A 46,330-nucleotide genomic window follows, 5' to 3' on the forward strand; every position below is an offset into this window, starting at 1 on the left:
GAAGGGTGGGGGCCGCCTTCGAGGCGGCCGATGTCTGCACCGCCATGGGGCCTGTGCCGAGCAGGGGGGGCTCGGCCAAGTCGATGCGGGTTGCCGCCGGTTGCGGGGTATCGCTGTAGTGGCTGACGCCGTGACGATCCACCCAGTGATAGACCGGTTCGGCCGCCAGCAGTGGGCTGGTCAGAAAAACCAGCCAGAGTCCTTTTCTCATGATACCCGCCTCCTCTTTCCTGCCAGAAAGCCTAACAGAGCGGCAATAAAAAACCCGCCTCGAGGGCGGGTTTTACACGGCAGAGCCGGCTTACAGGGAGTAGTACAGCTCGAACTCGACCGGGTGCGGGGTCATGCGCACGCGATCCACGTCGGCCTGCTTGAGCTCCAGGTAGGCGTTGATGAAGTCATTGCTGAACACGCCGCCACGGGTCAGGAACTCGCGATCGGCATCCAGAGAGGCCAGGGCTTCGTCCAGAGAGCCGGCAACGGTCGGGATCTCGGCCGCTTCTTCAGCCGGCAGATCGTACAGGTTCTTATCCATGGCATCGCCCGGATGGATCTTGTTGATGATGCCGTCCAGACCGGCCATCAGCTGGGCTGCAAAGGCCAGGTACGGGTTGGCGCACGGATCCGGGAAGCGGACTTCGATACGACGACCCTTCGGGCTCGGCACGATGGGGATACGGATGGAAGCGGAGCGGTTGCGGGCGGAGTAGGCCAGCATGACCGGAGCCTCGTAGCCGGGAACCAGACGCTTGTAGGAGTTGGTAGCCGGGTTGGTGAAGGCGTTCAGTGCCTTGGCGTGCTTGATGATACCGCCGATGTAGTGCAGTGCCATCTCGGACAGACCGCCGTACAGGTCACCGGCGAACAGGTTGACCCCGTCCTTGGCCAGGGACTGGTGGCAGTGCATGCCGGAGCCGTTGTCACCAAACATGGGCTTGGGCATGAAGGTCACGGTCTTGTTGTAGGCGTGAGCCACGTTGTGGATCACGTACTTCAGTACCTGTACTTCGTCAGCCTTGGAGGTCAGGGTGTTGAAGCGGGTGGCGATCTCGTTCTGACCGGCAGTGGCCACTTCGTGGTGGTGGGCTTCAACAACCTGGCCCATCTCTTCCAGGATCAGGCACATGGCGGCACGGATGTCCTGGGAGGAGTCAACCGGCGCAACCGGGAAGTAACCCCCCTTGACGAACGGACGGTGACCCTTGTTGCCGTGCTCGTACTCGGTACCGGAGTTCCATGCGGCCTCTTCGGATTCGATCTTCACGAAGGTGTGACCCATGGTGGTCGAGAAGGTGATGTTGTCGAACATGAAGAATTCCGGCTCCGGCCCGAACAGCACGGTGTCAGCGATGCCGCTGGACTTCAGGAAATCTTCGGCGCGCTTGGCGATGGAGCGCGGGTCACGGTCGTAGCCTTGCATGGTGGCCGGCTCGAGCACGTCACAGACGATGTTCAGGGTGGTCTCTTCGGTGAAGGGGTCCAGCTTGGCGGTGGCGGGATCCGGCATCAGCACCATGTCAGACTCGTTGATGCCCTTCCAGCCGCCGATGGAGGAGCCATCGAACATCTTGCCATCTTCGAAGAAGTCTTCGTCGACCTGGTGGGAAGGAATAGAGACGTGTTGCTCCTTACCCTTGGTGTCGGTAAAGCGCAGGTCAACAAACTTGACTTCGTGTTCCTTAATCAGGGCCAAAACGTTCTGGGCTGACATCTTGAGTAACCTCCGGTGTTTAAAACTCTAGCGGGTGTAGTGCGTGTCCGATTCTAACTAAGCGAGTATCGTGCCAAGTTTGTGAAGCCTTGATTTTATTGCCTCATCACGGGGCAGTGTGCGCGTTGACAGGGCAAAATGAAGCAGCTTGCACGATCTTGGTGCGTAATTGGATCATTATGGTGCTCTATCATGGTGCATTAGATGACAAATGCAACACTAGCCCATAAATACCTATCTTTCGGTATCTGGTGACGTCTTTTCGGAGCGCTGCGATTCTGCTAGGAAGATCACAAACTCAAGAGTACAATTAGCGCCCAATTTTACCCGGTGATTGAGGCGAGAATGTTAGAAAAACTCCGCAATATTGCGATTATTGCGCACGTTGACCACGGCAAAACAACCCTGGTTGACAAACTGCTGCAGCAGTCCGGCACCCTGGACCGCGGCAGTGAAGGTCAAGAACGCGTGATGGACTCCAACGATCTGGAACGCGAACGTGGCATCACTATTCTCGCCAAGAATACCGCGATTCGCTGGAACGATTACCGGATCAACATCGTCGACACCCCGGGTCACGCCGACTTCGGCGGTGAAGTAGAGCGTGTGCTCTCCATGGTTGACTCCGTGGTTCTGCTGGTCGATGCCGTTGACGGCCCGATGCCGCAGACCCGCTTCGTGACCCAGAAGGCGTTTGCCCACGGTCTCAAGCCGATCGTCGTGGTCAACAAGGTTGACCGTCCGGGCGCCCGTCCGGACTGGGTTATCGATCAGGTATTCGACCTGTTCGACAACCTGGGTGCCACCGATGAGCAGCTGGACTTCCCGATCGTCTACGCCTCTGCCCTGAACGGCATCGCCGGTCTGGAGCCGGATGCCCTGGCCGACGACATGACCCCGCTGTTCCAGGCCATCGTTGAGCACGTCTCCCCGCCGGATGCCGATCCGGAAGGCGAGTTCCAGATGCAGATCTCCCAGCTGGATTACAACTCCTACGTGGGTGTTATCGGTATCGGCCGCATCAATCGCGGCAGCGTCAAGCCGAACATGCAGGTCACCATCGTTGCTCGCGACGGCAAGACCCGTACCGGCAAGGTGGGTCAGGTGCTGGGTTACCTCGGCCTGCAACGTACCGAAGTGCAGAGCGCGCAGGCCGGCGACATCATCGCCATCACCGGTCTTGGCGAGCTGAAGATCTCCGACACCATCTGCTCCAACGCCGCTGTCGAGGCCATGACGCCGCTGACCGTGGACGAGCCGACCGTGACCATGACCTTCCAGGTCAACACCTCCCCGTTCGCCGGCAAGGAGGGTAAGTTTGTCACCTCCCGTAACATCCGTGACCGTCTCGACCAAGAGCTGGTGCACAACGTGGCACTGCGCGTGGAAGATACCGAGGATCCGGACAAGTTCCGTGTCTCCGGTCGTGGTGAGCTGCACCTGGGCATCCTGATTGAAAACATGCGCCGCGAAGGTTACGAGCTGGCGGTGTCCCGTCCGGAAGTGATCCTGCGCGAAGAGAACGGCGTCAAGATGGAACCTATCGAGACCCTGACCGTCGACATCGAAGAGCAGAACCAGGGCTCCGTGATGGAGAAGCTGGGTGAGCGTAAAGCCGAGCTGCGTGACATGGTGCCGGATGGCAAGGGTCGCGTACGTCTCGACTACGTCATCCCGGCGCGTGGCCTGATCGGTTTCCAGACCGAGTTCATGACCCTGACCTCCGGTACCGGTCTGCTCTACCACTCCTTCGATCACTACGGTGAGTACCGTGGTGGCAGCATCGGCCAGCGTCAGAACGGCGTGCTGATCTCCAACGCCACCGGTAAGGCGCTGGGCTTCGCCCTGTTCAACCTGCAAGAGCGCGGCCGTCTGATGATCGGTCACGCTACCGAGGTGTACGAAGGCCAGGTGATCGGTATCCACACCCGCTCCAACGACCTGACCGTCAACTGCCTGAAGGGCAAGCAACTGACCAACATGCGTGCCTCCGGCACCGATGAGGCCATCGTGCTGACCACCCCGATCAAGATGACCCTGGAGCAGGCGCTCGAGTTCATTGATGATGACGAGCTGGTTGAAGTGACCCCGAAGAGCATCCGGGTGCGTAAGAAGCTGCTGACCGAGCTGGATCGTAAGCGCGCCAGCCGTGGACGCAGCGAGGATTAATTCCGCGCGAAACACCAGAGAAGGGGGCTTTTGAGCCCCCTTCTTTTTTGCGCCTCACCGGCGGCTCTGACACAATACCGCTTCAGTCATAACGTCAGAGAGAAGACTCATGCTCACTCGCATGCGTGCCGGCCTGGTCGGTGCTTTCCACTTCCTGCGCCGGGATGGCCGCCATTTCGCCGAATTCGTCTGGTGCCGCTTCCAGCAAGATCGCCTGACCGTCACTGCCGGTTATCTCGCCTATGTCACCCTGCTCTCCCTGGTGCCCATGATCGCCGTGGTGTTCGGCATGATGTCGGCTTTCCCGGTGTTTGAGGGGCTGCGCCAGGCGCTCGAGCAGTTCGTCTATCACAACTTTGTGCCCACGGCCGGTGAGATGTTGCAGGAGTACATCAACGGCTTCGTTGCCAATGCGACCAATACCACGGCGGTGGGGATCGGCGCCCTGGTGTTTGTCGCCCTGATGCTGATCTCGGCCATCGACAAGAACCTCAACTACATCTGGCGTACCAAGCAGGGGCGCCCGCTCGGCCAGGCGTTTGCCATGTACTGGATGATCCTGACCCTGGGGCCCGTGCTCATCGGCGCCAGCATAGCGGTGAGTTCCTATATCGTCTCGCTGCGGCTGTTCTCGGCCGATCAGCTGTTCGGGCTCGGCTACTGGCTGCTGCGCGGCCTGCCGTTCCTGCTTTCGGTGTTTGCCTTCCTGCTGGTCTACACAGTGGTGCCCACCTGTAAGGTGCGGCTGACCCACGCCCTGATCGGTGCCGTGGTGGCCGCCGTACTGTTCGAGCTGGCCAAGCGCGGCTTTGCCATCTACATCACCAATTTCCCCTCTTACCAGGCCATCTATGGCGCGCTGGCCATGGTGCCTATCCTGTTTGTCTGGGTCTATCTGAGCTGGTTGGTGGTGCTGCTCGGGGCCGAGATGACCGCCTGCCTCGGTGAATACGAAAAACCGGCTCTCGAGGAGCTCGGCTGATAACAAAAACGGGCCCCATGGGGCCCGTTTTTCATTGTGTATGCCGGCTCAGTAGCGGCGCAGGAAATCGAGGGTGGCGGCCAGCGCCTGCTGGCGCTTTTCATCGCTCTCGATGAGCAGCTCATGCCAGGCGCCCTCGATGCGCAGTGGCTTTCCCCCTTCGCAAGGGGCGGCCCGACAGAAGGCGTCTTGGGCGGCATTATCCACCACACTGTCCTCACCCGCCTGCAACAGCAGCAGCGGGGTGTGGATCTTGCCGGCGCCCTGGATGGCCTGTTCACCCGCCTGGATCCCCTCGCGGATCCAGTGGGCGGTGGCGCCCCCCAGCTTCACCTCTGGGGTGCGTTCATACTGCTCGCGAAACAGCCGGTAGCGCAGCGGGCTGTGGGTCAGCTCGTTGTCGGCAAAGCCGTGATCTTCATAGCTGCCCTGTCCAGGCCCATAGGGGGGCTCGCCAAACCAGCTGCCGACCGTGTCGATCCCCGTAGCCAGCGCCTTGGCCAGCCAGGCCGGCAGGCCGCCGAGGTTAATGCCCAGCATGGGCGAGGAGAGCACGGCGGCCCGGATATCCGCAGGCCAGCGCTCGAGGTAGCGCGCTGAGATGGCGCCGCCCATGGAGTGAGCCAAGATGAAGACGCTGGCCGGCTTGTCCGCCAGCACTATCTGATCGTGGAAGGTCTTGAGATCGTCCACATAATCTTCGAAGTGCTCGACATAGCCCTTCTGCGGATCGCTCAGCAGGCGGCCGGAGCGGCCCTGCCCACGGTGATCGATGAGATAGAGGCTGTAGCCCTGGTGCCACAGATCCCAGGCCAGCTCCTGATATTTGAGGTAACTCTCGACCCGGCCGTTGACCACCATGATGGCGCGCTCGCTGCCTGGGTGGCGCAGGGCGGCGTAGCGGATGGGGACGCCTCCCTTGCCGGCAAACTCCCCCTCGACGGCATGCTCCTGCCAGAAGGCGGGCAGCGCTTCGCGGTGCAGCGCCTCAAGACGTGCTTCGGTGCTGAGTGGTACGGTCACGGCAAACACTCCGGGGGTCAACAGGGTAAACACAAGCAGCCAGCAGATTCTCATCATGGCTCTCCAGCAGGGCCGGGGATCACGCCTCCGGCAGGTCGTCCTCGTCATCATCCAGATGTGCCCAGCTGCTGCGGGACATCTGCACCTTCTGCCACCACGCCTCATCGGCGATGATCTCACCGGCGGCGTCGAGCTGAGGGTAGGGTAGCTCTTTTTGCTTGCAGATCCTGGCGAAGATGGGGTGTCCCCCTTCGAACAGGATGGCGTTCTGCTCTTCGGGGGGCAGCGGGCAACCACGGGTGTAGCAACCGGCCAGCTCGCGCTGGCGCTGCGCCTCGTAGAGGATGGCGGCGGCGGCCACCGAGACATTGAGGGACTGTACCATGCCGACCATGGGCACCACGATATGGTGATCGGCCAGTGCCAGCGCCTCTTCACTGATGCCGAACTTCTCCTGACCGAGCAGGATGGCGGTCGGCTTGGTGTAGTCGATGGCGCGAAAATCGACCGAGCTGTCGGAGAGGTGGGTCGCCAGGATCTGCATGCCGGAGGCCTTCAGCTCGGCCACCGCTTCTTGAATATCCTGATGCAGCTTCACCTCGACCCAGTTCTGGCTGCCACGGGCGGTGCCCTTGCGCTTGGCGATACGCTTGCGCGGCCACACCGCATGTACCCTGTGCACGCCGACCGCATCGGCAGTGCGCACGATGGCGGCCAGATTGTGGGGCTTGTGCACCTCTTCCATGCAGACGGTGAGATCGGTCTGGCGCATGGCCAGCATGTCGGTGATGCGCTTGAAGCGTTCGGGAGTCATGATGTTTCTCTGCGATAAAGCGGCGGGCGGCTTGCGCCGCCCGTCCGGTTAGTTCTTTTGCCGGCTGACCCGCAACACATCGGGCATGACGCGGATCTTGCGCATGATGTTGGCAAGGTGGATGCGGCTCTTGGTGGTAATGAGCAGGCTGACCTGATAGACCCGGCCGTCTTTCTCCTCGGTACTGATACCGTGGATGTTGGCGCCGGTGGCGGCGATGACGTTGGCCAGCTCGGCCAGCGCCCCCTGATGGTTGACGATCTCGATGATGACGCCGGTCTTGAACTCCTGCTCCTGCTCCTTGTCCACTTCCCACTGAACCGGCAGGTACTTGTCCGGCTCCTTGTTGTAGCCCTTGATGTTGCGGCAGGACTCCTGGTGGATCACCAGCCCCTTGCCGGGACTGACGTGGGCAATGATGGCGTCGCCCGGGATCGGGCGGCAGCAGTTGGCGAAGGTGACCAGCAGGCCGTCGGCCCCCTTGATCGGCATCTTCTTGTTGCTGCTCTTGGCGGGCTCTTCGGCCGGCAGGCTGTCGCCCAGCATGCGGCGCGCCACCATGACGCTCATGGCGTTGCCAAGGCCAATGTCGGCCAGCAGCCCTTGCAGGCTCTCATGCTTGGTATCGGTCAGCACCTGCTTGATGCGCGGCTCGGGGATATCCTCGATATTTTTGGCGCCGAGGGCATGGTTGAGCAGGCGCCGTCCCAGCACCACCGACTCCTCGGTGCGCAGGTTCTTGAGGAACTGGCGGATCTTGGAGCGGGCCTTGGTGGTCACCACGAAGTTGAGCCAGGCCGCGTTGGGGCGGGCGCCGGGGGCGGTGATGATCTCCACAGTCTGACCCGAGTGCAGCGGGCTGCTGAGCGGGTAGGGGTGGCGGTCGACCCGGGCGCCGACGCAGGCATGACCGATGTCGGTGTGCACCGTGTAGGCAAAATCGACCGGGGTGGCGCCGGCGGGCAGCTCCATGATGCGCCCTTCCGGGGTGAAGACGTAGATCTCGTCCGGGAACAGGTCGGTCTTGACCCCTTCGATGAACTCAAACGAGCTGCCGGCGCTCTGTTGTAGCTCGAGCAGGCTCTGCATCCAGCGCTGGGCGCGGATCTGGGCCGTGGTGCCCGAGCTGTCGCCATCCTGCTTGTAGGCCCAGTGGGCGGCGACCCCCTTGTCGGCCATCTGATCCATGAACTCGGTGCGGATCTGCACCTCGACCGGCACCCCGTGCGGCCCCACCAATGAGGTGTGCAGCGACTGGTAACCGTTGGTCTTGGGGATGGCGATGTAATCCTTGAAGCGGCCGGGGCGCGGCTTGTAGAGGCTGTGCATCTGGCCGAGCACCCGGTAACAGGTGTCTATGTCCTTCACCTTGACGCGAAAGGCATAGATATCCATTACCTCATGAAACTGCAGCTCTTTTTTCTCCATCTTGTTGTAGATGGAGAACAGGTTCTTCTCGCGGCCGCTGACCTGGGAGTCGATGCCCGCCTCGTGCAGACGGCCCTCGATCTCGCTTTGGATCGACTCGATGATTTCGCGCCGGTTGCCGCGGGCACGGCGCACCGATTCGCGCAACACCCGGGAGCGCATCGGATAGAGCGCCTCGAAACCGAGCTCTTCGAGCTCATTTTTCATGGTATGGATGCCGAGGCGGTTGGCGATGGGGGCGAAAATTTCGAGCGTCTCGCGGGCGATGCGGCGGCGCTTGTCCGGGCGCAAGGAGCCCAGGGTGCGCATGTTGTGGGTGCGATCGGCGAGTTTGATCAGGATGACCCGGATATCCTGGGTCATGGCCATCACCATCTTGCGGAAGTTTTCGGCCTGCGCCTCTTTGCGATCGCGGAATTTGAGCTTATCGAGCTTGGAGACGCCGGAGACCAGCTCGGCCACGGGATCGCCAAACTGGGTGGCGAGATCCTCTTTGGTGACCGGAGTGTCTTCGATGACATCGTGCAGCACGGCGGCCATCAGGGTCTCATGATCGAGGCGCATGTCGGCCAGGATCCGAGCCACCGCCACCGGATGGGTGATGTAGGGCTCGCCACTGGAACGCATCTGTCCCTGGTGCGCATCACGCGCGACCACATAGGCCTGCCTGAGTTTCTCGACCTGCTCCTGAGGCAGATAGGAACTGGCTACTTCTTTGAGACTTTCAAACAGATACAAGTCGGCCCCGCTAGCGTGTCGCAATGTCCGTGAAATGAGAAGGAGAATGGGGTGAGTGTGCGAGGTTTTTGATCGCTTGTAAATGGGCAAGGGCCCGTAGACGGGCCCTTGCCGGGAGGGGAAACTTAGCCGCGACCCTCAGCGATGGCGGCAACAGCAGCCAGTTCGGCGGCTTCCTGCTCCTGCTGTTCGTAACGATCCTGAGCGTCCATGACTTGGTTGTTCACCAGGCCCTGTTCGATCTCACGCAGGGCAATCACGGTCGGCTTGTCGTTCTCTTCGTCAACCAGGGGCTCTTTGCCTTGAACCGCGATCTGGCGGGCGCGGCGCGCGGCGACCAGCACCAGGTCAAAACGGTTACCCACCTGTTTTACAGCATCTTCTACAGTAACGCGTGCCATGCAGGACTCCAGTGTTTAAAAATGACGCAAAATAGTACTTGGTTTTAGCTTATTCCGCCAGTAGCTGTTGCAGCAAGTCCTGCTGCGCCAGTTGCTGGTTGGCCAGCGTCAGACGCTGGCTCTCGAGGATGGCGCGCAGCTGGAATAGGGCGTGCTCGAAATCCTCGTTGATGATGACATAGTCATACTCGTCGTAGTGCACCATTTCGGCGGTGGCCTTGGCCATCCGGCCCGCAATGACCTCAGCGCTGTCCTGGCCGCGGCCAATCAGACGGCGCTCCAGCTCGGTGCGGCTCGGCGGCAGGATGAAGATGGACTTGGTCGCCATCTGCTCGCGGATTTGGCGGGCGCCCTGCCAGTCGATGTCGAGAAACACATCGATACCCTTGGCTAGGCTGGCCTCGATGGCGGCGCGGGAGGTGCCGTAGTAGTTGCCGAACACCTCGGCCCACTCCAGAAAATCACCGTTACCGATCAAGGTCTTGAACTGCTCAACCGGCACAAAGTGGTAATGCTGGCCGTCAACTTCGCCCGGACGCGGGGCTCGGGTGGTGTGGGAGACCGACACCATCATCTTGCCCGCCGCGTTGTGCTGGGTCAGCAGGGCATTGATCAGGCTGGACTTACCCGCCCCACTGGGGGAGGAGATGATATAGAGGGTGCCTTGCTGCGCCATGGGCTCACCTTGCTCCTGAATGCACTCGAACTGGTTGTAGCAAACCCGGCCGTACTCTGCCCGCTGGGCGACGGCTCATTGCCTGAGGGCAAACCGGGGATGCAAAAGGGGGCGTGATCTTAGCAGAAGGGGCGGGATAAAAAAATGGCTGGAATCTCTCCAGCCGCTAAAAGAGTGTGCTTGCTGCGCGAAGTATCATCACGCACCCGCTATGGTGCCCGCTCTCGCGCCACCGCGGCCATCAGGTTATCTCTGAAACCTCGTTCGGTTTGGCCGAAACGGCGATGCCATGGTGAGCGCACAGACGGTCAAATGCCTCAATCACCCGCGCGGGTTCAATGCGCTGCATCGCCAAGGGATCTTTCACCCGGGTACGCCAGCCCAGTTCGGCCAGCGGCTTGCCGGTCTCAGCCTCGACACACGCCTGATAGACGCTGACGACCCCTTCCGGGCAGTGGTAGGGGCCGGTGCGCGCCGGATTGTGGTGGGCATAGAGACCGAGCACCAGTGTGCCCGTGATGGTGGCCATGTGGGCCGGCCCGGTGTCGGGAGCCAGCACCAGGCTGGCTTCGCCGATCAGTGCCAGCAGCTGCGGCAATCGGGTCTGGCCGACCAGGTTGCCCGGTTGTGTGTGGCAATGCGCTTGAATGTCTCGGGCCAGATCGCGCTCCAGCTGGGCCGGCCCGCCACACAGGAAGACCTGAAAGCCCCGCTCGGCCGCATGATCGGCAACGGCGGCATACCCCTCGGCAGTCCAGTTCTTGAAGGCCTTGCTGGCGGCGGCGCAGATGAGCAGAGTCGGTCTGCCTTGCAGCGTCTCACGGGCCCAGGCGCGATCCTGCGGGTCGATCGGCAGGTGCCAGTCCGGTGTGAGATCCCGCACTCCCAGCTCGCCGGCGAAGGCGAGAAAGCCATCCAGCACATGGGGCGACGCGGGCGAGGGAACCGGGTGGTTGGTAAACAGCCACTGGCCGTCGTTGGCTCGTTCACGGTCGAAGCCGAGTTTCACGTCCGCCCGAATGCCGAGGGTGGCGATGCTGGCGCGCAGCGCCGCTTGCAGGTGCAGCAGGGCATCGAAGCGGCGTCCGGCCAGCTGTTGCCATAGCTGGCGATAACCGCGCCAGCCCTGCCCCTTGTCGAAGGGGATGATCTCGACGCCAGGCAAACCGGCGAACAGGGTGGCCTCCAGCTTACCCACAATCCAGGTGATACGGGTATCCGGCCATTCGCGGCGGATGGCATTGATCAGCGCCAGGGCATGACAGCAGTCACCGATAGCGGAGAGGCGCAGGATGCACAGGGAGCGGGGAGGAGTCTGGAACAGCGGCATGATGTGACGCAATCAGGGGAAATGAGATGCTGGGCATTATGCAAACTCCCCCGCGGATTGTAAAATTGCGCGGATTCTTCTGACGGAACAACGCGATGCACGTCATCAATCACAACAAGCAGGTCTGCTGGTATGCCGAGCAGGCCTTTGCCGACCCTCATCCCCGTCTGTTCGACCCCCATTGGTGGCAAGAGCAGAAGGCGGTCGTCGGCTCCTCCCTCGGCCGCGGAGTGACTTGGTTCGTCAAGCTCGATGGGCGGCATATGGTGCTGCGCCACTACTATCGGGGTGGCATGGTGGGCAAGCTGGTACGTGATCGCTTCTGGTTCGAGGGGGTGGAGGGCAGCCGGGCCATGGCTGAATTTGCCCTGCTTGAGCAGCTGTGCGCGCGGGATCTGCCAGTCCCCAGGCCTTACGCCGCTCGCATGAGCAAGAACGGCCCCTTCTACCGAGCCGATATCCTGCTGGAGCGGATCCGTGGCGCCAAGGATCTGGTCGATCTGCTGAAGAAGGGGCCGGTGCCTGATGCTACTTGGCAGCGTATCGGTCAGGTGATCCGCCGCTTCCACGATGCCGGTGTCTATCACGCCGATCTCAACAGTCACAACATCCTCATCGATCGCGATGACAAGGTGTGGCTGATTGACTTCGACAAGGGGGCGATCCGCAGCCCTGGCCCTTGGCAACAGGCCAATCTGGAGCGGCTGCTGCGCTCTTTTAACAAGGAGTCGGTGCTGCACACCAGCTTCCACTGGGTGCCGGGCAACTGGCAGAGTCTGATGGCCGGTTACCGGGGTGAGTGAGTCCCGTTGCTGGCCGTGGCGGGCAGTGATAAAACTGGTAGCAGTTCGTCCCTTCTGAGTGTCGAGGTCGGTTATGGAACCACTCCGTTCTCCTGTGATGACCATTACATCGCGCCTCGATGAGGCCCGGGCACGACAGGCGCTGGCGCTGTTGCAGGCCGGCGTCTGGTGCTGGAGCCCTGAGGCGGGGCTGGAGCGGGATCCCGCCTGTCTTGCCCTGCTCGGTCTGGAGCAGATGGATGACGATCTCGACTGGCACGGCCGGGTTCACCCGGACGATGGCCAGACGCTGCAAGCCGCCCTGCAAGCCTGTCTGAGCGGTGAGCGCATGACCTTGCACCTGGAGTACCGCATTTTGCACCATGACGGTCACTATGTGCGGGTCGAGGAGCGGGCCCAGCGTGAAGGCAACGGCAGGGTGTTCGGTGTGGTGCGCCTGTGCGAGCCGTTCCACTCCCAGCTCGACCCCGATCTTGCCACCGACCCGCTGACCGGGCTCGACAGCCGGGTGCGTTTCGAGCGACGCCTTGCCGAGCAGCTACAGCGAGGTTCTGCCTTCCCCTTTTGCCTGCTGCGCTTCACCGTCGATCATAAGTCCAAGATCCTGCAACTGTTCGGCGAGGCCGACTGCGACGCCATGCTGGCCAAGCTGGCCCGCTTGGTGCGCCGCGAGCTGCGCAAGGATGATCCCTTCGCCCGCTGGGATGAGGACTCCTTCATCCTGATGCTCTCCGAGACCGACCGGCTGGCCGGGCTGGAGATCGCCGAGCGGCTGCGCATGGAGATCGCCGATGCCAGCCTGCTGCCGGGGCGCCCGGTGACGGTGAGTTGTGGTCTGGTGCAGCGCCAGGAGGGGGAGCAGCTCGATCACCTGTTGGCGCGTCTGGCCAGCTGCCACGGTCAGGCGCGGCGCGCCTTTAATACGGTGCTCGGTTAGCGGGCCGGCAGACGCGCAGGGAGAGCGCCATCACCGCGCCGCCGAGCAGCAGACGGGTCAGGTCGGTCTCCTTGTTCCACAGCAGCAGGTTGACGACCAGGCCGGCCGGGATCAGCGCGTTGTTCATGATCGCCAGCACGCCGCTGCTGACCCGGGTCGCCCCCTTATTCCACATGAAGTAACCCAGTCCCGACGCCCCGACCCCGAGCCACAGCAGTATGCCCCACTGTAGCCCTGTGCTCGGGTAGCGCGGCTCGCCGAGCAGCCACCAGGCGGGCAACGCCACCGTCAGTGCACCGAGATAGAACCAGCCGAACACCTGATGCTGTGCCGGCGGCGCCGCCTCTCGCTCTATCATCACCTTGTATCCCACCTGGCCGAGGGCGAAGCAGAGGTTGGCCCCCTGCACCACCAGAAAGCCCAGCAGATAGCTCTCGGTCAGGCCGTCGAAGCGGATCACCGCTGCCCCGGCCACGGCCAGCAGCGCTCCCCACAGGAAGCGCGGGTTGAAGCGACGCTCCATCAGGTCATAGAGGGCGGTGACGTAGAGCGGGGTGAAGATGGTGAAGATGAGCACCTCGGGCACGCTGAGCAGCAGGAAGGAGTGGTAGTAGAAGAGGTACATCAGCCCGAGCTGGGTGCCCCCCAGCTCCATCAGCCTGAGGATGAAGCCGGGGCGCAGGCCGCGCCACGTCAGAAAGGGCAGAAACACCAGGCTGGCCAGTATGATGCGGGTCAGCACCGAGAAGTAAGCATCCACCTGACCGGCCAGATAGACGCCGATCAGGCTGAAGGAGAAGGCCCAAAGCAGGGTCACGCCGACGAGATAGTTCATGAGGATGAGAAGTGTTCAGTTGTAAAGGACGGGCGCCATGATGACCGATAGTGAGACCGCGATCCACTCCCTGTGGCATCTGCTGTCACAGATCACCGCGTTTACCTTCCAGGCAGGTAATGGGGAGGGGTCGCGCACCGACTGGAATGGCCGCGCCGCAGGGCAGGTGGTGGTCACTCCCTGGGAGGGGGGGCTGAGCTTTGCCGAAAGCGGGCAGTACACCACCCCTCACGGCCAGCGGCTGGCCATGAGCAATCGCTACGGCTGGCAGCGCGGCGAGCAGGGTATCCGGCTGTGCCACCTGAGGTTTGGCGCTCCGGTGCCGCTGTTCGAGCTGGTGCCGGTCACGGCCCGCCGCTGGCAGAGTCGCGAGCCCCACCTGTGCGGCGCCGATCACTACCGGGCCGAGCTGGTACTCACCGAGCAGGGGTTTGATGTGGAATGGGTCATCACGGGGCCGCGCAAGAATGAACGTATCGCCTATTGCTACCGGATCTAGGGAACAAAAAAGCCGGTGACGGGCACCGGCGAGGGGACAAGCGGAGGTTCAATCCCAAAAGAACAGTGGAGGCTCGGCCTCCAAGCACACAAGGAGGCGGCTCAGGCTACCCGGCTCAGGGCGTAGTGCATGATCTCCTGCAGCTTGGCGTCAAACAGCCAAGGGAGCAGGGTCATGGCCAGGGCGGCCAGGGCCAGCAGGCGTTGCCGATGTTGGCGGGCGGCGATCAACAGCAGGCCGCCACACAGCGTGGTTATGAGACCTGACATGGCGCCTCCAGGCGGGCGCGGCGCTGCTGGGCCCACTGGTTCATGGCGACCGAGCCGAGGATCAGCGCCAGCGCGAAGCCGGTGGTCTGCTGCACCTGCTCGCCGAGAAACAGGGCGCCGAGCAGTACTCCGAACAGGGGCACCAGGTAGTTGCTGAACGAGGCAAAGGTGGGGCCGGCCTTCTGGATCAGGGCCATGTAGAGGAAGTAGACCAGGCCGGTGCAGAAGATCCCGAGCAGAGCCACGGCGCCGATGGCCCGATGGCTGGGCAGGTGCAGCTGGCCAAGATCGGCCATGAAGGGGGTGGCGATGAGTAGCTGCACGGCCGAGCAGCATAGGATGTTGCGGGCCACCACCACGGGGTGATCCTTGGCGAAGCGCTTGATCATCAGCAGGCCGACGGCGAAGCAGCTGGCGCCAAACAGGATGGCGAGTGCCCCGAGCAGGCCGGCGTTCATCCCCTGGGCGAGCTTGGGCCAGAACAGCACCACCACCCCGACGAAGCCGAGCAGCACCGAGGCGAGCCCGCTCTTGGTGATCCGTTCACCACTGATCAACAGCGGCGCCATCAGAATGGTGACAAACGGGATACACCCCATCACCACGGCGGCGATGGCGCTGTCCACGTACTGTTGGCCCCACGCCACCATGATGAAGGGGAGGGTGGCGTCGAGCAGGGCGATCAGCATGTAGGTGCGCCACGGCGTGTGCTCGCTTTTCAGTCTGAGCAGCAGGCACAGCAGCGCCAGGGTCAGGGTGCCGCACAGGGCGCGCCCGGCGGCAACCAGGATGGGGGCCAGCTCGGCCACCGCCTGATGCATGAAGATGAACTGGGATCCCCACAACAGGCCGATCGCCAGCAGGAGCAGATAACTGCGCATGATTGGTCTCCAATGAATATCGGGCCGATTCTAGGGAATCTGGTAGTATGTCAAAAATGAATTGTTAGCATTTATCTATGGCTTATTTCGATGGATACCTCCCTCGCCCGCCTCGATCTGAACCTGCTCGCCGTCTTTGACATCCTGATGCAGGAGCGCAACGTCACTCGCGCCGCCGAGCGGCTGCACCTCTCCCAGTCCACCGTCAGCCACTCCCTGGGGCGGCTGCGCCAAGCTCTGGGGGATCCCCTGTTTGTGATGACCCGCCGTGAGATGGTGCCGACCGAGCGCGCCAAGGCGCTGGCCGGCCCGGTGCGCAGCGCGCTGGCATTGCTCGAGCAGGGGCTGCGCCAGGCGGAGGCGTTTGATCCTGCCAGCGCCCAGCGGGTGTTTCGCATCGCTGCCCCCGGCTCGGTGGAGCACGGCCTGCTACCTGGGGTGGTGGAGCGCTTGTGGCAACGCGCCCCCCACTGCCGGCTCGAGGTGTGCGAGCTGGCCGACAGCGACTACGAGCGCGAGCTGGAGAAGGGGGAGCTGGATCTGGTGATCGGGTTTGCCGGCGCCAACCACCTCTCGCCACGGCTGTGGCGGGAGGAGTGGTTCTGCAACCCGCTGGTCTGCCTGTCGCCCCTTGGCAGCGATCTGCCCGAGCGGGTGACCCCGTCAGAGCTGGTGGCGCGCCCCCACATCCACACCTCCAGTTGGGGCCACAGCCAGGCCATGGTGGATCACTGGCTGGCCGAGCAGGGGGTGAAGCGGGAGCTAGGGGTGCGGGTACCAAGCTTCATGGCGGTGCCGCAACTGATGGCCACCGGCCGCTACCTGGTGGTGGTGCCTGAGCTGATCGGTCGCCATTTTTGCCGCTACTACCCGCTGCGCATGCATGCACTGGCCCCGGAGATCCCCATCGTCTACCTTATGGCCGGCCATCAGCTGACCAACCACGACGGCGCTATCCGCTGGTTCAAGGCGCTGCTGCACGAGCTGGCTCGCGAGCGCTTCGGCCCCACCCCGTGTACCTGCCACGGCCCGGCGTCTCACCCGAAATAGTCGAGCCCCATCGCCCGCTTCACATCGCCGAGCACGCTGCCGGTCAGCTCGCGGGCCTGTTCGCTGCCACGGCGCAGCAGTGCCAGCAGCTCTCCCCGCTCGGCCAGGGCCGCCTGGCGCCGCGCCCGCATCGGCGCCAGCAGCGTTTGCAGGCAGTCGTTGAGGATCTGCTTGCAGCGGGTGTCGCCGAGGCCACCCCGTTGATAGTGGGCCTTGAGATCCGCGACCAAGGCGGGGTCGGGATGGAAGGCATCGAGATAGGTGAAGACGGTATTGCCCTCGATCCGCCCCGGATCGCTCACCCTCAGGTGGTGGGGGTCGGTATACATGGCGAACACCGCCTGGCGCAGGGCATCGGCCTCCATGCCGAGGGTGATGGTATTGCCGAGGGATTTGGACATCTTGGCCTGGCCGTCGATGCCGGGTAACCGCCCCTGGGCGCCGAGTATGGGCTGGCATTCGGTCAGCACCGGCTGCCCGACCAGGCTGTTGAAGCGGCGCACGATCTCGTTGGTCTGCTCCAGCATCGGCAGCTGATCCTCCCCCACCGGCACGTGGCTGGCACGAAACGCCGTGATGTCGGCGGCCTGGCTCACCGGGTAGGTCAGAAAGCCGGCGGGCAAGCTGCGCGCAAACCCCTTTTGCTGGATCTCCGCCTTCACCGTCGGGTTGCGCTCGAGGCGCGCCACGCTCACCAGATTGAGGTAGTAGGCGGTCAGCTCGGGCAGGGCCGGCAGGGCGCTTTGCAGGCAGAAGGTGGTGAGGCTTGGGTCCAGCCCGGCGGCCAAGTAGTCGGCCATCACCTCGAGTACGTTGCCGGCCACTTTCTCCGGCTGGTGGCCGTTGTCGGTCAGGGCCTGCTGATCGGCGATCATCACGAACTGGCGATAGTGGTGCTGGGCCTCGACCCGCTGGCGCAGTGAGCCGACATAGTGGCCGATGTGCAGCGCCCCGGTGGGGCGGTCGCCGGTGAGGATGGTAGCTTGTTGCATCTCGTTGCTCCTTGGGGTGACCGGGGCCGGGAGACGAGATCAGACATGAGGTGGCTCGCCGCTCGGCGGCCACGGGTTTTTCTGCTGGAAAATAGAAATAGAAAAGGGGTGCCGCCTGATTAGAAGCAGCACCACCAAGCAGTGATGGGGAAAATAGTCGTGTTCATGGATGATGACACTACGCTTGTGCGCTGGGGCAGGCAAGCCCCTATTTCGGCAGCGGCACCACCAGTAGATCGCACGGCACCGTGTTCATCAGCTGACGCGCGCTCGAGGTGAGCAGGCTCCAGAAGGTCTGGCGATGGCCGCATACCAGCAGATCGACCTGGTACTCGCGCACCGCCTGATTGACCCGCTCGCAGAGGTCGCCACAGATCACCAGCTTCTTCTCGATGGGGAAGTCGATGGGGGCGAGGAAGGTCTCCAGCTTCTCCTTGGCCTCGGCGATCACCTGATCCTGCACGTTGTCGATGTCGATATCGATCATCTCAGTGTAGAGATCCTTGAGATCGACGTCCACATAGATAACCGACAGCTTGGCGCCGTTGGAGCGGGCGCGATCCACCGCCTTCTCGATCACTTTGCGGTTGTCTTCGGCAAGATCGACCGCCGCCAGTACGTGTTTGTAATAGGTTCCGCTCATGGCGCCCTCCTTGCTGCTCAAGCAGTCTCTTCTGAAACTTGACCTTATTGTGCCCCTGTTGCCGTGTCATGACCATGACCAGACCTTGACTCACGACAAGATGGCGAAACATTATCCATTTCTTTGAGGGGGATCACGCTACCCCCTTGTTCCCTCTGCGGGGGAGGCATACCATGCAGCCGTGCTCCGCAATGGGCATCAAACAATAAAAGCATCTGAATACCGCTTTGGGGAGCATTCTGCTCCCTTTTGTTTTTCCTGTGGCAGGTCAATGGCGCAGCCGGCTCAATCGGCTATGCTCTACGCCCTCTTTTTTTCGCAGGACTCTCTCATGATCATCCAACCCCAGATCCAGGGCTGCGTGGCCCGCAATTGCCACCCCATCGGCTGCCGCGCTGCCGTCCAGCAACAGATTGCAGCGGTGCGCGCCGCTGGCGCGTTCAATGCGCCGCGCCGGGTGCTGGTGATCGGTGCCTCCTCTGGCTTTGGTCTGGCCTCCCGTATTGCCCTCACCTTCGGTGCCGGTGCCGACACCATCGGCATCTCCCTCGAGCGTGGCCCCAGTGAGAAGGGGGTGGGCAGCGCCGGCTGGTACAACAACATCTGGTTTCGTGAGGCGGCCGAACAAGAGGGGCGCCTTGGCCTGAACCTCATCGGTGATGCCTTCTCCGACACCATGCGCCAGCAGGCCATCGCCGCCATCCGCGAGCATCTCGGTCAGGTGGATCTGGTGGTCTATTCCCTGGCCAGCGGTCTGCGCATCCTTGCCGATGGCACCCAGGTGCGCTCCACGCTCAAAACCACCGGCGAACCCTTCACCGGCCTTGGCTACGACATCGAGCACGACGCGCTGGTGGAGCAGAGTCTGGCGCCGGCCAGCGAGCAAGAGATCCGTGACACGGTGAGCGTGATGGGCGGGGATGACTGGCAACTCTGGATGCAGGCTCTGGCCGAGGCGGATTGCCTGGCCCGTGGCGCCCAGACGGTGGCCTACTCCTACATCGGCCCCGAGTCCACCTACCCCCTCTATCGTGACGGCACCATTGGCTATGCCAAGGAGCACCTGCACGCCACGGCCGAGGCCATCAACCTGCAACTGGCCGGGATCGGCGGTCATGCCTGGGTGTCGGTGTGCAAGGCGCTGGTGACCAAGGCGAGCGCCTTCATCCCGGTGCTGCCCGTCTATCTGGCGGTGCTGATGCAGGTGATGAAGGAGGAGGGGAGCCACGAGGGGTGCATCGAGCAGATGCGACGCCTGTTTGCCGAGAAGATGTTCGGCGCCCAAGGGGTGGTGGCCGACGGTCAGCGCCTGATCCGGATGGATGACCGAGAGCTGGCACCTGCGGTGCAGGCGGCGGTCGATGCCCTGTGGCGCCAGGTGACCCCGGAGAATTTCCACATCCTCGGGGACTTTGCCGGTCTGCGCGCCGACTTCTTCGCGCTCAACGGGTTTGGGCTTGAGGGGGTGGATTATGGGGCCGCCGTGGCGGTGGCCGAGTTGGCGGTGCTGCGCCCATAAGATAGCAAGACCACGTCTGTATCTGGCTCGCGCGGCCCCAGCCGCTCGCTCAGTGGATAGCGCTGCCTCTTTGGCAAGTGGCGGCGCTATCGGGGACGGCTCGCCCCCTTCCCCCCACCGCAGGGCTCTCCCTTGATTCCCTGCTGAGGGGAGGAGACAATCGACGACATTCCACTAGCGGAGAGACCGAGATGCTGGCCAAACCCATGATCGACAAACTGAACGAGCAGATTAACCTGGAGTTTTACTCCTCCAACCTCTATCTGCAGATGAGCGCCTGGTGCGAAGACAAGGGGTTCGAGGGGGCAGCCTCCTTCCTGCGCCAGCATGCGGTGGAAGAGCGCCAGCACATGGAGCGCCTGTTCACCTATGTGAGCGAGACCGGTGCCATGCCCAAGCTGGGAGCCATCGAGGCGCCGCCCCATGAGTTTGACTCCCTCGGCGCCGTCTTTCGCGCCACGCTCGAGCACGAGTATCACATCACCAAGTGCATCAATGGTCTGGCGCATGTGGCCTTCTCCACCCAGGACTACTCCACCTTCAACTTTTTGCAGTGGTATGTTGCCGAGCAGCATGAAGAGGAGAAGCTGTTCAAGAGCATCGTCGATCGCCTGAACCTGGTGGGTGAGGATGGCAAGGGGCTCTACTTCATCGACAAGGAGCTGGCCGAGCTGGCCAAGGGCGCAGCGCCGACCAGCATCATGGACAGTGGCAACGCCTGAGACGTGGACAGACTTTGTCCAGCCAGTACAATGACGGCCCCCTTGCGGGCCGTTTTTCTTTTGATGGGTGAGTGATGATGAAGCTGGTGGATGTGGTGGTGATTGGGGCGGGAGCCTCGGGGCTGATGTGTGCAGCGCAGGCTGGCTATCGTGGCCGGCAGGTGCTGGTGCTCGATAACGCCAAGAAGCCGGGGCGCAAGATCCTCATCAGTGGCGGCGGGCGCTGCAACTTCACCAATGTGCAGGCTGGCCACCAGGCCTATCTCTGCGCTAACCCCCACTTCAGCAAGTCAGCCTTGGCGCGTTTTACCGCTCAGGACTTCATCGATCTCGCCGAGCGCCATGGGGTTAACTATCACGAAAAGGCGCTGGGCCAGCTCTTTTGCGATGAGAGCGCCAAAGAGATCGTCGATCTGTTGCTCACCGAGTGTGACTGGGCGGGCGTGACCTTGCAGACCCACACTGAGATCCTGGCCGTGCATAAGGAAGAGGAGGGGTTTCGCCTCGAGACCAGCCAGGGGGAGGTACGCTGTGCCTCGCTGGTGGTGGCCACCGGCGGTCTCTCCATGCCCAAGCTGGGGGCCACCCCGTTTGGTTACCGGCTGGCGGAGCAGTTCGGTCTCGCCGTGCTGCCGACTCGCGCCGGTCTGGTGCCCTTCACCCTGCATCAGGCCGACAAGGAGGCGTTCGCCGATCTGGCCGGCGTCAGCCTGGATGTTGAGGTGAGCGCCGAGGACGGCACCCGGTTTCGCGAGGCCATGCTGATTACCCACCGCGGTCTCTCCGGCCCGGCCATGCTGCAGATCTCCTCCTTCTGGCTGCCCGGTCAGGCGCTCTACATTAATGTGCTGCCGGGGCGCGACATTTCTGCCACCTTGCAGGAGTGGGTCAAGGCTTATCCGGCCCAGGAGCTCAAGACAGTGCTGGGACGCGAGCTGCCCAAGCGTTTCGTCGAGAAGCTGATGGAGTTGGGGTTGCTGGCGAACAAGCCGCTGCGCCAGTACAACGCCCCCGAGCTGGCCGCCGTGGCCGAGCTGCTGGGCCGCTGGACGGTGCGCCCCAATGGAACCGAAGGGTACCGCACCGCCGAGGTAACGCTGGGAGGCGTCGACACCGACGAGCTCTCCTCCAAGACCATGGAGTCACGCAAGGTACCCGGACTCTATTTCGTCGGCGAGGTGGTGGACGTGACCGGCTGGCTCGGTGGCTACAACTTCCAGTGGGCGTGGGCATCGGGCTGGGTGGCGGGGCAGTTCTGTTAACCCAAATATCATGTCTCTATCCAACGGGCACGCCATATAGGCGTGCTTTTTTTATATCCGCTTGCCTTTCATCGATACCGGCACACCAAGCTAGATGGCGCTTTAACTATATATTCAGTGACGACTCTGTTTACTGTGGTCTTTTTCTATGGACGTGATGAATGTTGAGGCCAGTGCTACGACGGTTTATCTCTCTCTTTCGAGAGAGTAAACAAATAGGATACTAAAGGGGAGGTAATGATGCTCTCCCGATAACAGCGAATACGGAATGCAGTGGCGAGTAATGGATACCCCTATCATCATGATAAAGTTGTTCATGTCGCTTCTGTCATCAATGTGAGTACTCTTCTCTCTTAATATATGCCTTGTCATGATGAGTGATATATTTATAGCTGTGTATTGAGTGTTTTTATCTCCTCGGCAGAGGAATAAAAATGAGTGACCCCATCGGTGGGGGGGGAGCATGAGGCTCTTTGGAATCTTACATTCTATCAATAAAATCCTTCGTGGAGCCTAAAGGTATCGATTTGAGTTATTTTAAATGTATTGTTTTGTGAGTGATGGGTACTAAGTGAGTCTTATAAATAAAGTTAAAAACTTAAAAATACATAAAAATACCCTCGTTTTTTAAGTGTCAATGTTAAATATGTTGCTTTATGTTTTTTTATTTTGATTCATGCCGTTTGCATGGTTTCATATTGTTACTGCCACCACCCGCTTATGTGTTTCGTTCTAGGCATGACATAACACAATCCGTACTCGGGTTGCTGGTGGTGAGATGGATGGCTCCTCGTTATTCGAGGCTATCTCGCATCAATGACACAAGACTTAAATTAGGACGCTGTTATGTTCAAGAAAAGCCTCATCGCCGCTCTGACTCTGGTTGCGGTAAACAATGCCCATGCGCTGACTGAAATTGGTGTTCCGGGCGGTACCATTACGTTCAATGGCTCTGTGACGGATACCACCTGTAATGTCACCACCAACAATGGTGCTGATTTTACCGTGCAACTGAGCCCGATCACCATCGCCAGTGTCGGTTCCGATGTCGGCCTGGTGAATGAAGGTAGCCAAGCCTTTACCATGGCGGTTTCTGATTGTGCCAGTACGAACGAGGGTGCGACTGCGCTGAAGATCTCCTTCTCCAGCCCGAATGTCTCCGATGACGAGAAGTATCTGAAGAACTACTCCGGCTCTGCCAGTGGCGTGGGTATTACTCTGACCTCTGATGGTTCGACCATGATCCCCTTCAACAAGGCTTACGACACCGGTTTGACCAAGAGTGATTTCGCCAATGAAGGAGAGAGCAAGAACCTGACTTACTATGCGAACTACTACAACTTCGGCGGTGCCGATGTGACGGCAGGTTCCGTAGTGACCTCAGCGACTTATACCTTCAGCTACGAATAATAGTCGTATGGCCGGAAGAGCTCTCTTCCGGCCAATTAGGGTGGGATGAATGAAATATCTTTCCATATTCATTAGTTTGCTTTTTTCCATATCAAGCCAAGCCAGTGTTATCGTGAATTCGACTCGGGTTATTTATCCCGCAGAGGCTAAATTCGTCAATGTACAGCTGGTGAATCGGGGAAATACAACGCATCTGGTGCAATCCTGGATTGATGACGGTAATGCCAGTGATACCCCGGAAAAGATCAAGGTACCTTTTGTGCTGACCCCTCCTGTGGTCAAGATGAAAGGGGGCGATGGCCAGGCTCTTAAAATTGTCGGTCGTGGTGTCGATGCCCTGCCAAAGGATCGCGAGTCGGTATTTTGGTTGAATGTGGTGGATATTCCACCCCAGCCGGAGGCCAATAGCGTTGAGAATTATCTGCAAGTAGCCATCAGAACGCGAATCAAGTTGTTCTTCCGCCCGGCAGGGTTAACGAAGTCACCCTCTGAAGCTATTAAGCGGCTTTCGTTACAGCATGATGGTTCTGGCTCTTGTATGAAGAATGACACGCCCTATTACATGACCATAGTTCATATGGCGCCCTGGCGTGGCGGTGAGCTGAAACAGCCCATCAAAGATAATTTATTGAATGAGGCCCTGTTTGTTGCGCCTTATTCCTGCCTCTCTATCCCTGCCAAGGTGAATCAGGGGAGCAAATATCGGATCAGTTATTTGGATGATTTTGGGGCGCGACGATTCGCCCTGTTGTAATGATTTCCCACCTATAGGCATGTGCAGATGAAGATGAAGAACCGCGTGGTGATGGTCAGGATGTTGTTGCTGCGAGCGATCGCCGCCACCCTGCCCATTTCTGCGGCACATGCCGATACCTTTAACTCCAACCTGTTGGTGGGCGCCTCCTCTGACATGGACTGGAGCGGCGATGCGATGATGATCGCGCCGGGGGCTTATGAATTTGATGTCTACGTCAACCAGCAGTGGCGGGGCAAGTTCACGCTACGCATCGTGAAAAGCGATGACGAGTCGATCTTCGTGTCGCTGAACGATATTCCTGCCCTCGGCATTCTGGGGCTGGAGGCGTTAACCGGGGAAGGTGACGTTGAGCTGAAGCAGATCCTGCATGGCGGCAAGAGCGATCTTGTGTTCGGCGAGATGAAGGTGATGCTGGAGATCCCGCAAGCTTATGTGGAGGAGAGTAGCCGCAACTGGGTGAATCCTGACAAGTGGGATCGGGGGATCAATGGTCTCTATAGCAGCTACAACGTCAGTTATTACGACCTGCATACCAAGGAGTCGGGGGCCTCTGGCAACCGCAGCGCCTTCCTCAACTTGCACAGTGGTCTTAACCTGGGGGGCTGGCACCTGCGCGATGCCTCCAATTTCAGTTACGACGACCGCAGCGGTCACCGCCGGTGGCACAACACCTCCCGCTACCTGGAGCGGGCGCTCCCCTCGATCACGGGGGTGGCCAGTGCGGGGGATCGCTACAGCACCTCCCGCTACTTTGACTCCCTGCGTTTTCGCGGACTGACGCTGGATAAGGATGTCAGGATGCTGCCGGACAAGGATCACGCCTACATGCCGCTGGTGCGCGGCGAAGCGAGCACCAGCGCCGTCATCAACGTCTATCAGGATGGTCGCTCCATCTATCAGATCTCGGTTCCGCCCGGCCCGTTTGCGATTCGTGACTTGATGCCGACCGGTTCCCGTAGCGATCTGAACGTTGAAGTGAAGAACTCGGGCGGCAAAACCGAATATTTCGTGGTGCCGTTTGCCACCATGGCTGACATGATGCGCCCCGGCACCGATGATTATCACCTCAACATCGGTCAGGCGAAGATCGACGGCAACGACGAAAATCCGTTGTTTCTCCAGGCCAGCTATGCCCGCGGGGTCAACAACTACTGGACCCTGTTTGGCGGGGTGACCGGCAGTGGTGACTATCACTCTTACCTGATGGGAAGTGCCTTCTCACTGCCCCATGTCGGTTCCGTCTCGGCCAATGTGGAGCAATCGTTCTATGACCTGGGCGGGCATAAGCGCAGTGGTGAGAAATACGCCGTCTCGTACAGCAAGTACTTCGCCACCAACACCAACCTGACCCTGGCCAACTATTACTATCGGACCAGGAACTTCCTCTCTTTCTCCGACTATCTGAGCGCCAAGGATGCCAAGCTGGATCCGATGCAGCGCAACAAGCAGGTCTTTAGTGTCTCGTTGGCGCAGAACCTGCCTGACCCGTATGGCCGGTTCACCTTCGATGCCTATGTCAGTGACTACTGGAGTGATGTCAGGGCCACCAAGCAGTACAGCCTGAGTTACAACAACACGGTCGGCAAGGCGAGCTACACCCTCTCGTTGCGGCGCTCGGACTATGACCAGAACTTCTACGAGTCGGTGGCGGATGATGAGGGCTATTTCTCCCAGCAGTTGCGCAGTCGCAGCAAGTCGGAAAACAGCGCCTATCTGAGCGTCACGGTACCGTTGACCCTGTTTGACCGCCCAGCCAGCCTGACGGCCCGCACCAGCTTCGATGACCACGGTTACGAGTCGTCCAGCGTCGGCATGAGTGGGGTGCTGGAGCAGGTGGATTACAGCCTGAGCGCCTCCCACGACCATGAAGGCAACAACAAGGCCGTCGATCTGTACGGCTCTTGGAGTGCCAACAAGGTCAATCTGAGCGCGGGTCTGACGGAGGCCAGTGACTACCGCCAGGCCAGTCTGGGGGCCAGTGGCACCGTGCTGGCCTACGCCGACGATGTGATGTTGAGCGCCGACACTGGCAATACCTTCGTCATTCTGGATGCCCCCGGGGTCGAGAACGCGATGATCAATGGTGATGCCCGTCGCCGTACCGACAAGCGTGGCCGGGCCCTGATCTCGGGGGCGTCGGCATACCGCATGAACGACTTCATGCTGGAGAGCGACGAGCGGATGGACAGCGACGTGGATGTGCTCAGCAATATTGCCCGCGTGGCCCCCTATGAGGGCAGCATCATCCACATCAAATACCAGACCGATACCCGTAAGAGTTACGTGCTGGATATTGAGGATCATGCCGGCAGCGCCCTGCCTTTTGGCGCCACCGTATACGGTGAGCAAGGGGAGGAGATTGGCCACGTCGCACAGGGCAGCCAGTTGTTCATCAAGGCCGACAGCATGCCGGCACACCTCAAGGTCAGGTACCGCAAGGGCAAACGGGCCGAAGAGTGCACCATCAACGACATCAACCCGAGCGGTATCAATATTTGCGCCTGATGCGGGGCGGTGCTCTGTCCATCGAGGGGCATGTCACGAAGGCGGTTCGCCGCCCGTTGTGCCGTGCTGCCGAGTCATTAACAACATCATGCGGGATGGCGAGCTCCATCCCTATCGAGTGGTTCTCTTGCCCTGCTGTGGCAGTCATGGGGAGAAGATAACATGCGTCATTTCTTGATCGGTTTGCTCGCGCTGACGGGTTTGTGGTTTTCATCCATGGCTGATGCTGCCAACAGCTGTGACGTCGTGGGGAAGGTCAAGCAGTCGCCATTGAGAAGCTTGAATCTGACCAAGGCGTTTCTGTACTCGGACACGGTCTCTTATACCTACACCACGGCATGGTCTGGCTCCATGTATTGCTGGATTGGTCTGGGGACCGATCACATGTTCTTCTTCAGTGGCTTGATGGGCCCTAAGGACAATGAGCCTTTCTATGTCGAGTTTTCCGATGAGACGCGCGACACCACGTATTGGGTGCGGTTCACGGTCGATTTCAACCCGTGGAAGTCGACCGTCAATGGTACCGCCGGCTTTCATGGCATCGGTCGCTACCAGACTACCTACACCCTGACCGTGACCCTGCTGCGGGAGAGGCCGAGCGGAATGACCAGCTCAAATAGCAAGGTGGCCAACGGTGATTCCGTCGATATCGTGCCCGCCGTGGTCAGTGGTAAGGGGGGGGCAGACAAGGGCTCCGGCTCTAACCAATACGGTAACCTGGCTCGCAATTACACCATCAACGACACGCCGGCCAGCGGCTGGAGCCGTACCCGGTTCATCGCGTTTGAACGGTTGACCATCATCTTCGCCCCCTCACAGACCACGTGCGAGGTACGGGATATGACGATTCGGCTGCCGCCTGTCTCGCTTGCTGATATTAAAACCGGGCGTAACACCGAGAAATTCTTCGGTTTCCCCATCGCTTGCAGCACCGCCAATTTGTCGCCGTCAGCCGACTTTGCGACCCGAAATATATCGGCGTGGTTTGCGAGCGGGAATCTGCTCGATGATGCCGAGAGCGGCAAGATCATCGTCGATACCGAGGCCTCTACCTCGGAGGGGATCGGTATTACCTTGATTAACCCCCAGACGCAGCAGGAGCTCACCATTGTTGAGATGGGCGGGGTGGGAAGCAAGGCCACCTCCTTCTTCAAGGTGAATAAGGGCCAGGATCTCTCGTATATCAATAGCAATATCCAAGTGTTGAAGGCGAAATACGTGGCCTATCAGGGCAACATCAAACCCGGCACCGTTGTGGCGACCGCGGTTGTCATGTTTGGTTATGACTAGCGGTGAGGGCATGTGTCTAATGTGCTCTTTTGCTCTGTGAGTCGGGGGGCATCTGACGGCGCGCGCTGATCTTCACGATGAAGCCGTGTCCTGATGGGGAGGGGGGAGTATAATCGTGCGAACTCGAGTCATACGGGGTCGTGGCCCCGAACCAAGGAGGGCGCATGTTCGAGAGCTTGGGAGTCATCAACGTCTGGACCTATCTGGTCGGCCTCTTTTTCATCATCATAGCGCCGGGCCCCAATTCGATTTATGTGCTGCGCACTGGCGCCACCCGTGGGGTTGGGCCCGGTTATCGGGCCGCTCTCGGGGTCTTCGTCGGCGATGCCCTGCTCATCTTCTGTGCCTATCTCGGGGTGGCGTCACTCATCCGCACCACGCCGCTGCTGTTTACCCTGGTTCGCTATCTCGGCGCCCTCTACCTGCTCTATCTCGGCGTGAGGATCTTGCACGCCAACGTCGTGGCGCGTCAGGAGGGGGCCGCGCCGCTCGTCGATCCGGGTGAGCGCTACTTCTCCAAGGCGTTGACCCTGAGCCTCACCAACCCCAAGGCGATCCTCTTCTACGTCTCCTTCTTCGTGCAGTTCATCGACTTCAACTATGCCCACCCCTGGATCTCCTATCTGGTGCTGGCGGGCATGCTCGAGACCATGAGCTTTATCTATCTCAGCCTGCTGATTTTCGGGGGGACCCTGGTGGCCCGTTTCTTCCGTCAAAAGCAGTGGCTTGCCCGCATCGGCAACGGCCTCATCGGTCTCTTCTTCATGGGATTTGCGGCCCGCCTGGCCGCCCGCACCTGAGGGCTATGGGGTCTCGGGCCAGCACGCCTTGCCCACCGGGATGAAGCGGGATTGATAGACGATCACCTGCTGATTGCCCGGTTTACCGATTTTGGAATTGTGATAGGTGGCTCCGGGTAGCAGATATTTGCTGTCGGCCTGGCTGTCGGGTTGTTCACAGCCTTGTTTGACCATGAATTCGAAGTAGGTGTTGCCTGTGTTGGTGATGCTCTCTTCTGCCGGGTTCAGCTGGTACTCAAAACGGATCTGGCGCGGGCGAACCACCAGAACCGATTGCAGTTCGAGCTTCATCTCCAGCACTCCCTTGCGTTGCTCCTCGGCCTGATCGGCCACCTGGGCGGCGGGGGACTCGGTGAAGGTTACCCGGTAATAGCGCTCTTGGTGATCCTCTTCGCCTTTGTAGTAGAGCTTGATGTTTTGAGCCTGCCGCGCATGCAGCACGAAGCGCTTGGGGGCGTAGAGCAGCTCACCCGGGATCAGCGCTAGGGGATGGCCGCTGGCCGTGGGATCGCTGATTTTCTCTACCCTTACCTCGTAGAGCTTGGGGGTCGTGCTGTTGTTGGTGATGGTGCGGGCCAGGAAGCGCTGGTCGGGCTCCAGCGCGACCGTCATGGGGCCGATATCGATGGCACCAACCGGCAACGCCAGCCATCCTATCCAGCCGATGAACACGCCTCTGTACATCCTCGCCTCCTTGTTAACGCCAGGTTCCCTTGATGGTGATGGTGCCACTTTGTTGCACCACCCCCTCCCATGGCCAGCCATTGCTGGTGCGCAGCACCGCCGGATCGGTGAGGTCAAACTCAAGCGCCAGGGTATAGAAGCGGGTGATCCCCTTGTCACCGTTCGGATCGGTCCACGCCAAGGGGGGCTGACTGTCCTGTATCCCCAGAGCGCGGATATCGACGGGGGTGTTGTCGCAGCGAATGGCGTGTCGGTAGCCCGTGCCATGGAGCGTTGAGTCGAAGGCTAGGCGAATCGGGATGGGGACACCCTTATCAGGCTTGAATGGGCCGGGGGGATAGAAGGTGCAGCGCCCCTGATCGGGGGTGCCGGTATCCTGTGCCACAGCGATCTCCAGCAGGTCGGCACTGGCAGGGCCACTGTCGGAGATGTTGTAGGGAAAACTCAGGATATCCTGGCCCACCTTCCCTTCCCGGTAGGGGGAGGTGACCCCGTCGGACGAGAGGATCGAGACGCTGAACTGGCGGGGCTTGATCTTGATCTCTGTGGTGCCGCTGAACTCGTAATAGCCGCTCTCGGGCGCAAGACCGCTCTTCATGTTGAAGTTGATAAGGTCGCGGGTCAGGCGCGTCTGCAACCCCAGCTTCACCACCTGCTTGAAGAAGTTGCTCGACAGGAACAGGTAGATCGAACTCTGCCTCCTTAAGTATCTCACGTCGTAACTGTTACCCCTGCTGACCCAGTAGCTGAGATCGGCGCTCATCTGGATATCCGCGCTGCTGATGGCGGAGTTCAGGGCGGCCTCTTTGACGTTGGTGTAGAGATAGGGATTGGTGAAGGTCTGGCTGCCATCCTCTGTGAAGTTGTAATCCAGAAAGCGGCACAGGATCCCATCGCGTGTGCCCAGCCGATAGTTCTGGCACCCCTGGGAGCCGGGCAGCACGTAGGGGTTGCCGTTGCTGTCGACGATCACCTCGCTGATCGCGTTGGTCTGGATGAAGCGCAGGTGCCCGGCTTTCTTGTGCTGCATCTGGCGTACATACCAGTCACCGCTTTTCTGATCGGCGCAGCGCGCCCCCGTTGTAGCGTCGTACAGATCCCTGGTCCGGCACAGGTTCATCTCCCGATTGAGGATGGCGCCCACCGGCATGTTGCGCAGGTAGTCGAAAAAGCCGGGGCTGATCTTGGCATGTCCCCAGCCGTTGGCGGCACCGAGCAGGCCATAGAAGCCCTTGTTATCCACCACGGCAGGCTTGTTGATGGCCTCTGCCGTATTACTGTCACAGCGGGTATAGGTCATGATGCAGCGCTGATTGATGTAGGGGTGGCGAATCGGCCCCTCTTCCCACATGTCGATGTTCCAGTTGTCGACGGCCCGGTTTTCACCGTTGTCCACGTAGGCCAGGCTCGATTGTCCATTGCCCTTGAGGGAGGTCCAGACGTTGGCCCCCGTCAGGCGGGGGTCCAGGGAGTCGGTGGGGGAGATGAACTGGTTGTTGTCCTCCTGGTTTTCGATAAACAGGAAGTTGCGCAGTGGGGCGTTGGACAGCAGCCGTTTCGTGACGGCGGCGGTGGCGTCAGAGCTCCAGGCGAGCAGGAGCAGGATCAGCAGCGCTGAGGTGTTGTGGTTCATCATTACTCCCTCACCATGGCGTAGGTTGGCAGGCCCCGGCAGATCACATCCCCCAGCCAGGCGGCGCCGGTCTGTTCGCTCAGGTCCAGCTCGGCTTCACAAAACTGGCTGCCGTTACGGAAGGTCAGCATGGGGTTGGCTTTATCCACGTCCAGCGAAAACTCCCCGTCCCGGTTGGTAAGCGTGGTGCCGATGTGGTTATCGAGGCGGGCATTGGCGATGACGGAGCCATCTTCGGCCCGGATGATGCCAAAGACGGTGACCATCTCCCGGATGTGCTCTCTGGCGTCGAGTGTGGCCACGTTGCCGGGAAACAGGGTGTAACGCTGTTTGCCGGTGTTGATGTCATAGCTGTCCCGACTGTGTTTGCTGTTGAGCAGCTCAATTTCGTACTCCTGATAGGAGGGCAGTGCCAGGAAGGTCTGTTCCCCCCGCAATGGGTAATCCTGACCATTGATCTTGGCCAGCATCTGGCCCTCCTTGGCGATGCCGGTATTGATGATCAGCCCCGAGCCGGCGCTGCTCTGGCTGGAGGCGAGCAGGGTCTCAGCGGTGCTCACCAAGGCTCCCCGTGCGATCAGGTTGCCATTGAGATCCCCCCCGTGGCCGCGCCCCACCGTCATGGTGCCACCGATGACCCGGTTGTCGAACCCCAGGGTGCCCGAGAGGGCCATGTTGCGCTCATCATCGCCGTGAATAAGGCGCGAGGCATTGAGCGAGGCCAGATTGATCACCCCCTCCATGCGTTTTTGATAGTTGAGGTTGGCGGTGGTCTGGCCCTGTTCGTTGCTGCTCATGCCAATGCTAAAGAGGTTATCGAACGGAATGCTGTAATCCAGGGTCACGCTCTTGTTATCCACACCGCCCGGCAGGGCGCGGTTGCCTTGCAGGCTGGCGCGCAGTGACAAGCTGCCGTAGCGGCCGGAATAGAGGCTCTGGTAATAGTCCACATAGTTGCGATCGCTGCCGTTCTCCCTGTCTTTGGTCATGTTGATGGACAGCTGGCCAAGGCCCGTGACCCACCCTCCGATATTGAGGGTGATGCCGGCCGAGTAGAGGTCGGTTTCTCCTACCGTCAGCGTGTTCCCTGTGGCGAGCTTTTCCTGGCTGGCCCACACGGATAGGTGATCGTGTAACTGCAATGAAAGGCTGCTGGCTAGGCGCCATGAGCGATCGGTGGAGAGCATGGATTGCAGTTGCACGGAGAGTCGCTCCGTGGCTTGCCACCCCAGGCGGGCCTCTCCCACGGCGGCATCCCGAAAGGCATAAGCGGTGGTGGCGAAATCCACTGTCTCCTGAGTGCGGGCCAGCGAAATGCCAACCAGAGGCGAGTCGCTGCGCTGCTCTATGCCCTCCATGAGCCCGCCCCACCATTGCCATCCCCACTCCTGGCTGAAATCGAGGTTCCCGCCCAGCTTGGTGACCCGCTGGGTACTGGTGTCGGTCAGGCGTCCCTCGACATGGGTCTCGATCGTCACGTTGTAGACGCCGCTGGGAAAGGAGGAGGTGTCGATGCTCTGGTTGCCGATCGGCAGGTTTTGCAGGGCGATCAGACGGCCGTCCCGATAGACTCTGGCCTCGCCGTTGGCCGGCATGAAGACCTGGATGGGGGTGCTGGATTCCTGGGTGGTGCGCTTGCGCGATTGGGCCTGGTTGCCATAGGAGGCTCCATAGATGCGTCCGGTGTTGAGGGCGGTCACCACCCCGAGCGTCTGCAGATCCCAGGTTGACACCATACCGGCGGCGAACCGGCGATCCTCGAGATCCCGCTCGTACATGGTGCGGTAGAGTTCGCTGCTCTGTTGGCCGGTTCCCATGTTGTAGAGGGAGGCATCCAGCTCTAGGTGATGGGCTCCCTGGCCCAAGGTGCTGCTCAGCTGGAAAAAGTTGGAGTCACTGTGGCCGCTCTCATGAGTGCGAGCGAAGGAGTAGCCCATGTTGTAGCGGTGAACGCCTGTCAGCGACGCCACGCTCGGGGTCAGGGCCATGCGCCGGTCTTTCTGTTTGGCATCGCCAAACGCCGCGCGGGAGACCTGAATCGTCAGCAACATGGCGACCAGGTCGAGGTGCATGCTCGCATGTTCGTCGATGCGCAGGGTTCCTTCGGGGGAGAAGACGCGCAGCTGCTCATGGGTCAGCTGGGCGATCAGCGCCTCATTGAGCAGCCCCTCCTGCTGACCCGTGGTGAAGTCGATGCTGAGCAGGTGGAGTTGGCCGTCGCGAAGGAGCAGGGTGGCATTGCCGATGGGGTCGTCGGTCAGCGTCTCCACTTGATGTGCGGGATCGCGGTATTGCAGGCGCACCGGTACGGCCAACCCCTCTTCCAGCGCCGCTGCGAAGCTGGTCGGAATGATGACGTTGGCGATGCGCAGTGGCGCTGCGATAGCCGGCGTCGCCAGCAGCACAGAGGCTGCAAGCAGGCAGTTTAAGGTACTACGCATAGTGAATCCTGTGGTTCAGGTCAGGCGACAGGATTACTTAACCACCACGAATTCTTGTCCCAGCCAGAGGCCGAGGTGGCTCTTCTCGTGGTGAATGTCGACTCGCTTGAAGGCGCGTCGTTTGCCCGGCAGATCGTAATAGGTCTCCCTGCACTGCTTGCCGGGCTGATCACGGCAGACCCCGTAGGCGACGACCCGATAAGAGGCATTGCCCCGGTTGACCAGCACCCCCTTCTCGATGGCGTAGTCGAAGCGGTGCTGGCGCGGGGTGACGACCAGGATGGTGCCTATCTGGGCGGAGGTGGTGGCGACCGCCTGGCGGCGCTCCTGGCGCTGCTCGTCGGCAGACAGGGCGGTGTCGAGCCAGGTGATGCGGTAGTAGCGCTCCTTGGCATCGGCCGGCCCCTTGTAGAAGAAACGCACGTTGTTTTTCGCCTTGGCGGGCAGCATCAGACGACTGGGGGAGAGCAGCAGCTCGCCGTTCATCTCCATGGGTATGGTGACCCCCCCCTCTTCGGGGGAGGAGATACGGGAGATGGAGATGGTGACCAGGCGGGCCTGATCGCTGTTATTTTTGATCTCTTTCGCAACGTCCTGAGCTCCGGCATCAATGAAGGTCGTGATACTGCCGACATTGATGGCTTGACCGGAGAGGGGATAGACCAACAGACCGAGCACGATCGTTCTCAACAACATAGGGCTGATCCCTCTAAAAAAGGGGCCGCACGGCCCCTTGAGTTACACCATGTCGTCAGGCCCAGCTGGCCACAAACTCGACGCTCACCTCACCGCTCCACAACCCGTCCGGCAGCGCGCTGAACGCGGAGGTCGAGCCACCGACGGTGGCGCTCTCGATGAAGAAGTTGAACGAGCCTTGCGCGGTAGAGCGCTCATTGACATTGAAGGTGGAACTCAATGAAGAGAGGGTGCCACCACTGACACCGTTAGCGGTATCGATCAGGGCGGTGTAACCCGTATTGGTGAGCGGGACGCCTTGCCACATGACACCCACCTCGACGGTTGAACCACCGCTGAGGTGATTCAGGGTGCTGCTCAGTTTCTTGGCCTTCAGTGTGAAGTCGGTATAGGGCGAGCCGGTCGGGTCGCCAAAGCGGCCCATGATGGACACGTCAAACAGGCCGTTGACGGTGTTGAATTCCTCAACCCCTTCGGCGTACTGAAACGAGAGGCTGGTCAGCGGGGTCACCACCAACGAGGAGGTGGTGTCTTTCTTGGCGGTGGCTTGCCAGGTGGCGACGGCAACGCTGTCGACGGCGGCGTGAGCGGAGGTTACCCCCAGGCTTGCGAGAGCCAGAATAATCAGAGTTTTTTTCATTTTTTCTTCCTTCCCTGTGTGGTGGGAAAAACATTCCCGATTTTTGCATGACTCTTGGCAAACACAGCTGGGGCCATATGGAGCGTGTTGGTCAAGATTCAGGCAATAAAGATACATGCAATGCCCACCTTCTTCGACCAAAGTCTGTGTAGGAAAATCCTCAAAAAAACTGTGATGGAGGTCTACGTAGGAAAATGCCCAAAATAGCGATGTGTGATACGGATTAATTCTGACGTGTTGCTCCGCGTTACAAAACCATACTGATTTCTTATCTCTATGTTTTTTATAAAAAAACATATTCACCATGAAACTAAACTATAATTATTATTTTATTTGAATAAATTAGCTTTAAGCATTTGGTGTTTTTATAACTTGTTGATATTTGAAGGTTTAGCTGCTGTTTTCATATTATTTTTTGATGAGTTTGTGATTTTTATTGGCAAGCCGTTCCAGAATAAAGAAATAATGGTAGATTCAAGGGCATGATTGGCCTTATCGATGAAAGGAACAAGGACGATTATGGCGGATGTTCTGGTCGTGGATGACCATCCTGCAATTCGGATGGCGGTAGGGATACTGTTGCAACAAGATGCACACAATGTGTGTGGTGAAGTCGACAATGGCGTGGATGCAATCCATCAATTCAGGTGTCTCCAGCCACAGGTGGTGGTGCTGGATATCGGTATTCCGAAGCTGGACGGGATTGAGGTGGTCAAGCGCATCAAGTGCATTGATGCGACTGCTCAGGTGATCGTCTTGTCAGCGCAGGACAGCCGCCATGTGATGGTTCGTGCCTATCAGGCCGGAGCGGACGGATTTGTCTCCAAACTGGAAGACTTAGGGCTGCTCAAGGAGGCGATCCGTACCTGCCTGGGAGGGAGACTGTTTTTCCCGACCGAGGTGATCGCCCATGGGAAGTATTCGGCGGATGTGAACAGCAGGGAGGTACTCAATACCCTCTCCGATCGGGAGATGAGCGTATTTGTTGCCTTGTGTCAGGGCCGAGCAAACAAGGAGATTGCCGGTGACATGCTGCTCAGCGAGAAGACCATCAGTACCTACAAGGCCAGGGTGATGCAGAAGCTGCAGGTGAGCAACATGGTCGAGCTGCTGGAGTTGGCCAAGCGATACATGGTGATATGAGGTCTGTCTATGACGATTCTCAAGGTGGTTTACGCTGCCAGCATGTTGCTGGTGGCGACCATGGCAGTGTCCATCGAGCGGGAACGCGAGACTGGTCTCATGGGCATTCTCTCGAGAGAATCTCTGCCCGACACCCCTCGGCAAGTGCCGACCCTCAGCGAGTCGCAGCGGCACTGGCTGAACAATAAACAACGCCTAGTGCTGGCGGTGCCCAGGCCAGACAGCCCGCCGATGGATATCACATTGCGCTCTTGTGCGTACGAAGGGGTCACGGCCGATATCATCGGCATCGTCGGCAAGAGCCTGGGTGTTGAGATCCTGGCCAAAACCTTCCCGTCCCGTGATGAGGCTATCGCGGCCATTCATCGTGGCGAGGCCGACTTCATCGGGTCGGCGAACAATTATGAAGTGAGGGAGGGGCTGACGCTGACACTTCCCTACATCATGGATGAGCCGGCCATCTACAAGAATTTCAGCGTGCATCCCGAGCAGATAAAGAGAGTGGCGGTCGCCGAATCCTATCTGCCCTTGGCGGAGGTCATCAGCTATCTGCCTGGGGTCAGGGTGGAGCTCTATCCCTCCCGCTATAGCGCGATGGCCGCCGCCGCGTATGGCAAGGTGGATGCCGTTCTTATCGATATGATCTCGGGGAACTTTCTCACCAACAAATTTTATCAGGACAGCATACAGCTGGTGCGTCCCATCTATGCCGACACTCAGGGGTTCTCATTCGGGGTCAGGGCCGGCAACGATACGCTGAGGGAGATCTTAAATGCCTCCTTGGCATCGGTCTCCGACATGCACGTCAATTCGGTGATTAAGCGCTGGAGTGGTGGAGGCCTCTCCATTCAGTCCACGCGTACCAATCTGACCCGGCAGGAGTGGCAGTGGATCAATGCCAAAGGGACGATCACTATCGCCGTCAACAAGGGGCTGCCGCCACTGAGTTTCATCGATGTGAAGGGCAACCTGCACGGCATCGCCGCTGACCTGTTTCAGGTGATCGGCTCCAAGCTCGGCGTGGCAGTAGAGGCACTGCCGGTGGCCAATACGCACGAGCAGATTGAGGCGGTCGCCCAGGGCCGGGCGGATGCCATGATCCTGACCCCCACCCCGGAGCGATTGCAGCAGTATGTGTTCAGCCGGGTGTTTACGCTCGATCCCCTGGTCTATGTGGTGAACAACAAGAATCGGGGGGTGGACCCCGAAGCGGTGCTCAAGATCGGCCGGATGGCCAGCATCAAGGGGTTTGCCTCCTCGTCGGAGATCGACAAGGTGTTCACCGTCCGGCGGCAACTGCATTTTGACAGGATCGACGCGGCCTTGGAGTGCGTGGCCAAGGAGCGATGTGATGTCGCCATCCTGCCGCTGCGGGTTGCCAAGTTCTTCATCAACACCGAGTTTCCAGACCGTCTGCATATCGCCGGCGAACTGTTTGGCTCTGTGCCGCTAGGGGCGGGGTTTGCCGCCTTGCCCGCTCAAAAGAGTCTGGTGGATATCCTCGATACCGTGGTGGCCTCCATCCCGCCGGATGAGCTGGAAGGGTTGGCGACCCGCTGGCGCGTCAGCGCCAAGCAGGAGCTGATTACCTGGCAGGATGTGCTGCGGGAGTTCGGTGTCTTCTTCCTGGCGGCGTTTCTGCTTTTTGCCGGCGGGCTGCTCTGGAGTCTCTCCCTGCGCCAGCAGATCCAGCGGCGCAAGGAGGCCCAGGCCGCGCTGGGCTATCAGCTGAAGTTCATTGAAGAGCTGGTGGACAGTACCCCGCATCCCATTTACGCCTGTGACCTTTCCGGTCAGCTGATCCTGTGCAATGGCAACTACGCCCATTTCCTCGGCATGGAGAAGGAGGAGATGCAGCGCCTGTCACTGACCGAGGTGGAGCGGCGCTGGCCTTTCATGGCCCCCCTGATCAGGGCCTTTGACCAGATCCGGCAGGATGAGGCTGCCCGTGAGGGGGATTATCGGATACACCTGCCCGACGGCGGAGAGATCGATATCTTTCACTGGTTGCAGGTTTATCGCGATCTCTCCGGTCAGGTTCAGGGGGTGGTTGGCGGCTGGATCGACGTGAGTGAGCGGGTGTCACTGATGAGTGAGTTGGCCAGTGCCAGCCTGGATGCCCAGGAAGCGAGTCGGGCCAAATCGACCTTTCTCGCCACCATGAGCCACGAGATCCGCACCCCGATGAACGCCATCATCGGCCTGCTGGAGCTGACCCTGCGCAAGGGGGCGTTGAGCCAGGAGGATCACAGTTCAGTCTCGGTCGCCTATCAGTCGGCCCACGATCTGCTCGGCCTTATCGGGGATATCCTCGATATCTCCAAGATAGAGTCGGGCAAGCTGGAGCTGGCCCCGGCGCCCCACCGCGCCACCGAGCTGAGCCAATCGGCCATCAATGTGTTCATGGCCAGCGCGCGGCAGAAAGGGTTGACGCTGGTCATGAAGGCGCAAGGCGATCATACCGTGATGATCGATCCGACCCGCTTTAAACAGGTGCTCTCCAACCTCGTCAGCAACGCCATCAAATTCACCCGCAAGGGGGGCGTTGAGCTGCGTCTGACTCAGCGCAAGGATGGACTGTGGTGCCATATCGAGGTTGAGGTGACCGACAGCGGGATTGGGATCAGCCCGCAGGATCAGGCCCGGCTGTTCCAACCGTTTACGCAAGGGACGCAACCGGCGGATGAGCAGCACTCCGGCACCGGTCTTGGCCTGATGATCAGCCGAACCCTGTGCCAGATGATGGGGGGCGATCTCTCTTTGAGCAGCGAGCCTGGGCAGGGAACGACGGTGTTGGCCTCGCTCCGGCTGCCGTTGGTGGAGTCACTGCCGGGAGCCAACGCCCCGACGGTTGCCGATAACCAGTCAGGACGTAGCCGGCAGGTGCTCATCATCGACGATCATCCCGCCAACCGCCTGCTGGTCGGCCAGCAACTGGCCTTCCTCGGGCATCAGGTCACCGAGGTGGCATCGGGGGCGCAGGCGTTACAGTGCCTTGCAGAGCAGCGCTTTGACATCATCATCACCGACTTCAACATGCCGGATGTGAATGGCTTGGAATTTGCGGCCCGTTATCGGCAGCAGGAGCGGGAAGAGCGGCGGGAGCGCTCGACCATCATCGGACTGACGGCGGATGCGCGCCAGGAGCAGATCCAGCGGGCCATTGAGGCCGGCATGGATGATTGCCTGTTCAAGCCCATCAGCTTAGATGAGCTGCGCGCCTGCCTAGCGAGGCACGATGCTGGGCAGCGGTACGCGGATCCGGCCGACGTGGCCGACAGCATCCAACGTACACTGGGGTCGCTGACCGCCGGTAACAGCGATCTGATGCGCTCGCTCATGATCGAGTTCATCCGGGAGGCAGACAAGGATCTGCGGGCGCTGGCCAAGGCCAGCAGCGAGAACAACAGTCACGCCTTCCTGGCCCACTTGCACCGACTCAAGGGAGGGGCGCGCATCATAGGGGCCAATGAACTGGTGGCCGGTTGTGGTGAATGGGAGGTCTCCCCCCGTTTGCCGTGGTGTATGCCGAGTGTCTTGCGGCAAGTCGAGCAGCTGTACCGGCAGGTGCAAGATGGCATGCTCTATTGGCTGGAGAATAACTGCGTGAAGGCAGAGTAAACCCCTTCACGCGGTAAGGTCAGGATTGCCAGCAGGCGATCAGGTCATAGCCTGTTTCGGTGGTCTGCTGGGCTCCTGGCTGGCCGTCCTGACGGTAGCCAAGGTAGTAGCGATCTGTGAGAGGAAGCCGCTGGTAACGTATCCCCAGCACCTGGCCGTTGAGTAATACGTCTGGAGCATTGGCCTCGTTGTTGAGGGCGCGGGCCAGCAGTTGGTAGCTATCGTCGGGCTCGAGCAGTTGGGCGGCCAGTTCTTGTGCGGGGTGAGGGGCCCTTGTGGCATTGATGACCTGCTGTCCCGGATGGAGCAGGTTGAACGATGCTTGGGGATATTTGATGGCCGTGGCGTGCCACGTGACCTGATGTGACGGCTCGCTCGCGGTGCCGTAGCCGTAGTACAGGGCCGGCAACAATGCGATGAGCGTCATATTTCTTGCCATACGCACATACCTCTCTGATGAGGACTCTGGGAGTGAATCTCTTCTTTATCGGCATTCGCCGAGAAAAGCTTAGGCGTATCTGGTCTTGTCAGGGGCTGCTGCCTCAACGCCCTGTCGCGCGCTAGGGTGGGGCCCCGGCCGCTGGTTGAGTCTTCGCTCATCCTCACTCTCCCGTTGTCCTGTCTGATGGCGCTTGCCGGCGGCGTTTTTCCTTCTCTGGCAACGCGCCTTTTTCTCTCGCGGTGGCGGATACTGCGCGAGGCCTTCGGTGTGGGCTGAGCGGGCGAGATAAAAAAAAGACCCAGGCCAAGGCCTGGGTCTTTTTATCGGAGTGCGTTTGCCGATGGCGTCAGCGCGGCGGCAGCCCCAGCAGGGCGCGCAGTTGGTGCGCGGTGGCCTCGACGGCCGGCCATTCACGGCCGGTGACGGTGACGTGGCCCATCTTGCGGCCGGGGCGGGCCTCGCCCTTGCCGTAGAGGTGCAGGTGCACGCCGGGCAGGGCCAGGGCGGCGGCCCAGTCCGGGGCGCCGTCTTGCCACAGATCGCCGAGCAGGTTGAGCAAAATGGCGGGGCACACCTCGGCCTGTTCGGGCAGCGGCAGATCGCACAGGGCGCGCACCTGCAACTCAAACTGGCTGCAACCGGCATTATCGATGCTGGGGTGGCCCGAATTGTGGGGACGCGGCGCCATCTCGTTGACCAGCAGTTGCCCACCGACCAGGAAGAACTCCACTGTCAGCACGCCGACATAGTCGAGGGCGGCGATGATGTGCTCGGCGATGCGCTGGGCCTCGGCCTCCAGCGCCGGCACATTGGCCGGGGAGCGGGTCTGATCCAGGATGCCGCCGCTGTGCCAGTTCTGCACCAGGGGCAGGGCGCTGATGGCGCCGCTCGGGCTGCGCGCCAGGGTCAGGGCAAACTCCCCCTCCAGTGGCAGGCGCTTTTCCAGCACGCAGGGCACACCGCTGGCCGCTAGGGCGGCCGGCAGCTCGTCTGCCTGATGGAGGGTCCATTGTCCTTTGCCGTCATAGCCTTCACGCGCCGTCTTGAGGATGGCGGGGAACAGCGAGTCCGGCAGGGCGGGCAGCGGCTCACCCGGTAACAGGGTCAGGTTCGGTGCCACCGGCACGCCGGCGCGGGTCAGGAAGGCTTTCTCTTCGCGGCGATCCTGGCAGACGCGCACTGAGCTGGCCGCCGGACGCACCGGCTTGTGCTGCTCCAGCAGGGCCAGGGAGGCAGCCGGCACATTCTCGAACTCGCAGGTGATGGCGTCGCAGCGCCGGGCCAGCTCGCTTAGCGCCTCGGCGTCGTCATAGGCTGCCACGATCTGGGCGTCGGCCGCGGCACCGGCGATGCTGGCGGGATCCGGATCCAGCACGATCACTTGATAGCCGAGGCGGTGCGCCGACATCACGAAATAGCGGCCGAGCTGACCGCCGCCGAGCATGCCAAGGGTGGCGGGAGGCAGGATCATGCCGGGTCCTCCAGCTCAAGGGCCAGCACCCGGTCACGTTCCTTGGCGCGAAAGCCGTCGAGCTGCTGATGGTAGCGGGGGGCATCGCTGTCTTGAGCGACCGACAGCAGGGAGACCGCGAACAGGCCGGCGTTGGCGGCACCCGCCTCACCGATGGCGAAGGTGGCGACCGGCACTCCCTTGGGCATTTGCACGATGGAGAGCAGAGAGTCCATCCCCTTGAGCTGACGGGTCGGGATCGGCACTCCCAGCACCGGAATGGTGGTCTTGGCGGCCAACATGCCCGGCAGGTGGGCGGCGCCACCGGCGCCGGCAATGATGGCACGCAGGCCACGCTCGCGGGCGCTGGCGGCATACTCGAACAGCAGATCCGGAGTGCGGTGGGCTGACACCACGCGCGCTTCGTAAGGTACGCCGTGCTCCTTGAGAATGCGGGCCGCAGCCTGCATCACGGGCCAGTCCGAATCCGAGCCCATCACCAGGCCGATCAGGGGAGAGTGCGTCATCGTGATTTTCCTTGCTGTCAAACGTTTGTCTTCAGTCAACAAAAAGAGCCGGCAAAGCCGGCTCTAAGCCTTCGGCGGCGGGGATCGCTGCCGGAGTGAAATTGGGGATGCACTGCGCGTGGCGTGTCATAAGGGCGCGTATGGAGAGTTCGACAAACGGCGTCATGGTCGGCCTCGGCAGGGATCCTATCTGGGTAGCATGCTGGAGCGCATTATACATTGATAAGGCCAGAAGATTATTGATATTTGTTCGATGCAATCGGATAGGAGAGGGGGTTGCCAACGATAAGCCGCCCATGACCGCGGGTATGCGGCGGCAGTGTGGCCCGCGTCGCTGGCCAGCTTACAGACGGCCAGCGGCGAGGAGCGCTCCGGTGGCATCACCCTGTTCCACCGAGAGGCCCTCTTGGCCTCGCCTCTGCCGGTCAGTCGGCGGGAGCAGGCTGGCCTAGTTTCAACCCCGGAGTGAATGGGAGCCGCCTCGCCCCATCAGCGCCTTTGATGAGGCGTTGGAGCAGGATCTTCCCTGCCATGGCGAGCGGGCACCGAGCCTGACGGCATGCCGCGTGCCCTCTCTTACCTGTCTCGCCGTTAGCCTCCTCGTTGCATGCCGGCATCGTATTCATCCCTGTGTCTGCGTCGTGCTGGCCCCCTTATCCCTCCCCTAGTCGAAACAGTATTGGCAATAATGGATGTCTAGATTGCTATACTTCCGTTTTTGTCTTGCCTATAATCCCCGCGCTTTGGCGCAACCTGCTTAATAGGGAATCCGGTGTAACTCCGGAGCTGGCGCGCAGCGGTAAGGGGGAACGAAGCGACATCATGGCACTGCCGCAAGGTGGGAAGCCGTCGCCTAGGTTTCCAGCCCCCAAGCCCGAAGACCTGCCAAAGCTCGTATTTCGGGCCGAGAGAAACCGGTCGCGAGATGGATGCTTACGCGTAATTAAGGATCTGTTATGTCGAAGAAACTTCTGGCGGCGGCCCTGCTGCCGGCGGCCGCGCTCGCCCAGTCGCCAGTATCAACCAATGAGGTGATGGTCGTCACCGCCAATCGGGTCGAACAGACCGCCGCCAGCGTACTGGCCCCCACCCTGATCATCGATCGCTCGGATATCGAGGCCCGCCAGGTTCAGAGCCTGCCCGATCTGCTGCGTACCCTGCCGGGGGTGCAGCTGGTCAGCATGGGAGGACGTGGGCACCAGAGCAGTCTGTTCATGCGCGGTACCAACTCCAACCACTCCCTGATCCTCATCAACGGTCGTCAGATTGCCGCCATGGCGGTGGGGACCCCGGATCTGAGCCAGATCCCGCTCGGGTTGGTGGAGCGTGTCGAATATATTCGCGGGCCAAGGGCGGCCGTGTATGGCTCCGATGCCATCGGTGGCGTCATCAACATCATCACCCAGACCTCGGTCCGCCAAGGGAGTGAGACTCACCTGACCGGTGGTGCCGGCAGCCATGGTTACGGCATGGGGCAATTGCGCACGGTGCAGGCGCTGGGGGAGAAGACCGACGGCAACCTGATGCTGGGTTACGAGAAGACCGACGGGGTCGATGCGGTCGCGCAGACCCATCAGCCGGATCGCGATGGTTTTGACACCCTCAACGGTCAGCTGGGCCTGAACCACGACTTCAATGAGCAGTGGAGCGGCGAGCTGAATGCGCTTGGCTGGCGCAACCTCACCGAGACCGACGGCACCACCGATCAGAGCCGGGTCTCTGCCAAGCAGTTTGATGGTGCGCTCAAGTATCGCGGTACTGCCCTGACCAGCCGACTTGAAGCCAGTTATGGCGAACATCGCCTGAAAACCTGGCTGGATGCTAATGGTGAGGGCTCGGGGCAGCCCATTCATACCGGCCTGACCCATCTGGCGTGGATCAACGGCTGGCAGGCCAACGACAACCTGCACCTGACCGCTGGTGCCGACTGGCAGCAGGAGCAGATGAAGTCGGATTCCCGCGCCGAGGATTGGAGCAGTGGCAGCCCGGCTATCGTTGGCTTTGCGGCGCCGGATCGCGACAACACCGGTTTGTTTGCCGTCGGTAGCTACCGCTGGAACCCGCTGCTGCTGGAGCTCTCTGGCCGCACCGACGACAACCAGCAGTATGGTCGCCACAACACCTGGTCGGCCGCCGCCGGGGTCGATATCGACCCGCACCACAAGGCGCGCCTGAGTTATGGCACTGGCTTCAAGGCTCCGACTTTCCTCGACCTCTACTATCCGGGTTATGAAAATCCGAACCTGAAGCCGGAGGAGAGCCGCAATCTGGAGCTGGGATTGAGCGGTCAGTACAGCGCCTGGGACTGGTCGGTAAACCTCTACCGCAACCGGATCGAAAACCTGATCCGCTGCCAGAGTGCCAGCGCCAGTTGCCGCCCCAACAACACGGACGCGGATATCCATGGCATGGAGCTGGCCCTTGGCCTGATGACGGGGCCGGTGCGTCATGACCTCAGCTTCGACATCACTCGCGCCGAGGACAAGAATGATGCCGATCGGCAGTTGCTGCGCCGTACCCGCAATAAAGGCAGCTGGCTGGCCAACGTGACCACGGGGCCGGTGGAGTGGAGTGGTGAGGCGCTCTATGTGGGCAAGCGCTACGACAATGACTTCAGCTCCTGGCCGGCGACCCGCCGCGAGTTGGGGTCTTATACCCTGTTCAACCTGGGGGCGCATTATGCCGTGAACGAGCGGCTGACCCTGGGAGGGCGCGTCGATAACCTGCTTGATCGCGATTACGATGAAGCCGTCGGCTACCCCGGCACGGGGACCGAGTTCCGCGTGACCGCGGATTATCGCCTCTGAGACCAGGCCCCGCGATGCGGGGCCTTCTTCTTGGGGCTTCCCCTCGTCAAAGAGGGAGGAGTATGATCACGGGCTTGTATCCGAGGGGGAGTTCCGTGGCCAATATTCTCGTCTTCGACTCCGGCATGGGGGGGCTGAGCGTCTATCGCGAAATTCGCCGCCTGTTGCCAGGACATCACTACTTCTACTGCTTCGATAACGCCCACTTTCCCTATGGCGAACTTGCTGAAGATGTGCTCATCACGGCCTGTGCGAACACGGTCGAACAGATGGTGAGCGAGCATGCCATCAACCTGGTGGTGATCGCCTGCAATACCGCAAGCACCATTGCATTGCCCGAGCTGCGCGCCAGGCTGGAGATCCCGGTAGTGGGAGTGGTGCCGGCGATTAAGCCGGCAGTGGCACTGACCCAAAATGGTTGCATCGGGCTGCTGGCGACCCCTGGCACGGTTTCCCGCGACTATACCTTGCGCCTCATCGAGCAGTTTGCGCCAGGCAAGCAGGTGCTGCTCAAAGGCAGCACCGAGCTGGTGGTTCAGGCCGAGCGCAAGCTGGCCGGGGAGCCGGTTGACATGGATGTGCTGCGCGCCGTGATGGCCTCCTGGCGGGAGGAGGGGCACAGCCCCGATACCGTCGTACTCGGGTGTACCCATTTTCCTCTGTTGGTCGATGAGCTGGCCGAGATCCTGCCTGGAGTCACGTTTGTTGATTCGGGAGAGGCGGTGGCCAAGCGGGTGCGCCACCTCTTGGGGAGTGGGGAAAGTGCGGGGGAGGGAAGGGGGATGGCTTACTGCACCAGGCTTGATGCGGCAGCCCTGAAACTGCAAGCCCCCTTAATGAGCTGGGGGCTTGAGCAATTACGTCAGGTCGGAGACTAGCGCATTAGGCGTCGCCCTCTCCTTCCTTCTTCTCGTTGGCTTCACGCACCTTGAGGGTGCGCTGCTGATACTCCTTCTCATTGAGCGCCGCGACGGCGCGCTCGGCATCGGCTACCGGCATCTCGACGAAACCGAAGCCGCGGCGCTTGCCGGTCACCTTATCCTTCATCAGACGCACCGAAATAACCTGTCCGTGCTGAACGAACAGTTCACGCACGGCGGCCTCGTTGGCGCGATAGGGAAGATTACCGACATACAGGGTGCGGGTTTCAACATCGGTTGTCGGGGCTGTTGTGGTCGATGGCGTCACCCCAACCTTACGTTGCAGCAGCAGAGGAACCACAAAACCACCGAGTGCCAGACCCAGAGCAAAGATGATCTCGGTCTCCAGTTGGAAATTGAGTCCTTGTGCCAGCAGATAGCCGACTAACGCCAGAATGGCGGCGCAGATAGCCGCCTGTAGAAACAGGGGAAAACGGAACAATGTCATAGGGAGTCCACCCTCATGTGAATGAAGTCGATGAAAACGCAACACTTTATTCACCTTCATGGTAACGGGGTTTTGTAACACAAGCCACCGCAGAAAGGTGAAAGGCACGTCTGGAGCACATGAAATTGGCTCGGGAGTGGCTCACGAACCAGCACAATGTGGATAACTCTGTATATATACACTTAATATTTTGTTTCTAACTGATTGTTTTGAATTATTCGTGATTTTCTTCAAAAAAAGCCTTGTTATCCCGAGGCGCCTCCCTATAATGCGCCCTCACCAGCACGGCGGATGACGCCAGAGGGTCAGTGAGTTGGCATGAGCCAGTCCGCTGCGAAAGAAAAGCCGCCACGGCGCTTGACTTTCGAAATGAGGGGCGTAAGATGCGCAGCCTCAGCCGACAAGGCAACGTTCTTTAACAAATTGAATCAA

The 46,330-nt window shown here is 60.6% G+C and carries 40 protein-coding genes and 1 riboswitch; of the genes, 18 read left to right on the forward strand and 22 right to left on the reverse strand.

The genetic code is table 11. The annotated features are described in order from the left end of the window. Together BN1134_RS10890 and glnA are read right to left on the reverse strand one after the other, a co-directional pair. The coding region (locus BN1134_RS10890; RefSeq protein WP_042047222.1) for a DUF4124 domain-containing protein at positions 1–211 on the reverse strand (211 nt) is incomplete at its 3' end. A 90-nt stretch (positions 212–301) separates the two neighbouring features. Continuing rightward, positions 302–1,711, reverse strand: coding sequence for a glutamate--ammonia ligase (gene glnA / locus BN1134_RS10895; protein ID WP_042047224.1), 1,410 nt, complete (start codon positions 1,709–1,711; stop codon positions 302–304). Positions 1,712–2,056: 345 nt separating this feature from the next. Between glnA and typA the strand changes: the two genes are divergently transcribed. Together typA and BN1134_RS10905 are read left to right on the forward strand one after the other, a co-directional pair. Next, a complete protein-coding gene (gene typA, locus BN1134_RS10900; RefSeq protein WP_042047225.1) occupies positions 2,057–3,880 on the forward strand; it encodes a translational GTPase TypA in 1,824 nt (607 codons plus the stop codon). Positions 3,881–3,989: 109 nt separating this feature from the next. Further along, positions 3,990–4,862: a virulence factor BrkB family protein gene (locus BN1134_RS10905; protein WP_042047227.1), complete on the forward strand. Its 873-nt coding sequence runs from the start codon at positions 3,990–3,992 to the stop codon at positions 4,860–4,862. Between the two features lie 48 nt (positions 4,863–4,910). On the opposite strand, the gene BN1134_RS10910 is transcribed toward BN1134_RS10905, so the two are convergent. From BN1134_RS10910 to BN1134_RS10935, 6 genes are all read right to left on the reverse strand, one after another. Then, positions 4,911–5,939 carry an alpha/beta fold hydrolase gene (locus tag BN1134_RS10910; protein ID WP_042047228.1) on the reverse strand — a complete coding sequence of 343 codons (1,029 nt, stop codon included), beginning with the start codon at positions 5,937–5,939 and terminating at the stop codon, positions 4,911–4,913. Between the two features lie 25 nt (positions 5,940–5,964). Next, positions 5,965–6,699: a tRNA (guanosine(18)-2'-O)-methyltransferase TrmH gene (gene trmH, locus BN1134_RS10915; RefSeq protein WP_042047229.1), complete on the reverse strand. Its 735-nt coding sequence runs from the start codon at positions 6,697–6,699 to the stop codon at positions 5,965–5,967. 48 nt (positions 6,700–6,747) lie between these two features. Continuing rightward, on the reverse strand, positions 6,748–8,865 hold the full coding sequence (gene spoT / locus BN1134_RS10920; protein ID WP_042047230.1) for a bifunctional GTP diphosphokinase/guanosine-3',5'-bis pyrophosphate 3'-pyrophosphohydrolase: 2,118 nt from the start codon (positions 8,863–8,865) through the stop codon (positions 6,748–6,750). A gap of 125 nt (positions 8,866–8,990) precedes the next feature. After that, positions 8,991–9,266, reverse strand: coding sequence for a DNA-directed RNA polymerase subunit omega (gene rpoZ, locus BN1134_RS10925; protein WP_005356265.1), 276 nt, complete (start codon positions 9,264–9,266; stop codon positions 8,991–8,993). Between the two features lie 49 nt (positions 9,267–9,315). Further along, entirely contained in the window at positions 9,316–9,942 is a 627-nt protein-coding gene (gmk, locus tag BN1134_RS10930; RefSeq protein ID WP_042047231.1) for a guanylate kinase, read from the reverse strand. Between the two features lie 241 nt (positions 9,943–10,183). Beyond that, entirely contained in the window at positions 10,184–11,284 is a 1,101-nt protein-coding gene (locus tag BN1134_RS10935) for a glycosyltransferase family 9 protein (RefSeq protein WP_084214785.1), read from the reverse strand. An 83-nt stretch (positions 11,285–11,367) separates the two neighbouring features. Here BN1134_RS10935 and BN1134_RS10940 point away from each other — a divergent pair, with 83 nt between their 5' ends. Continuing rightward, positions 11,368–12,075: a 3-deoxy-D-manno-octulosonic acid kinase gene (locus tag BN1134_RS10940; protein ID WP_042047233.1), complete on the forward strand. Its 708-nt coding sequence runs from the start codon at positions 11,368–11,370 to the stop codon at positions 12,073–12,075. Between the two features lie 73 nt (positions 12,076–12,148). Beyond that, positions 12,149–13,012 (forward strand): sensor domain-containing diguanylate cyclase, encoded by an 864-nt coding sequence (locus tag BN1134_RS10945; protein WP_042047234.1) that lies wholly within the window; start codon positions 12,149–12,151, stop codon positions 13,010–13,012. On the opposite strand, the gene BN1134_RS10950 is transcribed toward BN1134_RS10945, so the two are convergent. Continuing rightward, the gene (locus BN1134_RS10950; RefSeq protein WP_042047235.1) at positions 12,993–13,847 is read right to left on the reverse strand and encodes a carboxylate/amino acid/amine transporter; all 855 of its coding nucleotides are present in this window, start codon (positions 13,845–13,847) and stop codon (positions 12,993–12,995) included. The two genes, BN1134_RS10945 and BN1134_RS10950, sit on opposite strands and share 20 nt — an antisense overlap. A gap of 37 nt (positions 13,848–13,884) precedes the next feature. Between BN1134_RS10950 and BN1134_RS10955 the strand changes: the two genes are divergently transcribed. Then, positions 13,885–14,346, forward strand: a complete 462-nt coding sequence (locus BN1134_RS10955) for a DUF6314 family protein (protein WP_415857803.1) — start codon at positions 13,885–13,887, stop codon at positions 14,344–14,346. A 101-nt stretch (positions 14,347–14,447) separates the two neighbouring features. Here BN1134_RS10955 and BN1134_RS20025 read toward each other — a convergent pair whose 3' ends face one another. Both BN1134_RS20025 and BN1134_RS10960 read right to left on the reverse strand, forming a co-directional pair. Then, positions 14,448–14,615, reverse strand: coding sequence for a hypothetical protein (locus BN1134_RS20025; protein WP_198133171.1), 168 nt, complete (start codon positions 14,613–14,615; stop codon positions 14,448–14,450). Beyond that, the gene (locus tag BN1134_RS10960) at positions 14,600–15,496 is read right to left on the reverse strand and encodes a DMT family transporter (protein ID WP_042047236.1); all 897 of its coding nucleotides are present in this window, start codon (positions 15,494–15,496) and stop codon (positions 14,600–14,602) included. The genes BN1134_RS20025 and BN1134_RS10960 overlap by 16 nt, the downstream gene beginning before the upstream one ends. A gap of 90 nt (positions 15,497–15,586) precedes the next feature. On the opposite strand from BN1134_RS10960, the gene BN1134_RS10965 reads away from it, so the two are divergent. Next, entirely contained in the window at positions 15,587–16,546 is a 960-nt protein-coding gene (locus tag BN1134_RS10965; RefSeq protein WP_042047237.1) for a LysR family transcriptional regulator, read from the forward strand. Here BN1134_RS10965 and trpS read toward each other — a convergent pair. After that, on the reverse strand, positions 16,534–17,538 hold the full coding sequence (gene trpS, locus BN1134_RS10970; RefSeq protein ID WP_042047239.1) for a tryptophan--tRNA ligase: 1,005 nt from the start codon (positions 17,536–17,538) through the stop codon (positions 16,534–16,536). The two genes, BN1134_RS10965 and trpS, sit on opposite strands and share 13 nt — an antisense overlap. Before the next feature lie 208 nt (positions 17,539–17,746). Then, positions 17,747–18,181: a universal stress protein gene (locus BN1134_RS10975; RefSeq protein ID WP_042047240.1), complete on the reverse strand. Its 435-nt coding sequence runs from the start codon at positions 18,179–18,181 to the stop codon at positions 17,747–17,749. 331 nt (positions 18,182–18,512) lie between these two features. Here BN1134_RS10975 and fabV point away from each other — a divergent pair, with 331 nt between their 5' ends. The 8 genes from fabV (at position 18,513) to leuE (ending at position 28,446) form a co-directional block, all read left to right on the forward strand. After that, positions 18,513–19,700 (forward strand): enoyl-ACP reductase FabV, encoded by a 1,188-nt coding sequence (gene fabV, locus BN1134_RS10980; RefSeq protein ID WP_042047269.1) that lies wholly within the window; start codon positions 18,513–18,515, stop codon positions 19,698–19,700. 191 nt (positions 19,701–19,891) lie between these two features. Next, entirely contained in the window at positions 19,892–20,422 is a 531-nt protein-coding gene (gene ftnA / locus BN1134_RS10985; RefSeq protein WP_042047241.1) for a non-heme ferritin, read from the forward strand. A 77-nt stretch (positions 20,423–20,499) separates the two neighbouring features. Continuing rightward, positions 20,500–21,684, forward strand: a complete 1,185-nt coding sequence (locus tag BN1134_RS10990) for a BaiN/RdsA family NAD(P)/FAD-dependent oxidoreductase (protein WP_042047270.1) — start codon at positions 20,500–20,502, stop codon at positions 21,682–21,684. Positions 21,685–22,530: 846 nt separating this feature from the next. Further along, entirely contained in the window at positions 22,531–23,094 is a 564-nt protein-coding gene (locus BN1134_RS10995) for a fimbrial protein (RefSeq protein WP_042047243.1), read from the forward strand. 49 nt (positions 23,095–23,143) lie between these two features. Further along, a complete protein-coding gene (locus BN1134_RS11000) occupies positions 23,144–23,848 on the forward strand; it encodes a fimbrial biogenesis chaperone (protein ID WP_042047245.1) in 705 nt (234 codons plus the stop codon). A gap of 27 nt (positions 23,849–23,875) precedes the next feature. Further along, complete coding sequence (locus BN1134_RS11005; protein ID WP_052449472.1) at positions 23,876–26,356, forward strand: fimbria/pilus outer membrane usher protein; 2,481 nt, start codon at positions 23,876–23,878, stop codon at positions 26,354–26,356. A gap of 162 nt (positions 26,357–26,518) precedes the next feature. Next, positions 26,519–27,646: a fimbrial protein gene (locus BN1134_RS11010; RefSeq protein WP_042047247.1), complete on the forward strand. Its 1,128-nt coding sequence runs from the start codon at positions 26,519–26,521 to the stop codon at positions 27,644–27,646. 164 nt (positions 27,647–27,810) lie between these two features. Continuing rightward, complete coding sequence (gene leuE, locus BN1134_RS11015; protein ID WP_042047248.1) at positions 27,811–28,446, forward strand: leucine efflux protein LeuE; 636 nt, start codon at positions 27,811–27,813, stop codon at positions 28,444–28,446. Positions 28,447–28,449: 3 nt separating this feature from the next. Here the strand turns inward: leuE and BN1134_RS11020 are convergent, their stop codons facing one another. From BN1134_RS11020 to ecpA, 5 genes are read right to left on the reverse strand one after another with little or no spacing between them, the layout of a single operon-like run. Then, positions 28,450–29,130 carry a fimbria/pilus periplasmic chaperone gene (locus BN1134_RS11020; protein WP_042047249.1) on the reverse strand — a complete coding sequence of 227 codons (681 nt, stop codon included), beginning with the start codon at positions 29,128–29,130 and terminating at the stop codon, positions 28,450–28,452. Between the two features lie 13 nt (positions 29,131–29,143). Continuing rightward, complete coding sequence (locus tag BN1134_RS11025; RefSeq protein ID WP_042047250.1) at positions 29,144–30,763, reverse strand: hypothetical protein; 1,620 nt, start codon at positions 30,761–30,763, stop codon at positions 29,144–29,146. A 2-nt stretch (positions 30,764–30,765) separates the two neighbouring features. Further along, a complete protein-coding gene (locus BN1134_RS11030) occupies positions 30,766–33,204 on the reverse strand; it encodes a fimbrial biogenesis outer membrane usher protein (protein ID WP_042047251.1) in 2,439 nt (812 codons plus the stop codon). A 33-nt stretch (positions 33,205–33,237) separates the two neighbouring features. Beyond that, on the reverse strand, positions 33,238–33,900 hold the full coding sequence (locus tag BN1134_RS11035; RefSeq protein ID WP_042047252.1) for an EcpB family pilus assembly chaperone: 663 nt from the start codon (positions 33,898–33,900) through the stop codon (positions 33,238–33,240). A 55-nt stretch (positions 33,901–33,955) separates the two neighbouring features. Continuing rightward, positions 33,956–34,540, reverse strand: a complete 585-nt coding sequence (ecpA, locus tag BN1134_RS11040; protein WP_042047253.1) for a common pilus major fimbrillin subunit EcpA — start codon at positions 34,538–34,540, stop codon at positions 33,956–33,958. A gap of 519 nt (positions 34,541–35,059) precedes the next feature. Between ecpA and BN1134_RS11045 the strand changes: the two genes are divergently transcribed. Together BN1134_RS11045 and BN1134_RS11050 are read left to right on the forward strand one after the other, a co-directional pair. Then, a complete protein-coding gene (locus BN1134_RS11045; protein WP_042047255.1) occupies positions 35,060–35,683 on the forward strand; it encodes a response regulator transcription factor in 624 nt (207 codons plus the stop codon). 9 nt (positions 35,684–35,692) lie between these two features. Then, positions 35,693–39,304 (forward strand): ATP-binding protein, encoded by a 3,612-nt coding sequence (locus BN1134_RS11050; RefSeq protein ID WP_042047256.1) that lies wholly within the window; start codon positions 35,693–35,695, stop codon positions 39,302–39,304. Positions 39,305–39,323: 19 nt separating this feature from the next. Here the strand turns inward: BN1134_RS11050 and BN1134_RS11055 are convergent, their stop codons facing one another. The 3 genes from BN1134_RS11055 to purE form a co-directional block, all read right to left on the reverse strand. Beyond that, the gene (locus BN1134_RS11055) at positions 39,324–39,731 is read right to left on the reverse strand and encodes a hypothetical protein (RefSeq protein WP_052449473.1); all 408 of its coding nucleotides are present in this window, start codon (positions 39,729–39,731) and stop codon (positions 39,324–39,326) included. Positions 39,732–40,092: 361 nt separating this feature from the next. Next, positions 40,093–41,217: a 5-(carboxyamino)imidazole ribonucleotide synthase gene (locus tag BN1134_RS11060; RefSeq protein ID WP_042047258.1), complete on the reverse strand. Its 1,125-nt coding sequence runs from the start codon at positions 41,215–41,217 to the stop codon at positions 40,093–40,095. Beyond that, positions 41,214–41,723 (reverse strand): 5-(carboxyamino)imidazole ribonucleotide mutase, encoded by a 510-nt coding sequence (purE, locus tag BN1134_RS11065; protein ID WP_042047260.1) that lies wholly within the window; start codon positions 41,721–41,723, stop codon positions 41,214–41,216. Before purE ends, BN1134_RS11060 begins: the two co-directional genes overlap by 4 nt. A gap of 727 nt (positions 41,724–42,450) precedes the next feature. Then, positions 42,451–42,627: riboswitch (cobalamin riboswitch) on the forward strand. Between the two features lie 52 nt (positions 42,628–42,679). Between purE and BN1134_RS11075 the strand changes: the two genes are divergently transcribed. Both BN1134_RS11075 and murI read left to right on the forward strand, forming a co-directional pair. Further along, positions 42,680–44,530 (forward strand): TonB-dependent receptor domain-containing protein, encoded by a 1,851-nt coding sequence (locus tag BN1134_RS11075; protein ID WP_042047264.1) that lies wholly within the window; start codon positions 42,680–42,682, stop codon positions 44,528–44,530. Between the two features lie 95 nt (positions 44,531–44,625). Then, positions 44,626–45,408 carry a glutamate racemase gene (gene murI, locus BN1134_RS11080; RefSeq protein ID WP_042047275.1) on the forward strand — a complete coding sequence of 261 codons (783 nt, stop codon included), beginning with the start codon at positions 44,626–44,628 and terminating at the stop codon, positions 45,406–45,408. Between the two features lie 4 nt (positions 45,409–45,412). On the opposite strand, the gene BN1134_RS11085 is transcribed toward murI, so the two are convergent. Further along, complete coding sequence (locus BN1134_RS11085) at positions 45,413–45,898, reverse strand: RNA recognition motif domain-containing protein (RefSeq protein ID WP_042047266.1); 486 nt, start codon at positions 45,896–45,898, stop codon at positions 45,413–45,415. Positions 45,899–46,330 lie beyond the last annotated feature (432 nt).

This window comes from Aeromonas simiae (genome assembly GCF_000820125.1).
Classification (GTDB): domain Bacteria; phylum Pseudomonadota; class Gammaproteobacteria; order Enterobacterales; family Aeromonadaceae; genus Aeromonas; species Aeromonas simiae.

What these genes read in the sequence shown, in the direction of transcription:
- BN1134_RS11050 (WP_042047256.1), top strand. Translation starts at nt 35,693, where the DNA reads ATGACGATTCTCAAGGTGGTTTACGCTGCCAGCATGTTGCTGGTGGCG.
- leuE (WP_042047248.1), top strand. Translation starts at nt 27,811, where the DNA reads ATGTTCGAGAGCTTGGGAGTCATCAACGTCTGGACCTATCTGGTCGGC.
- trmH (WP_042047229.1), bottom strand. Translation starts at nt 6,699, where the DNA reads ATGACTCCCGAACGCTTCAAGCGCATCACCGACATGCTGGCCATGCGC.
- BN1134_RS10995 (WP_042047243.1), top strand. Translation starts at nt 22,531, where the DNA reads ATGTTCAAGAAAAGCCTCATCGCCGCTCTGACTCTGGTTGCGGTAAAC.
- glnA (WP_042047224.1), bottom strand. Translation starts at nt 1,711, where the DNA reads ATGTCAGCCCAGAACGTTTTGGCCCTGATTAAGGAACACGAAGTCAAG.
- BN1134_RS11010 (WP_042047247.1), top strand. Translation starts at nt 26,519, where the DNA reads ATGCGTCATTTCTTGATCGGTTTGCTCGCGCTGACGGGTTTGTGGTTT.
- BN1134_RS11005 (WP_052449472.1), top strand. Translation starts at nt 23,876, where the DNA reads ATGAAGATGAAGAACCGCGTGGTGATGGTCAGGATGTTGTTGCTGCGA.
- BN1134_RS11030 (WP_042047251.1), bottom strand. Translation starts at nt 33,204, where the DNA reads ATGCGTAGTACCTTAAACTGCCTGCTTGCAGCCTCTGTGCTGCTGGCG.
- BN1134_RS10955 (WP_415857803.1), top strand. Translation starts at nt 13,885, where the DNA reads ATGATGACCGATAGTGAGACCGCGATCCACTCCCTGTGGCATCTGCTG.
- typA (WP_042047225.1), top strand. Translation starts at nt 2,057, where the DNA reads ATGTTAGAAAAACTCCGCAATATTGCGATTATTGCGCACGTTGACCAC.
- BN1134_RS11085 (WP_042047266.1), bottom strand. Translation starts at nt 45,898, where the DNA reads ATGACATTGTTCCGTTTTCCCCTGTTTCTACAGGCGGCTATCTGCGCC.
- BN1134_RS20025 (WP_198133171.1), bottom strand. Translation starts at nt 14,615, where the DNA reads ATGTCAGGTCTCATAACCACGCTGTGTGGCGGCCTGCTGTTGATCGCC.
- BN1134_RS10945 (WP_042047234.1), top strand. Translation starts at nt 12,149, where the DNA reads ATGGAACCACTCCGTTCTCCTGTGATGACCATTACATCGCGCCTCGAT.
- BN1134_RS10990 (WP_042047270.1), top strand. Translation starts at nt 20,500, where the DNA reads ATGAAGCTGGTGGATGTGGTGGTGATTGGGGCGGGAGCCTCGGGGCTG.
- trpS (WP_042047239.1), bottom strand. Translation starts at nt 17,538, where the DNA reads ATGCAACAAGCTACCATCCTCACCGGCGACCGCCCCACCGGGGCGCTG.
- BN1134_RS11075 (WP_042047264.1), top strand. Translation starts at nt 42,680, where the DNA reads ATGTCGAAGAAACTTCTGGCGGCGGCCCTGCTGCCGGCGGCCGCGCTC.
- gmk (WP_042047231.1), bottom strand. Translation starts at nt 9,942, where the DNA reads ATGGCGCAGCAAGGCACCCTCTATATCATCTCCTCCCCCAGTGGGGCG.
- BN1134_RS11035 (WP_042047252.1), bottom strand. Translation starts at nt 33,900, where the DNA reads ATGTTGTTGAGAACGATCGTGCTCGGTCTGTTGGTCTATCCCCTCTCC.
- BN1134_RS11055 (WP_052449473.1), bottom strand. Translation starts at nt 39,731, where the DNA reads ATGACGCTCATCGCATTGTTGCCGGCCCTGTACTACGGCTACGGCACC.
- BN1134_RS10910 (WP_042047228.1), bottom strand. Translation starts at nt 5,939, where the DNA reads ATGAGAATCTGCTGGCTGCTTGTGTTTACCCTGTTGACCCCCGGAGTG.
- BN1134_RS10905 (WP_042047227.1), top strand. Translation starts at nt 3,990, where the DNA reads ATGCTCACTCGCATGCGTGCCGGCCTGGTCGGTGCTTTCCACTTCCTG.
- BN1134_RS10965 (WP_042047237.1), top strand. Translation starts at nt 15,587, where the DNA reads ATGGATACCTCCCTCGCCCGCCTCGATCTGAACCTGCTCGCCGTCTTT.
- BN1134_RS11045 (WP_042047255.1), top strand. Translation starts at nt 35,060, where the DNA reads ATGGCGGATGTTCTGGTCGTGGATGACCATCCTGCAATTCGGATGGCG.
- BN1134_RS10960 (WP_042047236.1), bottom strand. Translation starts at nt 15,496, where the DNA reads ATGCGCAGTTATCTGCTCCTGCTGGCGATCGGCCTGTTGTGGGGATCC.
- fabV (WP_042047269.1), top strand. Translation starts at nt 18,513, where the DNA reads ATGATCATCCAACCCCAGATCCAGGGCTGCGTGGCCCGCAATTGCCAC.
- BN1134_RS11025 (WP_042047250.1), bottom strand. Translation starts at nt 30,763, where the DNA reads ATGAACCACAACACCTCAGCGCTGCTGATCCTGCTCCTGCTCGCCTGG.
- ecpA (WP_042047253.1), bottom strand. Translation starts at nt 34,540, where the DNA reads ATGAAAAAAACTCTGATTATTCTGGCTCTCGCAAGCCTGGGGGTAACC.
- BN1134_RS10950 (WP_042047235.1), bottom strand. Translation starts at nt 13,847, where the DNA reads ATGAACTATCTCGTCGGCGTGACCCTGCTTTGGGCCTTCTCCTTCAGC.
- BN1134_RS11060 (WP_042047258.1), bottom strand. Translation starts at nt 41,217, where the DNA reads ATGATCCTGCCTCCCGCCACCCTTGGCATGCTCGGCGGCGGTCAGCTC.
- ftnA (WP_042047241.1), top strand. Translation starts at nt 19,892, where the DNA reads ATGCTGGCCAAACCCATGATCGACAAACTGAACGAGCAGATTAACCTG.
- BN1134_RS11020 (WP_042047249.1), bottom strand. Translation starts at nt 29,130, where the DNA reads ATGTACAGAGGCGTGTTCATCGGCTGGATAGGATGGCTGGCGTTGCCG.
- BN1134_RS10940 (WP_042047233.1), top strand. Translation starts at nt 11,368, where the DNA reads ATGCACGTCATCAATCACAACAAGCAGGTCTGCTGGTATGCCGAGCAG.
- rpoZ (WP_005356265.1), bottom strand. Translation starts at nt 9,266, where the DNA reads ATGGCACGCGTTACTGTAGAAGATGCTGTAAAACAGGTGGGTAACCGT.
- purE (WP_042047260.1), bottom strand. Translation starts at nt 41,723, where the DNA reads ATGACGCACTCTCCCCTGATCGGCCTGGTGATGGGCTCGGATTCGGAC.
- BN1134_RS10975 (WP_042047240.1), bottom strand. Translation starts at nt 18,181, where the DNA reads ATGAGCGGAACCTATTACAAACACGTACTGGCGGCGGTCGATCTTGCC.
- BN1134_RS11000 (WP_042047245.1), top strand. Translation starts at nt 23,144, where the DNA reads ATGAAATATCTTTCCATATTCATTAGTTTGCTTTTTTCCATATCAAGC.